This is a genomic window from Pedococcus bigeumensis, from assembly GCF_006438965.1.
GTDB classification, from domain to species: Bacteria; Actinomycetota; Actinomycetes; order Actinomycetales; family Dermatophilaceae; genus Pedococcus; species Pedococcus bigeumensis_A.
In genome coordinates, this window is sequence record NZ_RCZM01000001.1 from 1 (window position 1) to 57,671 (window position 57,671).

Sequence of the window (57,671 nt, forward strand, 5' to 3'; positions counted from 1 at the left end):
TGATCGTTGACCATGGTTGGCCACCGGCACGAGCGGCCGAACGCTATGACGTGTCCTGGAAGACGGCAGCGAAATGGGCGGCCAGGTACCGCGACGAAGGGGTGGCCGGGATGGGTGACCGGTCCTCGGCGCCGCACCACCAACCCGGCCGGACCCCGACCGCCGTGGTGCGCCGGATCGTGGCGTTGCGGTTGCGGCACCGGTTGGGTCCGGTCGCGATCGCCGACCAGCTGGGGATGCAAGCCTCGACCGTGCACGCGGTGTTGGTGCGGTGCCGGCTGAACCGGCTCAGCCACCTKGATCGGGTCACCGGGGAGCGGATCCGCCGCTACGAACACGAACGGCCCGGCGACCTGATCCACGTCGACGTCAAGAAGCTCGGCAAGGTCCCCGACGGCGGCGGCTGGCGCTACGTCGGGCGCACCGAAGGGTGGAAGAACCGCGCCGTCACTGCCGCCCGGACCGGCGGCCCGAAGAGCAAGCACAGCAAGCCTCTGATCGGGACCTGCTACCTGCACACCGTGCTCGATGACCACTCCCGCGTCGCCTACGTCGAAGCCCACGACGACGAGACGAAGGAGACCGCCGCAGCCGTGCTGCGCAACGCCGTCGCCTGGTTCGCCGCCCGCGGCGTCACCGTCCGCCGGGTCCTGTCCGACAACGGCGGCGCCTACAAGTCTTACCTGTGGGCCGACACCTGCGCTGAGCTGGGCATCATGCCCAAGCGGACCCGGCCGTACCGGCCACAGACCAACGGCAAGATCGAGCGATTCCACCGGACCCTGGCCGACGGGTGGGCCTTCAAGAAGTTCTATCCCTCCGAGGACGCACGACTCCAAGCGCTGCCACCATGGGTTCACGAGTACAACNCGGGTCCTGTCCGACAACGGCGGCGCCTACAAGTCTTACCTGTGGGCCGACACCTGCGCTGAGCTGGGCATCATGCCCAAGCGGACCCGGCCGTACCGGCCACAGACCAACGGCAAGATCGAGCGATTCCACCGGACCCTGGCCGACGGGTGGGCCTTCAAGAAGTTCTATCCCTCCGAGGACGCACGACTCCAAGCGCTGCCACCATGGGTTCACGAGTACAACYACCACCGGCCCCACTCAGCGATCGGCAAGGCCGCACCCATCACCAGATTGGACAACCTGGCTGGACATCACAACTAGGAGCCGGTATGCCGCGGCGTCACCGCCGCGGCTCCTCTCCGCGAGGTCCGGTGGTGGTCTCCGCGGGGTCCAGCCACGCGTAGAGGAGCCACCCGAGCTCGTAGGGTCGGCACTCGTGGTCGACGACCACGGCGGGCAGCACCCGGTCGAGGCCGGGGACGGTAGCGCCTGGCCTGGCCCAGGTGGCCACCGCGCCGACGCCTCGGGCCAGCTTGGGGGGTTCGCGGCGGCCCACCTTCCGCCACACGACGTTGGTGCCGGGGTCGACGAGCTCGTCGAAGACCTCGGGGTGCGCGCGCAGCCAGTCCAGGCCGAGCCCGATCTCACCGACCCGGTCGCGGCCGCCTGCGTCGGCCAGCTCGAACAGCGCCATGGGTGCCATCGCGTGCTGGTGGACGCTGTAGACGGGGAACCGCTCCACGACGGTGCCCACCCGGAAGTCGTAGTGCCACCACCACTGGCCGTGGGCACCCTGCTGGCTGCAGAAGGCGGCAGCGCAGCGTTCGGCAGCCTCGAGCGCTCCGGGGTCTCCTGACATGGCGTGCAGCCTGGCCAGCGCCTGGACCGGATAGACCTGGTCGGCGAAGCAGCCCACGTGGGCCCGCCACGCGGGAGTGCCTCCATGGGGGGCTCGGGCGAACAGCCCCGAGTCGCCCTGGCTCGTCATCAGCCACGCCCGGGCGGCGGTCCTGACCGTGCCGACCGATCCCTCGTCGCCTCCGTCGGCCCGGGCGACACCCGCGGCACCGGCCGCGACGGCGGCCGTGAGCATCCAGGCCACGTCGACCGTCAGGAGGGGAGCCGACGGGACCGCCAAGGCGGCGCCCAGCCGGGCGAACAGCTCGTCGGAGACCACACCCGCGACCTCGGCGAGCGCCCACGCCGTGAGGGCCGCGCCGCCGAGGTCGTCAGTGGTCAGGGCGGCAGGCAGCAGGCTGGTGACGAACGGTGCTGCCGGCTGGCCGAGGACCTTCTGCTGGAGGTCCTCGGGAAGACGATGCGCACCCAGGGCGACGATCGCGTCATACAGCAGGTCGGTGCCTTCGAGGAGCGTGTGCGGCCCGTCCGGGCCGGGAACTCCGCGCAGGGTGTGGGCGAAGACCCCTGTCGGCAGGCGCATCTGCTCCAGTCCGCGGACCGAGAGGTCGACGAGCTGGGAGACCCGGGACTCGACGCGCCAGGCGGCCGACTCCATCTGGCGTACCCGGCTCGACGGCAGCATGGGTGTACTCGTCACAGCTCTCCTCCCCGCGCGTGTCTGCGACACACCAACGCTAGGACACCCGGTGCGGGCGGGTCAGCCAGTTGTCCAGATCTCGGGCCATTCGGTCAGCCTCGGCGCGATGGCCCTCTCCTGCTGCCCCCGCTCTCCTACGATGACGGCAAGGGACCTCGGGAGGAACAATCGTGCGGCGGATCATGGTCGTCTACGGCACCCGGCCGGAAGCCATCAAGATGGCACCTGTCGTGGGCGCCCTCGAGCGGTCCGAGCACCTGTCGCCCGTGGTGGTGCTGACCGGTCAGCACCGGACGATGCTCGACCAGGTCAACTCGTTGTTCGGGATCGAGGCGGCGCACGACCTCGACATCATCTCGCCGCGCCAGACCCTCGAGGACATCACCACTCGAACGCTGGTGGGCCTGAGGCCGCTGCTCGAGCAGGAGCAGCCCGACGCCGTCCTCGTCCAGGGCGACACGACGACCTGCTTCGCAGCCGCTCTCGGTGCGTTCTACCACCAGGTGCCGGTCTTCCACCTCGAGGCAGGGCTGCGGACCGACAACCGCTACAACCCCTTTCCCGAGGAGGTGAACCGCCGGCTGACCACGCAGCTCGCCGCGCTCCACCTGGCCCCGACCTCGACCTCGCGGGAGAACCTCCTCCGGGACGGCGTGGACCCCGCCGCTGTCGTGACGACCGGTAACACGGTCATCGATGCGCTGCTCGACGTCGTCGGGCGGGGCGCCGAGTTCACCCGGGCGGACCTCACCGACCTCAGGGGACGCCGGGTCGTGCTGATCACGGCCCACCGGCGCGAGTCGTGGGGAGAGCCGATGCGGCAGTCCGGACGGGCCATCGCCCGGCTCGCCGACGCGTTCCCCGACGTGGTCTTCGTCCTCCCGGCGCACCTGAACCCCACCGTGCGCGAGGTGCTGCTCCCCATCGTCGGGGATCGCGACAACGTGCTGGTGACCGAGCCGCTGGACTACGCGGACTTCGCGTCGCTGATGAGCATCTCCGAGGTCGTCCTCACCGACAGTGGGGGAGTCCAGGAGGAGGCGCCGAGCCTGGGCAAGCCGGTCCTCGTGATGCGCGAGACGACCGAGCGACCCGAAGCCGTCACGGCCGGCACGGTCCGGCTGGTCGGAACCGATGAGGAACGCATCGTCGCGGAGGTCACGTCGCTGCTCACCGACCCTGCGGCATACGGCGCGATGGCGCAGGCGGTCAACCCGTACGGGGACGGCCGGGCGGCCGTTCGATGCGTCCAGGCGATGGAAAGCTTCTTCGGATGTGCCGCGCGCCCCGACGAGTTCGTCGCGGACCGCTGACGGGCCGCTGGCCTGCAAGGACGCGGTGGAGAACGGCCGAGGCGGCCTGGTCCGTTCATCCATTTGACGTAGGGATTCCTACGGTTTCTGCCCGAGTTGCTGCTACGGTTCCGCGGAGCAAGTGCATGTCCGGGCAGGGCCGGGTGCAGAAAATGGTGCCGGCTGAGGCGCCTTTCGCTCCGAGGAGTCCCCTTTCATGGCGCCATCCCCCCGCATCATCTCGCTGTCCTCCGGGGCTCGTGCCCTCGTGGTGCTCACGGCCCTGCTGGGCGGTGGGGCCGTCGTCGCTGCGGCCGCTGTGCCCGTCGTCCAGGACACCGTGCAGCCACCCGCTCGGGTGGCAGCAGCGAGCACGTCCGCGGCCCCGGGGACGACGGCTGCCGACCGCAGCGTCCTGCCGCTGTCGAGTGGCGGCGACGAGGTCAGCGGGGCCGCGAGTACCTCCATGACGGACAGCTCGGTCGCACGCCAGCAGCTTCGCTCAGCAACCTCTGCGGCCCCGGCCCTGAAGGCGGCCGCGGCTGGTGCCTCCGTGACGGCTGACGCGCCACGCGGAACCTGGAAGAGGAAGCCCCCGCCCACCACGACCACGACCACCACGCCCCCTCCTGCGGGTGCCTGCGCCACGGCCAAGGTCTGGGCCACCCTGGCCGCGTGCGGCTGGCCGGGCCCCGGCAACACCGGCTACCCGGCTGGGCAGACCTTCGTCGCGAAGTCCGCCGTGGTGGTGCAGACCGACAACACCGTCATCGACGGGTGGAAGGTCACCGGAGGCATCGTGGTCAGTGCCAAGAACGTGACGATTCGCAACAGCTGGGTGACGAACGACGGCGGCGGTGCAAGCGGTAGTGCCGTCATCTTCATCGAGGCGGGAGCCTCGGCGACGATCGAGCACACGACGATGGACGGGCTCAACCACACCCACGCGTGCATCTTCCACGTGGGCACGTCGTTCAGGGCAGTCGCGAACGACTGCAAGGGCATCAACGACGGCATCTTCATGTGGTCGGACACTCCCGGCGCTGACGGGACGGGCGACAACTTCACGATCCAGGACAACTGGCTGCACGCGTTCACGACCAACGCCGCCAACGGTCACATCGACGGCATTCAGACCGAGGGCGCCAAGAACGGCGTGATCCGGCACAACACGATCGACGTGGCAGCGGGGCAGGACTCGGCCATCGCGCTGTGGAACTCGCGCAAGAGCGTCGACAATGTCGTGATCGACCACAACCTCATGCAGGGCGGCGGCTTCGCCACGTATGCCGAGGACTACTCGCCGTCCGAGAGCAGCCCGGCCGGTGGCTACAGCGTCACGCGGGTCTCCTACACGAACAACGTCTTCTCGACCTCACGGTATGGCTGCGTGGGCCAGTGGGGGGTCTGGTACACCCGGGGCAAGCCCACCGACGGGTGGAACCGCACCGGCAACTACGTGCTGGAGACCGGGCAGAAGATCGACTCGGCCAACCCGTCGGTCAGCGGCCAGCTCTGCACGTAGGGACGGCCGCTCAGCGCCAGATGCCCCTGGTGTCGTAGACGACCTTGCCGGCCAACCAGCTGCGGTTCATCGAGCGGAACTGGTCGTGGTCGACGAGCAGCGCGACGATGTCGGAGGTCTCCACGGCCTTCTCCGCCGGGACCAGCCGCAGGTTGGGCAGCACGGCGAGCCGTTGGGGAAGAGCCGTGGTGAACGGTTCCGCCACGAGGATCTCCACGTCGGGCAGGGACCGGGCGATCTCCTCGACGATGTCGACGGCCGGGCTCTCCCTGAGGTCGTCGATGTTGGCCTTGAAGGCCAGACCAAGGCAGGCGATGGTCGGGTCGCGGAACCGCGATGCCTTCGAAACCACCTGTTGCGCAACGTGATGCGGCTTGTGGTCGTTGATCTCGCGGGCGGTCCGGATCAGCTTGGAGAGCTCGGGAGCGGCGCCGACGATGAACCACGGGTCGACGGCGATGCAGTGCCCGCCAACTCCCGGCCCAGGGTTGAGGATGTTCACGCGGGGGTGCCGGTTGGCCATCTTGATGACCTCCCACGCGTCCAAGTGCAGCGACTCGCAGATCAGCGACAGCTCGTTGGCGAACGCGATGTTGACGTCCCGGTAGGCGTTCTCGGTCAGCTTGGCCATCTCGGCGCTGGCGGCGTCGGTGAGCAGGATGTCGCCCTGGGCGAAGACCCGGTAGATCGCGGCTGCCTTCTCCGCGCAACGACGGGTGATCCCTCCGACCACGCGGTCGTTGGTGACCATCTCGATCATGACGCGGCCCGGGAGGACCCGCTCCGGGCAGTGCGCGACGTAGATGTCGGCCATTCCCTCTGAGGCGTGGGGGAGGGTGAGGTCCGGTCGTAGCTCGGCCAGCTGGCGGCTGATCCCCATCGACGTTCCCGGGGGTGAGGTCGACTCGAGGATGACGATCTCACCGCCACGAAGCTGCGGCGCGATCTGGGCCACCGCCTTCTCGATGTAGGAGACGTCGGCGGTGTGGTCGTCGTTGAACGGCGTGGGCACGGCGATGATGTAGGCGTCGGCTTCAGGCGTCTCCATCGTGGCGGTCAGCCGCCCGATGCTGACGGCGCCGCTGACCCCCACCGCGAGGTCGGGCTCGACGAAGGGGAGCTGACCCCTCGAGACCGCCTCGACCGTGGCCGGGTTGACGTCCACCCCGACCACGTCGATGCCGCGGGTGGCCAGTGCCACCGCAGTCGGCAGGCCGATGTAACCCAGCCCGATCACGGCGACTCGGCCGCTGAACACCTCGGTCATGACACGCTCCTGAGCTCTTGTTCGGCAGTCGGCGCCGCGGCATACGGCAAGGTGGGGCGCACGCGCTCCTGGATGGTGAGGGCCAGGAAGGCCGTGTTGGTGGTGAGGTAGCGACGCGCCAGCCGGCGCGGCTCCTGCTTGAGGCGGTAGGCCCACTCCATGCCGGCCCGTTGCCAAGCGAGCGGGGCTCGGTCGGTCACGCCGGCCAGGACGTCGAACGAGCCACCGACGCCGTGCACGACCGGCACGTCCAGGCTCTGGCCGTAGGTCCCGATGAAGATCTCCTTCTTGGGCGAGACCATCCCGAGGAAGAGCATGTCGGCTCCGGACCGTCGGATGGACTCGGCGACCTCGGGTGCCTGCGCGTCGGTGAAGTAGCCGTCCCGGCTGCCGACCACCATGGCCCGGGGGTAGCGCTGCTCGACGACGCGCGCGACCTCGGCCACGACTTCGGGGCGGGCACCCAGGAGGTAGACCTTGCGGCGGTCACGGTCGGCCAGGGCGAGGAGGGCCTCGAACAGGTCGATGCCGGCGACGCGTTCGGGCAGCGGGCGGCCGAGGAGGCGACTGGCCCACACGACGGACTGGCCGTCGGCGACCATGACCTCGCACTGCAGCAGGGAGTTCCGCAGCAGGGCGTCGGAGCGCAGCCGCACCACCTTGGCGGCGTTCAGGACGCCGATCTGGACAGGACGCTGGTGGCGAACGGCCGCGTCACACCGGCCCACGACCTCGGTGAGCGTCATGGCGTCCACGGGCATCCCGAAGAGGCGTTCGGTGCGGCGGGGCTGCGCGGGAACCAATCTAAGCGAGTGGTCCTCCTGGTCGGGCACGGACAAGCGGTCGGCTCGGGGGGCGCTGTGCCAGGCGTAGAGCAGCCAGCCGAGCTCGTAGGGTCGGCACTCGCGGTCGACGACGGTCGCCGGCATGACCCGGTCGACACCGGGCAGGTGCCAGCCGCGACGCACCGAGGTGGTGACGGCCGCGAGCTTGCGCGCAGCCTTGGCGCGTTCGCGCCGGCCGACCTTGCGCCAGACGACGCCGAGGTCGTCATCGAGCAGCTCGGCTCCGACCTCCGGGTGCGTTCGCAGCCAGTCGAGACCCTTCAGGACCTCGTCGGTGTGGTCGTCACCACCGCACTCGGCCAGGTCGAACAGGGCCATCGGCGCCATGGCGTGCTGGTGGACGCTGTAGACCGGGAACCGCTCGACGACCGAGCCGTCGCGTGCGTCGTAGTGCCACCACCACTGCCCGGCGCTGCCCTGGACTGCGCAGATCGCTGCAGCGCAACGGTTGGCGGCGTCCATCGCCACGGGGTCCCCGTCGGCCGCCGCGAGCCGGGCCAGCGCCTGGATCGGGTAGACCTGATCGGCGAAGCACCCGACGTGGGCGCGCAGCCGCCCGAGCGAGCTGGCGGGAAGCGCATGGGGGAACACCCCGGTCGGTCCCTGTGCCTCCAGGAGCCGAGCCCGTCCGACTGCTGCGACGGCAGCCACGTCGTCGGCAAGGCCATCGGCGCCGGCCGCGGCGCCCAGGCCGCGCGCGGCGACAGCCGCGGTGACCATCCACGCGACGTCCACGGTCGGCAGCGGTCGGCCGGAGTCCAGCCAGGTGCGCAGCCGGCTGAAGAGCGCTGCGTCTCCCGTCGTGCCGACCTCAGCGGCCGACCACGCAGCCAACGCGACGGCGCCCGGGTCGGTGGCCGTCACGGCCTGCTGAGCCACCTCGGTGGCCAGGTCGAGCGCCGTCAGGCCGTCCAGGACACGGGTCTGGTCCGTCGCCGGAACGCACGCGAGGCCGAGGGCCGAGATCGCGGCATACCGCAGGTTGCGGCCCTCGACCCGGCCGTAGCGACCCTGCGGTCCCGGAACCCCGCGAAGCGTCTGGACGAAGTTGCGCTCCGGCGCGACGAACATCGCGGCGAGCCCACGCAGGCTCACGGAGGTGAGCCTGTCGATGAAGTCCTCTGATCCCGACCTCCGAGCCCCCCCGGATGCCCTTCCTGCTGGCATGCGCGCCTTCCCCACTGCCCCTCCACACTGTTACTCACGCTCGCGAACACGGTTGTGGCACAACGCCGTGTTGCTATCGAGGGTAGGAACCCCCGGTGGTCAGGGCAGGCCCCATCCGCATGAGCGCAATCTCATGCGCACGGTGGAAGTCGACTACGTCTTTCGCGGTAGTCGCGAGCACGGAGTGGGGTTCCGACTACCGTTCCACCATGGTCGGCACCCCGGACGGCGACAGCTGGGCGACCCTGCCGCGACGGCTGGACCGCCGGACCGCCGCGTGGCTCGTGGATGCCGTCGCGCCGGGCTCGCGCCGAGGGAGCTGGTCGCCCGGGCAGGGCGTCCCGGAAGGTCTGCTGACGGCTGCCCAGATCCACGGCGTCGAGGGGTGGGTGCGCCAGCGAGCCCTGACGTCCGGAGTGGTGCTGGACGGGGTGGACGTGGCAGTGCACGCCGTCCTCGGCCGGCACCAACGTGCCCTCGTCGACCTGGGGCTGGCCCACGGGGCGCTCACCGCGGCAGCGGTCCGGTTCCTCGTCGTCAAGGGGCCGGCCGTGACCCGCTGGTATGCCGAGCCGAGCCTTCGCTCCTACGTCGACCTCGACGTCGTGGTGGCTCCCGAGGACCTCGGTGGCGCGCTCGACGCGTTGGAGGGTGCGGGCTTCACCCTGCTCGACGCCAACTGGCCGTTCCTGCTCGATGCCGATGTCCACGAGCTGGTCCTGCGGACTCCCTCTGGGGGCGCGCTGGACCTGCACTGGTCGCTCGGGCCGTCGCCGATGTCCATCGACCGCTCGCCTGCCTTCGGGGTCCTCCATGGCCGGTCGGTCGAGTTCGATGCCGGTCCGGTGGCCGTCCGCGGCCTGGGTGACGCTGATGCCGTGGTCCACCTCGCCGTCCACGCCGCGGCGTCCGGCGGGCACCGACTCGTGTGGCTGACCGACCTGCGGGCGGCCATCACCGCCACCGCGCCGGATGCCGCCGTGCTGGGGCGCGTGGCTGACGAGTGGGGCGCCCGACCTGCGCTGGACCTCATGCTCGGCCGACTGAGGCGAGTCACGGGCGACGCGAGATCGCAGTCGTACCAGGATGGCTCGTGGCACCCGTGGTCGTTGGTCGACGGAGCCGTCACCTGGGTTTCGCCGCCCGAGCGGACCGCGACGGGCGGTTCGCTGAGTCGCCTGGTTGCCCGCTCCAGCAGGCAGACGTCGGCTGCGAGCCTCGCTGCGCTCGGGTGGAAGTCCCTGTCTCGGACGGCGGGCGCGCTCACCCGGTCGGCCGGATCCGGCGGTGACCTGTCACCTGCACAGCGCGCCGACCCGACCTCCCCCACGTCGGCCCGACGTCCGGTCGGGGGAGCAGCGGGGCGGTCCGAGTTCGTCAGGCGGGTGCGCGAGCGCCGACGGTGACAGCGCCGTGGCGCAGCAGGGTCTCGGCGACCTCGCCCACGACCGTCTCGACGTCGGGAACCGGCTGCTCGTAGGCGCTCGCCACGACCGTCGAGATCTGCGCGAGCGACGTGGCGCCGTCGACCAGGGCCAGGATGTCCGCGGCGGTCCGGTTCAGCGCCAGGGTGGCGCCGGACTCCGCGTTGAAGACGGACAGGTCCGCACCGAGCGGCAGCATGCTCACGGCGGGGGCGAGCACCAACACCGTCTCGAGGTCCATGGGCCGACGGTAGGGCAGCCCGGCGTCCGTTGTCCTACGCCCGATGACGTAGTGCCGGGTCATGCGAATGTCGCTCGGCTCAACCAACGGCCGGAAATAGGATTCTGGTGTTGCCCAACGTAGAGGAAGAGCTCCGGGTCGCCTTTCCAGTCGCACAACGGCCGGCAAGTGGGAGCCTCCGTGAGGACCAGGAACAGGCAGGGCCGAGCCGGTCGCAGAATCGTCAAGTTGCACAGTCGTGAACCAGCAGTGTCGTGAACTGACATGGTCGTGACATACGAGGGATGTCGTCGCAGGGACACCGCAGGGAAGGACGCACGAACATGACACACAGTGACGAGGCAGGGCTGCTCAGCCGTCGCACGGCGCTCAGAGGGGCGGCCGGACTGGCTGGGGCTGCGTGGCTGGTCCCCGTCGTGACCGTGGTCTCGATGGACTCGGCGTCAGCCGCGTCAGCTCCTCCGCCCTCGAGCGGTGGCGGGACCAACGGCGGGGGTGCCACTGCCGACTCCGGTGGATCCACCGGGTCAGGAGGAACAGCGGCCTCGGCGCTGGCCTTCACCGGTAGCAACACCGCCGGCGCGGCCGGGATCGGGCTGGCCACGGCGGCAGCCGGTGCCGCCGCCATCACCGTCGCGGCCAAGCTGCGCCGATCCCAGTCACGCGTGACCGAGCCCGAGGCCCCCGTCGCAGGGCGGCACGGGGCTGAGGGCGACGCCGGCGAGAGCTAGCGGGGCCCGCGCCGCCCTCGGGGGACGGTGGTGGCGCGCCGGCCCCGCGCCAATCGACGTATGGCGGGTGGGCACCACCCGGCATACGCGTCTGGGTGAGCGGAGCGGGGCTGCCGGCCGCCGGCCGCTCGGGACTGTCAGCCGCGAAGGTTAGAGTGGCAGCACCACCCCACCAGCACTAGCTGTTGGGGGTTTTGCGCTGTCAAGAGACACAGTGTGTTGCCTTCAGGAGCCCTGTCATGACCCTCGCCCCGCTGCTCGACCTGCTCGGCGCCGACCCAGCCGTCGGTCGGGCCCTTGCGGTCGCCCGTACCGGTGAGCCGGCCGCCGACCTCGCGGTCACGGCCGGCGCCAGGCCCGCCCTGATCGCCGCGTTGGCGCGCGACAGCGGCCGACCGATCCTGGCGGTGACGGCGACGACCCGTGAGGCAGAGGACCTCGTCGCGGCACTCGGCTGCTTCCTCGACCGCGACCGGGTGGCCGACTTCCCGGCCTGGGAGACGCTGCCCCACGAGCGGCTCAGCCCTCGCAGCGACACGGTCGGCAAGCGGCTGGCCGTGCTGCGCCGGCTCAAGCACCCCGATCCCTCCGACCCGACCTACGGTCCGCTCGACGTGGTCGTGGCCCCGGTGCGTGCCGTGCTCCAGCCGGTGTCGCAGGGCCTGGGTGACCTCGCTCCGGTGGCGCTCAAGGCCGGGGACGACGCGCCCCTCGAGCAGGTCGTCGAGGACCTCGCCGCCGCGGCCTACACCCGCACGGACCTGGTGGAGCGCCGCGGGGAGTTCGCCGTGCGCGGTGGCATCCTCGACGTCTTCCCGCCGACCGAGGACCACCCGGTCCGGGTGGAGTTCTGGGGCGACACGGTCGAGGAGATCCGCTGGTTCAAGGTCGCCGACCAGCGCAGCCTCGAGGTGGCCGAGCACGGACTGTGGGCCCCGCCCTGCCGCGAGGTGCTGCTGACCGACTCCGTGCGAGCCCGAGCGGCCGCGCTGATGGACCAGCTGCCCGGCGCGGTCGACCTGCTGGCCAAGCTCGCCGAGGGCATCGCGGTCGAGGGCATGGAGTCGCTGGCGCCGGCCCTCGTCGACGGCATGGAGAGCGTGCTCGACACCCTGCGCGACGGCACCGCGGTGGTCCTGTGCGACCCCGAGCGCGTGCGCACTCGGGCCCACGACCTCGTGGCCACCAGCCAGGAGTTCCTCGAGGCCGGCTGGGCCAACGCTGCGGTCGGCAACACCGTGCCGATCGACCTCCAGGGCATCCTCGGGACTGCGTCGTTCTGGAGCCTTGCCGACCTGCGCGCCCACGCGGGTGCCGCCGGTATGCCGTGGTGGGACCTCGGCCCGTTCGTCGCCGACGAGGAGCTCGCCGAGGGCGACTCGGTCGTCGTCAACACCGGTCTGGAGGAGGCGCCGCGCTACCGGGGCAGCACGCCCGATGCCGTGGCAGACCTGCAGCGCTGGGTCGCCGACGGGTGGCGGGTCGTGGTGGTCACCGAGGGTCCGGGTCTGGCTCGCCGTGTCGCCGAGGTGCTGGCCGACGAGTCGGTGGCCGCCCGGCTCGACGCAGACCTGAGCGACCTGAGTGACGGCGTGGTGCACCTGACGACAGGCAGTGTCGGCAGCGGTTTTCTCTCTCCTGCAAGCAAGTTCGCGTTCATCACCGAGACCGATCTCACCGGCACGCCGGGTCAGGGCGGCTCCACCAAGGACATGCGCAAGATGCCCTCGCGGCGGCGCAACCAGGTCGACCCGCTCCAGCTCAAGCCCGGCGACTTCGTGGTCCACGAGCAGCACGGCGTCGGCAAGTTCGTCGAGATGGTCCAGCGCACCATTGGCGCTGCGACACGTGAGTACCTCCTCATCGAGTACGCCCCCGGCAAGCGCGGCCAACCGGGGGACCGGCTCTTCGTGCCGACTGACCAGCTCGACCAGGTCACCCGCTACGTCGGTGGCGAGCTGCCCACGCTCAACAAGATGGGCGGCAGCGACTGGGCCAAGACCAAGGGCCGGGCGCGCAAGTACGTCAAGCAGATCGCGGCCGAGCTGATCCAGCTCTACTCCGCCCGGATGGCCACGGCCGGCCACGCCTTCGCGCCGGACACCCCGTGGCAGCGCGAGCTCGAGGACGCCTTTTCCTACGTCGAGACCCCCGACCAGCTCAGCTCCATCGACGAGGTCAAGGCCGACATGGAGCGCACCGTGCCCATGGACCGGCTCATCTGCGGTGACGTCGGCTACGGCAAGACCGAGATCGCCGTGCGTGCCGCGTTCAAGGCGATCCAGGACGGCAAGCAGGTCGCGGTGCTCGTCCCCACCACCCTGCTCGTCCAGCAGCACCTGCAGACCTTCACCGAGCGCTACCAGCAGTTCCCGGTCGTGGTCCGTCCGCTGTCCCGGTTCCAGAGCGACAAGGAGGCCCGCGAGACCCTCGCCGGACTCGCCGACGGCAGCGTCGACCTCGTCATCGGCACCCATCGGCTGCTGAGCGGCACGATCCAGTACAAGGACCTCGGACTCGTCGTGATCGACGAGGAGCAGCGGTTCGGCGTCGAGCACAAGGAACAGCTCAAGACGTTGCGGACTGCTGTCGATGTCCTCGCCATGTCGGCCACCCCCATCCCGCGCACGCTCGAGATGGCCGTGACCGGCATACGCGAGATGTCCACTCTCGCAACGCCGCCCGAGGAGCGGCACCCGGTCCTCACCTACGTCGGTGCCTACGACGAGAAGCAGATCGTTGCCGCGATCCGACGCGAGCTGTTGCGTGAGGGACAGGTTTTCCTGGTCCACAACAAGGTGTCCACCATCGAGCGCGCCGCGAGCCGGGTGCGCGAGCTCGTGCCCGAGGCCCGGGTGGCCACCGCCCACGGCAAGATGGGCGAGCACAAGCTGGAACAGGTCGTCCTCGACTTCTGGGACAAGAAGTTCGACGTGCTCGTCTGCACCACGATCGTCGAGACCGGCCTGGACATCTCCAACGCCAACACCCTGATCGTCGAGCGGTCCGACGTCCTCGGGCTCTCCCAGCTGCACCAGCTGCGTGGCCGGGTCGGGCGAGGTCGGGAGCGGGCCTACTGCTACTTCCTCTACCCGCCCGAGAAGCCGATGACCGAGACCGCCCACGACCGGCTGCAGACGATGGCCAGCCACACCGACCTCGGCAGCGGCATCCAGATCGCCATGAAGGACCTCGAGATCCGCGGCGCCGGCAACCTGCTGGGTGGCGAGCAGTCCGGGCACATAGCGGGCGTCGGCTTCGACCTCTACGTCCGGCTCGTCGGTGAGGCGGTCGCTGACTTCCGGGGCGACGGCGAGACCGCACCGGGCGAGATCAAGATCGAGCTGCCCGTCGACGCCCACCTCCCGCACGAGTACGTGCCGGGAGAGCGGCTGCGCCTGGAGGCCTACAAGAAGCTCGCCAGCGTCCTCGACGAGCAGGTGCTCGCCGACATCGAGGCCGAGCTGATCGACCGCTACGGCCCGCTCCCCGAGACGGTCCGCAACCTGATGGAGGTCGCCCGCTTGCGCACGGTGGGCCGCCAGGCGGGGGTCGCGGACATCTCGGTGCAGGGCAACTACGTCCGGTTCGGCCCCGTCGAACTCCCGGAGTCCGCCCAGCTGCGGCTGCAGCGGCTCTACCCGAAGTCGCTCGTCAAGGACGCGGTGCATACCATTCTCGTGCCGAAGCCCATGACGGCTCGGGTGGGTGGCCAACCGCTGCGCGACACGGCAGTCTTGCAGTGGGCCAGTGACCTCATCCGAGGCGTGCTGCTCGGCAGCGTCGCCGACGCGGCTCGGGTCGGCACCGGTCAGGCCGCGCAGTGACGTCAGGCGATGACCCCCAGTACCTGAAGGCAGGACCAAGAGAAGGATGTTGTCCGTGAAGGCATTGAGTGCGCTGCGTGGGTCGATCGTGACGGCAGTCGTGGTGGGCGTCCTGGCCGTGTCCGGCTGCGCGACCGCCGACACCGCCCTGGTCGTGAACGACGAGCACATCAGCTCGCAGGAGCTCCAGGAGGCGGTCAGCCAGCTCAACACCGCCGCGCCCGGCGCCAACCTCGACAACGCCACGGCCCTGACCCTGCTCCTGCGCGCGCGCTTCACCCAGCGCGTGGCCGACAGTGCCGGCAAGGGCCTGTCCGACAGCCAGGTCGTGGCGGCGCTCAAGACGGACAAGCTCAATGCCGCGGCCATCGACATCGTCCGCACGAGCGACGCCTTCAACCCGCAGAACCCGTCGGTGCTGAGCCAGGCCGAGCAGGGCCAGGTGCTGACCGAGCTCGAGAAGGCCGACATCACGCTGAACCCTCGCTACGGCCGCCTCGACCGCAAGAACTGGAGCGTCGGGCCGGGCACCCCCAACTGGATCAAGGAGCAGCCGGCTCCGACCGAGGCCCCGGCCGCTCCCACCCCTCAGGGCTGAGCCCCAGGTGACGGGTCGGCTGACCCTGCTGGTCGGCAGCCCGCGCATCGCACCGGGCCTGTTCACCCACGCCGCGTGGCAGGCTCTGGACGCCGCCGACGCGATCCTCGCGCGCGACGACACCGAACCGCTTGCCGACGCCGTGTCCGAGGCGGGTATGCCGGTGGCTCACCTCGGTGACGTAGCCGCACCCGAGCTGGCGCGGAACCTGATGGACCGGGCCGCCGAGGGCGAGGTCGTCTGGGTGTCGTCGGCCGACGGCGACCCCGGGCTGACCGACGCGATCGCCTCGGAGGTCTCGCGGCTCGGCTCGCCCCCCGAGGTGGAGGTCCTCGTGGCGTCCTGGGACGTCCCAGGGTCGCGGCTGCTCGACCTCGTTGCCGTGATGGACCGGCTCCGGTCGCCGGGTGGCTGCCCGTGGGACGCCGAGCAGACCCACGAGTCGCTGGTGAAGTACCTCATCGAGGAGACCCACGAAGCCGCCGAGGCGATCGAGTCCGGCGACCGTGACCACATCCGCGAGGAGCTCGGCGACGTTCTGCTCCAGGTCGTCTTCCAGGCCCGGGTGGCCCAGGAGCACGCCAGCGAGCCGTTCGACGTCGACGACGTGGCCGGCGCCATCATCGAGAAGCTGGTCCGCCGGCACCCCCACGTCTTCGCCGACGGCGACGCCTCCACCCCCGCCGACGTGGAGCGCGCCTGGGAGCAGATCAAGGCCGCCGAGCGCGCGCAGAAGCCGCCGCACGGCGGCGGCGAGGACGGCCACCAGGGCCTGCTGCACGGCATACCCAGGTCGTTGCCGAGCCTGCTCGCCGCCGAGAAGGCGCTGGCCCGCTGGGAGCGCACGGGGGGAGACCTCGGCTCCGTGACGGCCGAGGATGGCGATCTCGGGTCGCAGCTGCTCGCGCTCGTGGCGCGGGCACGTCAGCAGGGCGAGTCGGCAGATGCGTTGCTGCGTAGGGCCCTGGGAGATTTCGGCTGAGGCTCAAACGCGACTTCGGTCAGGACCCGCAAACTGGGACGAACGGGCGGTCCGGCAGGTAGTTGTGCCACTCCTGCTCCGTGAGGGCGCGGCCGGCCAAGCGGCAGGCTGCCGCGACCCAGGCTCGGTGATCGAGGTTCCAGGTGAGGACCGACCCGGTCTGGCCCGCGAACACGAGCCGCGTGTCGTCCTTCGAGAACGCGGGCGCTCCCTCGTAGTCCACGGTCACCGTTCCGAGGTAGGTGCCGGTCCGTCCGTCCCACTGACTCAGCCGGTTCTCGTTGACACTGGCGACGAGCGCTCCGTCATCGCTGAACTGACTCGTCCACCCCACCAGCCCCGCCTGAGTCGCGTTGGGCCGGGAGATCCACCTCATCGTCGTCGCGTCGAGGAGACCGACCCCGGTGGCGCCGGTGTCGACCAGGACCGCTTCCCGTCGGGGGAGGGGACCACACCCGCGATGGGAAATCCGAGCTTCGGCCATGATCGGACGGTTCCGGCGACGTAGTCCACGATGACCTCGGGCAGGTACGCCGTGTGGAGGTCGCCGCTGGGGGCGAACAGCCCTATCTCGTGCGGGCTCGGCTCGCCCTCCTTCTTGGTGAACACCTGGAGGCGCGCGAGCCGGGACCAGGGTGCGGGCGTCGAGGACCTCCAGCCGCCCCTCGGTGGTGCCGACGAGCAGATACTTGCCGTCGAGCGTGAAGAAGGCGATCGCAGCGCCTTCGCTGGCTGGCGGACCTAGACGGTGCTCGGCGAGCTGCCTGCCGGTGGTGGTGTCCCAGGTGCGCACGGACGGGTCCCCAGAGGTGATGTTGAGCGTGGTGCTGTCGGGGTGCCAGGCGATGTCGAGGTAGCGCCCCTGCGCCATGGCGGGAGCCACGACCGGCCCGAGCTTTCCGGTCGCCACGTCCCGGACCCGGAACATCGGGGTGAGTGCGACGTATCCAATCTTCGTGCCATCAGGAGAGATCCTGCTCCCCGTCTCAGCCCAGCCCAGGCGATCACCTGGCTTGGAGGAGATGAACCGGCGGTCGCCGGCGAGATCCCACTCCTGGATCAGACCCGCGTAGGTGCGGGTGTACAGGGTGTTCCCGTCGGCGCTGAAGCCGGGGTCGTCGGGCGGGCCGTCCTGCGCGAGGATCTCGACGGGCTTCGTCCCTGTGATGTCCCACACGGTCAGGCGGTCCCCGCTCGCGGCCAAGCGGGTGCCGTCCGGCGCGAAGGCGAGGCCAGAGGTTCGGCCCTGACCCGACAAATAGGTCCGCGGCTTCAGGGTCGTGGCGTCCACCAGCACGGCTTCGACCCCGGCGCCGAGAGCCAGTGTCCGCCCATCCGGACTCAGCACCAAGACGTTCTCGAGCTGACGCACGCTGAGGTCCTTGCCGTGAAGGATCCGACGCGTCTTTCCGCTAGGGAGGTCCGTGACCCGGACGACCGAGTCGTCGTTGTCGTCGTCAGTGACCGTGTACAGCGTGCGACCGTCCGAGCTCACCGTGGGGGACCGGACCGTACCCAGGGGCAGCATCGCTACCGGTCGGCGAGGAGATAGGAGGTCCCAGACAACGGTCACGTTCGATCCGTTGCTGTCGAGCGGCCACATGGCGACCGCGAGCCAGCGACCGTTGGGACTGAACTGCATGTTGTGGCAGTTGATCGGGCCGAACCCGATGTTGTCGAAGACGAAGTGCCGAGCCGGGAAGCCGCCCAGCTGGACCGCGGACCTGGCTCCGGTCGGGTCCAGCAGCAGGACAGGTGGCTCGACCCCGTGTTCCACTTGGTCGTTCGCGACGGACATCGCGTAGCGCTGGCCGTCGGGGCTGGCTAGGATCGCGCCGGCGGGGAGCCTTTCCGGGAGGGACACCCGACGCAAGGTCCGGCCGTCGTACAGCTCGAGACCCGCACCGACGGCGGCGGCAGCCGCCACCTGACCTGTGGCCGGGTTGACCGCAAGGCTCACGATCCTCCCGGCGCTGCGCGCATTGGCGACCAGCGAAGGTGCGCGGCCCAGAGTGGCGAGCAGGTTGTTGCGGGTGTCCACCGAGTCGTCCAGCGTGACGCCGGCCGCGGCGAGCAGCAGGGACCGGTCGAGGGCCTCGGACCGAAGGGCTTAGGCGCCGAGGCGTCGGCCGTCGGCCGCCAGGGCCTGCTGGTCGGCTCGGTCGGCTGCGCTCTTGGCGAGGGCCCCAGCAACGGTAGACACAGCCAGCAGGACCGCGACCGCGGCCAACCCGCAACGGAGGCGCTGGTTGGAGCGGCGCTCTGTTCGGACCTGCTCCTCGGTGGCCCGTTGTTCGACCGCGGCGAGGTCGGCCGAGGCGACAAGGAACTCCTGCTCCGCCGGTGGGAGGGACGGGTTCGATCGGTCGCGCCACTCGACTGCGCGCGCCATCCGGACACCGCGGTAAAGCTCGCTGTCCGGGCGACCCAGGTCATCCCAGCTCGTCGCCGAGACCGACAGGTGGCGCATGATCCGCAGCCCGTCGACGTCGTCGTCCAGCCAGGACCGCAGCCGTGGCCACGCCATTGCCAAGGCCTCGTGGGCGATCTCCACAGTCTCGCCGTCGGTGCTGATCAGGCGGGCAGTCACGAGCCGCTCGATGAGCAAGCTGTGACCCTCGTCGCTGGCCACTGAGCGGCGAGGCACGCGCTGTCGGACAGGTTCGCCGACGTCGTCGGGCGCGACGAGCCGCAGCATGAGGTCGCGCAGGATCGCCTGCTGGTCGGCGGTAAGGTCGCGGAAGACGCTTTCGGCCGACTGAGAGATCGCTTCGCGGATCCCGCCCGTGGCCGCGTAACCGGCGACGGTCAGCGTCTGCCCCTCGCGTCGCTTCCAGGTCTGGCGCAGCACGTGGGACAGCAGCGGCAGGGCTGCCGGTTCGCCCTCGACCTCGCGGACCAGCAGGTCGACCAGGCCGGGCTCGAGCCGCAGTCCGGCCTGTGCTGCGGGTCCCTCGATCGCCCGCCGCAGGTCCGGCTCGGTCATCGCGCCGAGCAGGTACAGGCCGCGCTCGACGAGGCGCGCGAACTCCGGGTGCGTGGACAGTTCTCCGAGTCGATCCGCCCGGAGGGCGATGACCAGGACGCCGCGGCCACGGGCCCTGAAGGCGACCAGCTGGTCGAAGAACTCCGCGCGCTCGGCGGAGTCTGGATCAAGGGCGAGGGCCTCCTCGCACTGGTCGACCACCAGCACGTCGGTGGCCCGGGGGTTCGTGGCGGCCAGTGTCGGTGGGGTGGTGGCCGGGCGAGAAGACCCTGACCCGACGACCGTCCCGTTCGAGCGCCGCTGCCACCCCCGCTCGGGCGAGCGACGACTTGCCGCAGCCGGACGGTCCCAAGACCGCGAGGACGCCGTCCTCGTCCAGGCGCCTCAGGCAGGCCGAGATGTCGGTCTGCCGTCCGAAGAACGCGGGTGCGTCATCGACGTCGTATCCGACCAGCCCGAGGTACGGGCACTGTGTGCTCGTCGGCGGCAGCACGGTCTGGGCAGCGAGTGAGGGGTCCTGCCGCAGGATGGCCTGCTCCAGCTCGGAGACCTCCGGGCCCGGGTCGAGGCCGAGCTCGTTGACCAGGGTCGTCTTGGCGCGGTGCAGGGTCTGGAGTGCATCGCCCTGCCGGCCGGCCTGATACTGCGCGAGCGCCAGCAGGCCCCAGCGTCGCTCCCGCGTGGGTTGCTCGGCCACCATGCGCAAGGCGTCGCCGAGGACGTCCTGGTAGCGGCCCGCCCGCAGCGAAGCCTCGGCGTGGAGGTCCTCGGCATCCCGCCACAGCTCGACCAGGCGCTCAGACTCGACGCGCCCCGGAGCCCAGTCCACCAGCTCGACGAGCGGTTCCCCCCGCCACAGTTCCAGGGCCTGTCCGATGACGTAGAGGGCGCGCTCGGGCTCGCCGTTCGCCAGCAGCTCGCGAGCCCGCGCCAGCAGGTGCTCGAAGTGCAGATGGTCGACCTCGTCCTGGTGCACGACCAACCGGTAGCCACTGGGGGAGGTCTGGATGGAGTCGGGCCCCAGCGCCTTGCCCAGCCTGACGATGCAGCCCTGGACGACCTTCAGCCACGTCTCCGGCAGGTGTTCGGCCCAGAGGGCTTCTGCAAGCGTCTCCGGGCTCAGCTCGGTCCCCGGTCGGGACGCGAGCGCCTGCAGGATGACGCGGTCGCGGGGACCGAGAGTCGTCTGACCGTCGTTGACTTGCAGGGATCCAAGCAGCGCGATGCGCATGCCTCGACAGTGACCCTTGGCGGGACTCGCGTCAACGGCTCTGACACCGACCTGACACCAGTCACGCAGGCGGCTGGAACCGGTTGTCCCACAAGGCTCCCCGAGGATTGCAGCCTATCGGGCAAACCGCCTGAACTGCCCGCAGGCTGCCATCAGGGGAGGACCGCCAGCGGTCAGCGCTGACCGGTGCCGCTGTCAATGAGGGCGGCGCCGACAGCCCTGCCCTCGAGCGGCAGGACGTCAAAGGCGCGGACCGCCACCGTCGGCAGCAGCTCACGGCTCGTGCCGGTGGTGAGGCTGCAGTGCGGGATCCACCGTCCCGGTCGGTAGTGCCAGTGCAGGTCAGCGCCGGTGTTCGTGACAGCGGTGACCACCTCGTGTTGCCGGGCCAGCAGGGCCGATGTCGCGGCCGGCAACAGCGCAGCGCGCCCGCGCGGGAAGAGCCCCACCGCGTCGAACCGCAGGTCCAGTGCAGGGCCGCCCGGCAGATCGTCCAGTGCTGATGCGACGGCCTCGACGTCGAAGGTGCGCAGAACGGCATACGACAGGTGCGGTACGTGGCGCCCGTGGGTGTGGCTCAACAGTGTCCCGATCCCAGTTTCTTCCAGGGCCGCCCAGAGCTGACGGATCGCCCGGTCGGTGTCCGGGTCGAAGAGCAGGCAGACCGCGAGAGCCACACGGGCATTGTGCTCGGCTCGGGCGGACCACGCTCCGCAACGAAGGTTCAGGACGCGCAGACCGGGATGTACGGGCGGTCCGGCAGGTAGTTGCGCCACTCCTGCTCGGTCAGGGCGCGCCCCGCCAGCCGGCATGCGGCGCTGACCCACGTCGTGGGGTCGAGGTCCCAGGTGAGGACGGAGCCGTGGAAGCCCGCGAACAGAAGTCGCTTGTCGTCCTTCGAGAAGGCCGGGTCGCCGCCCCACTCCGGGAGCACTGTCGCAGTGCCGAGGGCGGCGCCCGTCCGCCCGTCCCAGTAGCTCAGGTGACCCTCGTTGACGCTGGCGACGAGCGATCCGTCGTCGCTCCACTTCGTGTTGTCACCCACGAGCCCAACCTGAGCGGCGCTGGGCCGTGAGATCCATTTCATGGTGGTGGCATCGAGGAGACCGACTCCAGGGACTCCCGCGTTGACGAGCAGGCGCCTCCCGTCGGGCGAGGGGTACAGCGCCACGACCGGGTAGCCGAGGTCCGGCATGGGACGGGCCGTCCCGGCCACGTAGTCCACGATGGCGTCCCTGATCCACACCGTGTGGAGGTCGCCGCTGGGTCTGAACGCGTCGATCGTTTGCGCGACGGGCGCACCCTTCTCCGTCTTGTATACCTGGATCGGCGCTCGCGTGGGGGCCAGGGTCCGTGCGTCGAGGACGTGCAGCCGCCCTTCGTTGGTGCCGACGAGCAGGAGCTTGCCGTCGAGGCTGAACCAGGCGATGTAGGCACCTTCCGCCGACTCGGGTGGTCCGATCGATCGTTGGGTGATCTGTCGGCCGGTGGTGCTGTCCCAGATCCCGACGACGGGGGCGCCTGAGGTGATGTTGAGGGTGGTGCCGTCTGGGTGCCAGGCGATGTCGTTCACGTTGGCCTGCGTCATCGTTGGTGCCACGACGGCGCCGAGCTTGCCGGTGGCGACGTCTCGGACGCGGAACTCGGGTCCCACTTGCGTGTAGCCGATCTTCCGCAGGTCGGGGGAGAACCTCGGAATGGGCTCGGCCCAGTCAAGGTGGTCGCCGGGCGGGGCGGCCGGGAGGAACCGCCGGTCGCCGGCGAGGTCCCACGTCTGGACCAGGCCGGCGAAGGTCGCGGTGTAGAGCGTCTTCCCGTCGCGGCTGAACCCCGGGTCGTCGGCCTCACCCTCCTGGGCGAGGACCTCGAGGGGCTCCTCCCCGCTGAGGTCCCACACCATCAGCCGGTCTCCGCTCGCGGCCAGGTGGGTGCCGTCCGGCGAGAAGGCGAGCGCGGTGGTCTCGCCCTGTCCGGTCAGGTGGGCTCGCGGCTTCAGCGTGGCGGTATCCACCAGGACGGCCTGGTAGCCGCCCCCGACCGCAAGAGTCCGGCCGTCCGGGCTCAGGGCCAGCACGTCGTCCAGCCGGCTGACACCCAGGTCGCTTGGGACCAGGGCGCGGCGTTTCCTCCCGCCGGGCAGGTCCGTGACGAGCAGGCGTCCCCCTTGGGGCGCGAAGCCCCCGCGGTAGTCGGCCGAGAAGAGGGTGCGACCGTCCGGGCTGATCGTCGGAGCGCTGCCCTCGAGCCCGAGCTCGAGCCTGGCCACGGGCCGGCTGGGTGACTCCAGGTCCCAGACGTACGTACGGGTGGGCTCCTCCTCCTGGATCTGGATCAAGGAGGCGGTGAACCAGCGGCTGTTGGTGGAGTACCCGAGGTACGAGCGGTTGTGGGGGTATGGCGCCGCGTCCTTGGAGTGGTACAGGGGTGGGAGGCCGCCAAGCTGGACCGCGGACCTGGCTCCGGTCCGGTCCAGCAGGAGCACGGGCGGCTGACCGTCCTCGACCAGGTCGGCCAAGATCGAGATCGCGTACCCCCGACCGTCGGGCCGGGCGTAGACCGATCCGCCGACGAGCTTCTCGGGGAGGGGGACCCGGCGCAGGGTCGGTCCGTCAAAGAGCTCGAGTCCGTTGCCCTCGGGCGCCATGACCGCCACCTGGTCGGTCGCGGTGTTGACCGCCAGGCTCAGGATCCGGCCGGCACTTCGAGCGCTGCCCGCGAGTGCCGGGGCGCGGTCGAGCGTCGCGAGCAGGTTGGTCCGCGTGTCCACGGAGTCGTCCAGCGTGACCCCTGCCACGGCGAGGAGCAGGGCCCGGTCGAGCGCCTCGGAGCGCAATGCCTCGGCGCCCAGGCGACGGGCGTCTGCGGCCCGGGCCTGCTGGTCTGCCTGGTTCCGGGCAGTGAGGGCGAGGGCGCCGGCGATGATCGACACCGCGAGCAGCGCGGCCACCCCGGCGAGGCCGAGCCGCAGCCGCTGGTTGAGCCGCCGTTCGCGGTGCACCTGGGCCTCGGTCGCCCGCTGCTCCTTCTCGGCCAGCTCCGCGGAGTCGTGCAGGAAGTCGCGCTCGGTGTCGGTGAGGGTGGCCTCGGTGCGGTGGTGCCACTCCGCAGCGCGCGCCTGACGTGCCCCTCGATACAGCTCGCTGTCGGGCCGCCCCAGCTCGTCCCAGCTCTCGGCCGCGACGGAGAGGTGCCGCAGGATCCGCAGGCCGTCGACGTCCTCGTCGAGCCAGGACCTCAGCCGCGGCCACGCGACCGCGAGCGACTCGTGGGCGATCGCCACGGTGTCACCATCCGTGGCCAGCAGCCGTGCCCCGAGCAGCCGCTCGACCAGCTTCGCGTGCTCCTCGTCGCCGGCGACCGCGCGACGGGGAACCCGTACGCGAACGGGGTCGCCGGCCTCGTCGGGTGCGACCAGCCTCAGCATCAGGTCGTGGAGCATCGCCTGGTGCTCCGGGTCCAGCCCGCGGAACACGCCTTCGGCCGACTGGGCCACCGCCTCACGGACCCCACCTGTCGCGGCATACCCCTCTGCAGTGAGGGTGCCGCCCTCGCGGTTCCGCCAGGTCTGGCGGAGCACGTGGGAGAGCAGGGGGAGGGCGGCCGGTTCCCCGGCCACCTCGCGGACGAGCAGGTCGACCAACCCGGGTTCCAGTCGCAGCCCGGCCTGGGCGGCGGGGCCCTCGATGGCGTGCCGCAGGTCGGGCTCGGTCATCGGGCCCAGGAGGTAGAGACCACCCTCCACCAGCCGGGCGAAGTCCGGGTGGGGGGACAGCTCGCCGAGCCGGTCGGCGCGCAGGGTGATCATCAGGGGGTAGCGGCGGGCGAACTCGACCAGCGCCGCGAACAACTCCTCCCGCTCCGGTGAGGTGTCGTCACCAGCCAGGGCCTCCTCGCACTGGTCGACGAGGAGCACCGTGCCCGGACGCCTGGGGACTCCGTCGAGGGCGAGGGCCGGACGCTCGCCGGGCGTGACCACGTGCACCTGTCGGCCATCGCGCTCCAGGGCTGCGGCGAGCCCCGCCCGTGCGAGCGAGGACTTGCCGGATCCGGACGGCCCCACCACCGCGAGCACGCCGGACTCGTCGAGACGGCGCAGGCAGGCGGCGGTGACCTCCTCACGGCCGAAGAAGGCTGGGGCATCGTCGACGTCGTAGGCGACCAGACCCAGGTAGGGGCAGTCGGGTGCGCCGGCGGGGATGGCGGCCATGACGGCGAGCGAGGGGTCCTGGTTGAGGATCGCCCGCTCGAGCGTGACCAGGTCGTCCCCCGGGTCCAGCCCCAGCTCGTCGACCAGCACCCTGCGGGCCTGCTGGAGGGTCCGCAGGGCATCTGCTTGTCGGCCCCCCTGGTACTGCGCGAGGGCGAGCAGGCCCCACCGACGTTCGCGCATCGGCTCGTCGCGGACGAGGCGCAAGGCCGGTGCGATGGCCTCGCGGTGGTGCCCGCCGAGCAGCTGCGCCTCGACCAGCAGGTCCTCGGCGTCGTGCCGCAGCTCGACGAGCCGCTCGGCAGCCACCCGGCCAGGTGCCCAGTCGACCAGCTCGGCGAGCGGCTCACCACGCCAGAGGTCCAGTGCCTCCCGCAGCAGGTATGCCGCGCGGTCGGGTTCGCTGGCGAGAAGCTCGCGCGCCCTGTCGAGAAAGTGTTCGAAACGCAGGTGGTCGAGTTGGTCGCGGTGGACCTGGAGCCGGTAGCCCTGGGTCGAGGTCTCGATGGTGTCGGCGCCCAGCGCCTTGCGCAGCCGGACAACGCAGCCCTGGACGACCTTGGTCCAGGAGCTCGGGGGGTACTCGCCCCACAGCGCCTCGGCGAGGGTGTCGGCGCTGACCGGCTGGCCGTGGCGCACGGCCAGCGTCTCCAGGACCACGCGGTCCCGCAGGCCGAGCGCGGACTCCGCTCCGTCGAGTTCCAGCGGGCCGAGGATGCCGATACCCATACGTCTGACGGTCGACCCTGTCGGGCTCCCGGTCAACCACCGCGTTACCGGCGTGATACCGCCGGAGCAGGAGTGCCGAAACCGCCCACTGCCAACGGATCTGGGCGATTGTGGCGAATCGCCCGCGCCTTGGGGTGCCGATGCGTCAGCAGACCCGCTGGCGCTTGCGGTCGGGGAGGTGGTCGCGCCACTCCGCCTCGGTCAGGTCCCGTCCCACGATGCGGCAGGCGACCTTGACCGCCTCGTCTCGCCTCGGATCCCACGCAGAGACGGCGCCCTGCGGTGAGGCGACCAGGATGGCGGCGTTGTCGCTGTCGAACCCGGCGGCGTAGGCATCGGAACGGACCGTTCCGAGGAGCTCTGGGGGACGTGCCTGCCAGAGAGAGACCCCACCGCCACCCACCGTGACGAATCGTTCACCATCGACCGAGAAGGCGATGAGGTCGTAGCCTGAGGCCTGCGATCCGGAGAACGTTCGGGTTGTCGCCAGGGTGTGCGGATCGAGCACCGAGACCCTGAGGATGCCATCGCCCGCGAGGTCCTGTCCGGCGACGACCACGGTCTTCCCGTCGGGCGACCAGGCCATCGACCCCAGGCTGAACCCGACGTGGACGCTGCGTTGGACCGATCCACCGGGGATGTCGACCAAGTTCACCAGTCCGCCCACCCAGACGATCGCTCGGTTCCCATCCCGGTTGACCGTTGTGAACGCCACCGGGACCTTGGCCTTGACCAGGACCGGGGCTGCGGCGAGCTCCATCGACGCGAGCTCGACGGTGTGGACCCAGCCCAGGTGCGTCCCCAGCACCAGCCGGGTGCTGTCACCGCTGAACCCCACTCTGTCGAGAACGCCGTAGCGATCGGGCACTCGGTACCGCGCGTGCAGCCGTCCGGTGTCGCGGTCCCACAGGTCGACCCACTGGTCGCTCTGCACGCTGGCCACCATCCGGCTGTCGGGTCGCCAGGCCATGTCGACGTAGTAACCCGGGGTGTGCCGTAACGGCGGCAGGGGCTTGCGCTGTCCTGTCCGGACGTCCAGGAGCTGAACCGCGTAGGACTCGTCACCGTCGGTGACCAGGTTCGCCACGGTCTGACCGTCGGGGGACACGCGTGCATCCGCGATTCCTGCAGAGTCGGGCGGCGGCTGGACGTCGATCGAGCGCAGGAATCGTCGGTCGCCGACGAGATCCCACGCCAGGAGGCGGTCGCCCGCTGTGCTGTAGGCCGTCCTTCCGTCGGGACTGAACCCCACATCGCCGCCACCTGCCCCGGCGAACCGGGCGTACTCCGTCGCCGGGTCCTTTAGGCGGCGCACGACCAGGGCGTCGTCGACGGTGTAGCCGAAGAGGTCGCCCCGAGGCGAGAACTCGATGGGACCGATGCCTCCGTCCTCGTCGATCACGGACGTCACCGTCAGGCGCTTGGGGTCGAGGAGTGCGACCTGCTGGCCCCTGTTCACCAGCAGGGTCGTGCCGTCTGGGCTGAGGGCGAAGGTTTCCTGCCCGGCGATGGCGGCCCTGCCCACCTCACGACCCGAGCCCACGTCCCAGGAGTGGACCAGGGCGTCCTGGGCATCGACGTAGACCCGCGTGCCGTCATCGCTGACGGCGACGTAGTCGCTGAGGTACGGGCCCGTGAAGGACGCCACCGGATGGGAGAGGTCGCGGGTGTTCCACACCCTGAAGGCGGTGTTCTCGTCCGCCTGGATCGGGTGGATGAAGCCAGCGACCAGCCAGCGGCCGTTGCCGCTGAAGGCAAATGTCTGGTGGACGACTCGCCCCTTGGGCACCCCGCCCGGCTGGGTGTCCGCCAGCGCGGCCGTCACCGGGTCGAGGATGCGCAGCGGCACGGGGTCGATTCGCCGCTCACCTGTTGCCATGTACGGGTTGACCGAAACGGCTAGCTGCGTCCCGTTGGGGTTGAAGCGAACTGAGCGAACGGGGATGTCGTGGTTCCGGGCGACCTCCGCGTGCGCCGTGGAGTCGAAAACGGTCACGCCGGTGAAGTTTCCGCCGACGGCGACTGCCTTGCCGTCTGCGCGGACGGAGAGCATGTTCGGCGAGGTGACCTTGGCCAGACCGACGAGCTGAGGTGCACGGTCGAGCACGGCGGTCAGGTTGCTCTGCGAGTCGACGGAGTCGTCGAGATGGACGCCGGCCGCGGCGAGCAGAAGGGCAAGGTCCAGGTCGGGCGCGCGCAAGGCCTCCGCACCGAGACGTCGGGCATCGGCGACGACCGACTGCCGCTCGGCTCGCGCAGCCTCATCGTCGGCCTGGTTCCGGGCGGTGAGCGCGAGAGCACCGGCAACGATGGATACGGCGAGCAGTGCGGCGACCCCGGCGAGTCCGAGGCGCAGCCGCTGGTTGAGCCGCCGCTCGCGACGCACCTGGGTCTCCGTGGCCCGTTGTTCCTTGTCGGCCAGCTCAGCCGAGGCGTCGAGGAAGGCCCGCTCTGGCGGTGTCAGCTCCGGGTCGTGGCCCCGTCGCCACTCCGCTGCTCGCGCCTGCCGGACGCCGCGATAGAGCTCGCTGTCGGGTCGGTCCAGCTGGTCCCAGCTCTCGGCGGCGACGGTGAGGTGCCGCATGATCCGAAGCCCGTCGACGTCGTCGTCCAGCCACGACCGCAGCCGTGGCCAGGCAACGGCCAGGGACTCGTGGGCGATCTCGACGGTGTCACCGTCGCTGCTCAGCAACCGAGCCCCGACCAGGGCCTCGACCACCGCGGTGTGCTCGGCGTCTGACGTCACGGTGCGCCGTGACACCCTCGTGCGGACCGGCCCGCCGGCGTCGTCGGACGAGACGAGCCGCACCATGAGGTCCCGGAGCATGCCCTGCTGAGTTGCGGTCAGCTCGCGGTAGAGCCGCTCGGCGGACTGGGCGACGGCTGCACGCACCCCGCCGGTCGCGGCATACCCCGCCACGGTCAGGGTGTCCGCTTCCCTGCGCCTCCACGTCTGCCGCAGCACGTGGGACAGCAGCGGCAATGCGGACGCTGATCCCTCAGCCTCGCGCACGAGGAGGTCGACCAGTCCCGGCTCGAGGCGCAGCCCGGCCTGGGCGGCAGGGCCCTCGATGGCACTGCGCAGCTCGGCCGTACCCATGGCGCCGAGGAGGTAGAGGCCCTTCTCCACGAGGCGCGCGAACTCGGGGTGGGCTGCGAGCTCGCCGAGGCGGTCCGCGCGGAGGGAGATGACGAGCGGTCCCCGCTGCGCGAAGTCGACCAGACCGGTGAAGAACGCCTCACGTTCCGGGGAGGTCTCGGCAAGGGCCAGCGCCTCCTCACACTGGTCGACGACGAACACTGCCCCGGGGCTCTTCGGCGCCAGGGCGAGGACGTCCTCCGGGTGGGAGCCGGGCGTGACGACCTGGACGGAGCGTCCGTCGCGCACCAGGGCCGCGGCCACCCCCGCGCGGATCAGGGAGGACTTCCCGCTGCCCGACGGCCCGACGACCGCGAGGACGCCGGCCTGGTCGAGCCGCGTCAGGCAGGCGGTGGCGTCGGCCTCGCGGCCGAAGTATGCCGCGGCGTCGCCGATGTCGTAGGCGACCAGGCCCAGGTAGGGACAGTCGGCCGTGGCCGCCGGCAGCGCCACCCCGGCGACGAGGGTGGGGTCCTGCCGAAGGATCGCCTCCTCGAGCTCGGCCAGTTGGTGTCCTGGGTCGAGCCCGAACTCGTTGACGAGGGTGGTGCGGGCGCGCTGGAGCGTGCCGAGGGCCTCCGCCTGGCGACCGGCTTGGTACTGCGCCAGCGCCAGCAGGCCCCAGCGCCGCTCACGGGTGGGCTGCTGGGCGACCATGCGGTGCAGCTCACCCAGGACGTCGCCGTGGCGGCCCGCGTGGATGGCGGACTCGGCATACAGGTCCTCTGCGTCGCGGCGCCGCTCACCCAGCCGCTCGGCCTCGATCCGACCGGACTCCCACTCGGTCAGCCTCTCCAGGGGGTCACCGCGCCACAGGCCGAGGGCCTGCCCGCTGGCGTAGCGGGCCCGCTCGGGCTCACCCGTCGCCAGCAGCTCACTGGCGCGCAGCATGAGGTCCTCGAAGCACAGGTGGTCGATGTCGTCCCGGTGCATGGCCAGTCGATATCCCGTGCCCGACGTCACGATCGCCGTGGTACCGAGCGCCTTCCGCAGACGGGACACGCAGCCCTGGACGACCTTGGGCCAGGAGGCCGGGAGGTCCTCTCCCCAGAGTGCCTCCCCGAGCGCTTCGGCCCGCACCGTCTCGCCAGGGCGGGCGGCGAGGGCCTCGAGGACCACCTGGTCCCGGGGTGCCAGCAGGATCCGCCCCTCGTCGACTTCCAGGGGGCCGAGCACGGCGATGCGCACACCTCGAATGTGACCCCCTGCCACCACTGCGTCAATGGCCTTGATACCCAGCTGATACCGGGCCGATGCCGCCCCGGTACCGGTCGGTGCGACAACGGTGGTGGACATCCCGTCCGGCAGGAAGCAGAGCTCAAGAAAAGGACCAGGACCATGTCGAACACCACCAGCATCCGCCGGGCAGCCTCCATCCTCGGAGCCACCGGCCTCATCGCCCTCTCGATGGCCGGAACGGCCAGCGCCCGCGAGGTCCCCGGCAACGGCGGCGCAGAGGAGCTCCGCTGCTCCACGAACTGCTACCAGGGCCCAGACGCCCAGCCGACGAACCTGACCACGATCCTGCGCGTCGACGACAACGCCATCGAGGTGCTGCAGCTGGGCGCCGGGCTCTTCGCCGGCATCGCTCTGGCCGGGGCCGGTGCGGCCCTGGCCTCTCGCCGCACCCACGCCCACATGGCTCACCCCGCCTGAGCGGGACCTCACTCCACCACCCGCGCCCGCTGCCGTCGCACGGCAGGGCCACCTGAAAGGCAAGGACATGAACCACCAGCTCATCACCACCCGCGCATCACTCTCCATCGCCGGCGCTGTCCTGCTCGGCGTCACCATCGCGGGATCGTCGTCCGCCCGTCAGGACTCGGGCACCATGGACGTCGGCACGTCTGCCTCGGGGAGGGGCCTCTCCCAAGATGCCCTCGAGAACCACTGGCTGTCTCCGTTGCCCCAACCGGCGCCCCCTGAGGCCCCTGCGCCCCGGGTGGTCATCCGGTTCATCGACGACAACAGCCTGGAGTTCCTGCAGCTCGGCGCCGGACTCTTCGCCGGCGTCGCCCTGGCCGGCGCAGGCGCGGTCATGGTCTCCCGGCGAGCGAACGGCCACCTTCCGCACCCCGCCTGACGGGGCACGACCTGGGGGAGTGGCCCGGCGCTGACAGGTGCCGGGCCACTGCCTTGCCCCCGTGTGGGTGGAAGGCGTTTGCTTGGAGAACCAAGCAACCCTTAGTATTTCAAGTATGAGCCTCACCGAACGTGAGCGGGACATCGTCGACCTGCTTCGAGCCCAGCCCCTCCTGGATGCCGCAGGGATCGCGGAACGCACGGGTTCCACCAAGGCGGCCGTCTCGGTGCACCTGTCCAACCTCACCAAGAAGGGGGCCATCCTCGGGCGCGGCTACGTCGTCCGACCAGAGGCCCACTCGGTGGTCGTGGTGGGCGGGGCCAACATGGACATCAAGGCGCACTCCAACCACGCCATCGAGCTGCGGACGTCCAACCCCGGGTCGGCCGTCAGCACCCCCGGAGGCGTCGGTCGCAACATCGCGGAGAACCTCGCCCGGCTTGGCAGTCCCACCCACCTCGTGGCCCCGGTCGGCCGCGACACGTTCGGCGACGAGATCGTCGCGGCCACCCGCGCAGCCGGTGTGGTGGTCGACCACATGATTCCCTCGGACGACCCCACCGGCACCTATCTCGCGGTGCTCGACGCGAGCGGCGAGCTCGTGGTCGCGGTGTCTAACATGCGGGCCACCGACCGGTTGACGGTCCGCCAGCTGATGCGCTCGCGCGACCTGCTGAGCCACGCCAACCTGCTGGTCCTCGACGGCAACATCCCCCAGGCGCCGGCCGCCTGGCTGCTCGACTTCGCCGCGGCAGTCAACGTCCCCGTCGTCATGGACCCGGTGAGCGTGGCCAAGGCTCGCCCCTTGGCCACCATGCTCTCCCCGCAGCGCCCCCTCCTGGCCCTCACTCCCAACCTCGACGAGCTGTCCTCGATCCTGGGCGAGACCGTGCCCCAGAACCGTGCGGACATCGCCCGTGCGGCCCGACGACTGCACGACGTCGGGGTGACCAACGTCTGGGTGCGCAGGGGAGTCCGCGGCAGCCTGCTGAGCAGCCTCGGTGACGACGGCCGCGCGACTGTCGTCACGCTGCCCGCGCCGTCAGTCAAGCCTGTCGACGTCACCGGTGCGGGTGACTCGATGACCGCCGCGTTCGTGCACGCCCTGATGCGCGGCGACGCCCCCGTCGACGCGGCTCGTTTCGGCCAGATGGCCGCGGCGCTCACCGTGGCCAGCCCCGAGACCGTCCGCCCCGACCTCACCCCCCGCCTCATCGACGCAGAGCTCCGACGATCTCTGCGCGGCGAAACCACCCAGCGCGGCGAAACCACCCAGCGCGCCAGGACCAGCCCCAGGCGCACGTCCAAGGAGAAGAAATGACCACCCCGCACCCCTCGCTCCAGCTCACCACCGAGGTGGCCGAGGCGCTCGCCGACGGCCGGCCGGTCGTCGCGCTCGAGAGCACGATCATCAGCCACGGGATGCCCTACCCCCGCAACGTCGAGATGGCCCTCGAGGTCGAGCAGATCATCCGTGACGGCGGTGCAGTGCCCGCCACCATCGCCGTCCTCGACGGCATCCCGCGCATCGGGCTGACCCGCGACGAGCTCGAGACGCTCGCGACCCACCCCGACGTCGCCAAGGTCAGTCTGCGCGACCTGCCCTACGTCATCGCCCGCAAGGAGCACGGCGCCACCACGGTGGCCAGCACCATGCGGTTGGCAGCCCTGGCCGGTATCCGTGTCTTCGTGACCGGCGGTCTGGGTGGCGTGCACCGCGGTGCCGAGACGAGCTTCGACATCTCCGCCGACCTCACTGAGCTCGGCCAGACCGATGTCGCCGTGGTCAGCGCCGGTGTGAAGTCGATCCTCGACATCGGCCTCACCCTCGAGTCCCTCGAGACGCTCGGTGTGCCCGTCGTCGTCGTCGGCTCGGACGAGTTCCCGTCCTTCTACTCGCGGGAGAGTGGCCATACCGCCCCGATGCGCGTCGACTCGGCGCAGGACCTCGCGGCGATGATGCAGGCCAAGTGGTCGCTCGGCCTCGCCGGTGGCATCGCCGTCACCAACCCGGTGCCGGTCGAGGACGAGATCCCGGCCGAGGAGATCAGCGGCCTCATCGACCAGGCCGTCGCCGAGTGTGCCGAGCGTGGCATCCACGGCAAGGACATCACGCCGTTCCTCCTGGGCCGTATCGTCGAGCTCTCGGGTGGTGCCAGCCTCGAGACCAACATCGCGCTGGTCCGCCACAACGCGCGCCTCGGCGCGGCACTAGCGGTCGCCTACCAGGCCCTCGTCTGACGGCGACGGTATGCCGGGTGGTCGCCACCCGGCATACCGTCCAGCCTGCGGGTCGGTCGTCGATGGGTGGGGCGCGGGCGGGTAGCCTCGGGCGGGTACTCATCCGGCACCACGATGGAGAAGTCTGTGGCCACGATTGACGCAGTAGGCGCCCGCGAGATCCTTGACTCCCGGGGCAACCCGACCGTCGAGGTCGAGGTGGCCCTCGACGACGGAACCATCGCCCGCGCGGCAGTCCCGTCGGGCGCCTCCACCGGCGCCTTCGAGGCCGTGGAGCGCCGTGACGGCGACAAGAACCGCTACCTCGGCAAGGGTGTCCAGCAGGCCGTGGACGCAGTTCTCGACGAGATCAACCCCAAGCTCGTGGGCTTCGAAGCAAGCGAGCAGCGGATCATCGACGGCGTCATGCTCGGCCTCGACGGCACCGACAACAAGGCCAAGCTCGGCGCCAACGCCATCCTCGGCGTCTCGCTCGCGGTGGCGAAGGCCGCCGCCGAGTCGGCCGGGCTGCCGCTGTTCCGCTACCTGGGCGGCCCCAACGCGCACGTGCTGCCCGTCCCGATGATGAACATCCTCAACGGTGGCAGCCACGCCGACTCCAACGTCGACGTCCAGGAGTTCATGATCGCCCCGATCGGCGCCGAGACGTTCCGCGAGGCGCTGCGCTGGGGCGCCGAGATCTACCACGCCCTCAAGGGCGTCCTCAAGGAGCGCGGCCTGGCCACCGGGCTCGGTGACGAGGGTGGCTTCGCGCCCAACCTCGAGTCGAACCGGGCGGCCCTCGACCTCATCCTCGAGGCGATCGAGAAGGCCGGCTACCAGGCGGGGACCCAGATCGCACTGGCCCTCGACGTCGCGGCGAGCGAGTTCCACAACGAGGACGGCACCTACCAGTTCGAGGGTGCGGCCAAGACGTCCGCCGAAATGGTCGACTACTACGCCGACCTCGTCGATTCCTACCCGCTGGTGTCCATCGAGGACCCGCTCGACGAGGAGGACTGGGACGGCTGGAAGGCCATGACCGACCGGCTGGGCGACCGCGTCCAGCTCGTCGGCGACGACCTGTTCGTCACCAACCCCGTGCGCCTGCTGCGCGGTATCGAGACCGGCACCGCCAACGCCCTGCTGGTCAAGGTCAACCAGATCGGCTCGCTCACCGAGACGCTGGACGCCGTCGACCTGGCCCACCGCAGCGGTTACCGCTGCATGATGAGCCACCGCTCCGGCGAGACCGAGGACGTCACCATCGCCGACCTCGCCGTGGCCACCAACTGCGGCCAGATCAAGACGGGCGCCCCTGCACGCTCCGAGCGGGTCGCCAAGTACAACCAGCTGCTGCGCATCGAGGAAGAGCTCGACGACGCCGCGGTCTATGCCGGTGCCGGCGCCTTCCCGAGGTTCGCGGCCAAGGCCTGACGGCCACCGCGCAGGGAGACGACAGGGACTCACGATGGCTGACTCGGGACACGGCACAGGCGGGCAGGACAAGCCCGTCCATCGGGCTGCCCCGTCGCGCGCCGGCTCGCCCCGGGCCGCGTCGCCCCGGGCCTCGGCTGGAACCGGTCGTCCGGGTGCGCCACGGTCGTCCTCCGCGCGGCCCGGAGCAGGACCGGGCCGGTCGCGTGCCACTGCCTCCGGCGCGGCCCGCAAGGTGGCGGGCACGCCGGTGTCACCCGAGCGCCGCAGCTCGCGGGGCGTCATGCGGGTCGTCGTGCTCGCCTCGATCTTCGTGCTCCTCGCGGTCACCCTCGTCCCCACGCTGCGGTCCTACCTGCGACAGCAGGGGGAGATCGAGTCCCTGCGCGGCCAGGTGAGCGAGCAGCGCCAGGGCGTGAGCGACCTCCAGAAGGAGCAGGCCCGCTGGAATGACGACGCCTACGTCGCGCAGCAGGCGCGGGAACGGCTGAAGTTCGTCAAGATCGGCGAGAAGTCCTACACCGTGATCGATGCCAAGCCCTCCGCCAAGGCCCTGCCGGGCGTCGCCAAGGCGTCGGCCGCGTCCAGCGACCACCCTTGGTACGGCCAGCTGTGGGAGTCGGTCCAGGTCGCTGATGCCGGCCCGGCTGCCACTGACCCCGCCAAGGCGGGGACCGGCACGACCGGCACGACCGGTACGACCGGTACGACCGGCACGACCGGCACCGCGAAGACCGGCAGCACGACCAGCTCGGCCAAGTGAGCGACCAGCCCACCGAGGCAGACCTCGACGCGGTAGCGGCCCAGCTCGGCCGGGTACCGCGGGGGGTTGCCGCCGTCGCCCACCGGTGCGGGTGCGGCAAGCCCGACGTCCTCAAGACCGAACCACGCCTGCCGGACGGCACGCCGTTCCCCACCACGTTCTACGCCACCTGTCCCAAGCTCACCGGCGCCATCTCCACGCTCGAGTCACTCGGGGTGATGAAGGAGATGAGCGACCGGCTCGCTGACGATCCGGCCCTCGCCGCTGCCTACTCGGCCGCGCACGACGACTACCTCGCGCGGCGGTACGAGCTCGGGCGGGTGGCCGAGATCGACGGCATCTCGGCCGGTGGCATGCCCAGCCGCGTGAAGTGCCTGCACGTCCTCGTGGGGCACGCCCTTGCCGTGGGGCCTGGCGTGAACCCGCTCGGCGACGAGGCCCTGGCGATGCTCGACGACTGGTGGGCGACCGGCTCCTGTGTGCCTGACGACGAGCCGGAGGCGGGGGAGTGACCAGCGCGCCGCACGTGACCCGCGTCGGGGCAGTCGACTGTGGTACCAACTCGATCCGTCTCCTGGTCGCTGACGTCGACCCCGCAACCGGCACCCTCGTCGACGTGCTGCGACGGATGGAGGTGGTGCGACTCGGTTACGGCGTGGACCGCACCGGTCGCATCGACCCGGTCGCCATGGAGCGCACCCTGTCGATGGCCCGCGAGTATGCCGCCCAGTGCCGCGAGCTGGGCGCCGTCCGTGTCCGCTTCGTGGCCACCTCCGCGTCCCGCGACGCGTCCAACGCCGACGAGTTCGTGGCCGGCGTGCGAGAAGCGTTCTCCCACTACGGAATTGCGCCGGACGTCATCTCCGGTGACGAGGAGGCCGCCCTGTCGTTCAGGGGAGCGACGGGCGAGCTGAGGGCTCACGGCATACCCGGTCCGTATCTGGTCGTCGACCTCGGCGGCGGCTCCACCGAGTTCGTCCGTGGCACGGACTCTGTCGAGGCCGCCCGCTCGGTGGACATCGGGTGCGTGCGGATGACCGAGCGGCACCTGCGCTCCGACCCGCCTGTCCACGCCGAGATCGCGCCGGCCGTCCGCGACATCAACGCCGCCATCGACCTGGCTGCCGAGCGAGTCGACTTCGACGGAGTCAGCGCGCTGGTCGGCTTGGCCGGCACGGTCACCACCATCACTGCCCACGCGTTGGGGCTCGAGACCTATGACCCCGACCGGATCCACCTCAGCGAGCTGACGTCCGACGAGGTGATCCGGGCCTGCGAGTCGCTCGTGCACATGACCCGGGCGGACCGAGCGGCGTTGGGGTTCATGCACCCCGGCCGCGTCGACGTCATCGGTGCCGGGGCGCTGATCTGGCACGAGGTGGTGCGCCGGCTCGCCGGCCTGGGGGTGCACCGCGTGATCACGTCCGAGCACGACATCCTCGACGGGATCGCCCTGTCCGTCGCGGACTGAGACCCACTGGGGCCGCGGGACGGCCCCCGCCTGATCCCGTCCCGCCGCGCTGCGGTCAGGTCTGCGGCACCAGGGCGGACAGGCCACCCCACACGCTCGACACGACGATCTCGGTGGCGTCCTCGGCGGTCACGTCGGGGCGACGGGTGCGCCACACGGCGACCCGCTCGCACGCGCCGATGATCACCTCGACGTAGCCCTCGAGCAGCTGGTCGGGCACCGCGGCGAGGGCAGGTGCCTTGCGGAACGTGGCCATCGTGGCTGAGGACTGCTGCTCGCGGATGCTCTCGATGAGCGGGCTGGCCTGGGAGGCGACCGCGCCCTCCTGCTGGATGAGGACGAACGCGGTGGCGTGCTCGTCGATGAAGGTGAAGAAGGCGCCCACCCCGGCACGGAAGATGACCTCGAGCGGGGCATCGGCCCCCACCTCCTGCCAAGCCGCCTCGGTGGCCACCCGGAGCTGGCTCCGCGCGCTGGTGATGCAGGCGGAGAGCAGACCTTCCTTGGAGCCGAAGTACTCGTAGATGAGCGGCTTGGTCACGCCCACCCGCTCCGCGATGTCCTCCATGGTCGTGGCCTGGAAACCGCGCTCGGCGAAGACCTCCTCGGCGATCCGGAGGATCTGCTCCTCGCGCTGGGCGCGCGGCATCCGGACGCGGGTGGCGGGCGCGGCGGTCGACGCGAGGGTGGCAGGGCTCTTCGGCACCCGGCAACTCTATCCCCGATGCCGACAAACTTACTGCTGGTAAGTTGGCGACATGGCGCCCACTCACCATCGCGTGGTCATCGTCGGCACCGGCTTCTCCGGGCTCGGCATGGCCATCCGGCTGGCCCAGCGCGGCGAGCACGACTACGTCGTCCTGGAGAAGGCCGACGACGTCGGCGGGACCTGGCGTGACAACCGCTACCCCGGGTGTGCCTGCGACGTGCCCTCGCGGCTCTACTCCTTCTCGTTCGCCCAGTTCCCTTCGTGGTCAAGGGACTTCGCCACCGCGCCCGAGATCTGGGCCTACCTGCGTGACGTGGCGGACCGGTATGCCGTGCGCGACCGGATCGAGTTCGGCGCCGACCTGCGCACGGCCGAGTTCGACGAGAGGGCGGGTCGCTGGACGCTGACGGCAGCTGATGGCCGGCAGTGGACCTGCGACGCACTGGTCCTCGGCGTTGGGGCGCTGCACGAGCCCAAGCTCCCGGACATCGAGGGGCTGCCCTCTTTCGAGGGCGAGGTGATGCACACCGCTCAGTGGCCCGAGCAGGACGAGCTCGACGGGCGCCGGGTCGCGGTGGTCGGCACCGGCGCGAGCGCAGTGCAGCTGATCCCCGAGGTCGCGCCGCGGGCCGCCCACACGACCGTCTTCCAGCGCACGCCCGCATGGACCATGACCAAGCAGGACAAGGAGTGGAGCCCGAAACGGCAGCGGCTGTTCGCCCGCTGGCCGGCGGTGCAACGACTGGTGCGCTGGCGCACCTACTGGGCTCTCGAGGCGCGGGCGCCGATGTTCGTGCGGCTGCCGGTCCTCGCTGGGCTCGTCCAGCGGATGGCGCTGCGCGAGCTCGCCCGGGCAGTTCCCGATCCGCAGACCAGGGCGAGGCTGACCCCCCACTACACGATCGGCTGCAAGCGGATCCTGCTGTCCAGCGACTACTGGCCGACCTTCGCGCGCGCGGACGTCAGCCTGGTCACCGATCCGATCACGCGCGTCGAGCCGCGAGCGGTGATCACGGCCGATGGCACCCGCCACGACGTGGACGTCCTCGTCCTCGGCACGGGCTTCGACGTGAGCGGCAGCACGGACCGCATCGACATCCGCGGGCTGGACGGCGGCACGCTGCGCGAGGCGTGGAGCGACGGGATGCACACGAACCTCGGTATCACCGTCGCAGGCTTCCCCGAGCTCTACCTCCTGCTCGGCCCCAACACCGGGCTCGGCCACAACAGCGTCGTGACGATGATCGAGTTCGCAACGGACTACGTGCTCCAGGCGATCGACAAGGGTCGCGGCGGAGCACGGGTCGCCACGCGGCAGGCGCAGGACGCGTTCACCCGGGAGATGCTGTCCCGGTCGAAGCACACGGTCTGGGCGACGGGTTGCCGCAGCTGGTACCTCGACCGGTTCGGCAACAACACCAGCCTGTGGCCCGGGTCGACGATCGGCTACTGGTGGCGGACCCGCAGGGTCAACCCGTCCCACTTCGCGTCCGTGGACTCCCGTCCCAGCAAGCCATCACGCTCCATCCGACCAGAGGAATCCGTTGATGCACAAGCCGTTTGAGCGCGAACCGTTCGAACCCAAGGTCTCCATCGTCACCGGCGGTGCTTCCGGAATCGGTCGCGCCATCGCCGTCGAGCTGATCGCCCGCGGCAGTCACGTGGTGCTCGCTGACATCGACGGCGAGGCCGCGGTCCGCGCCGCCGCCGAGCTCGGTTCGCTGGCCAGCGCCGCCACCCTCGACGTCGCCGACGCGGCGGCTGTCACCGCCCTCGTGCGCCAGGTGGTCGCAGACCACGGACGACTCGACGTGATGGTCAACAACGCCGGTGTCGCCATCGGTGGTCTGCTCGAGGAGCTGGACGAGCGGCACTGGACCAAGGCTCTGGACGTCAACCTGCGCGGCGTGATCAACGGGGTCACGGCGGCTTACGAGGTCATGCGCGCCCAGGGCAGCGGGCACATCCTCAACACTGCGTCGCTCGCCGGCCTGATCCCGGCCCCGGCGATGCTGCCGTACACGACGACCAAGCACGCGGTGGTCGGCCTGTCGACCGCGCTGCGCGCCGAGGCGGCCGGTCTGGGCGTGCGGGTGAGCGTCCTGTGCCCCGGCTTCGTCGACACCCCACTGCTCGACGACATCTACGAGGCACCGGCCAGCTTTGGTGGCAGCAGCGTGCGTTCGCGTGTCCGGCTGCTGCAGCCGAGGTTCCTCACGGCCGAGCTCACCGCCAAGCGAGCCGTCGACGGGCTCGCCGCCAACAAGGCAGTCATCCCCGTCGGGGCCATGGCCCACCTGACCTGGCGAGGGCTGCGGTACGCGCCGGGGCCGACCCGCGCAATCATCCAGGCCCAGGCAAGCGGTGCCCGGCGTCTTGCCCAGCGGTCAGTTGCCAAGCAGCGCACCCACTGACTGACCTCGCTCGGCGGAACTGCGGCAGCTCGACACGCTGACGGTGTGGCGGTGTCGACGGTAGTGCGGACTGCATAGTACCGTCCACCACACACTATCGAGTCAGGAGGGGCGCGGATGGACACCACCCAGCTGGTCAAGGGGGTCCTCGACCTGGCGGTGCTGGCCGTGGTCGCCGACGAGGACGGCTACGGCTACGACATCGTGCGGCGGCTGCGCGCGGCCGGGCTCGAGGACGTTGGTGACGCGTCGGTCTACGGGACGCTGCGCCGGCTCTACAGCGGGGGAGCGCTGACGTCCTACGTCGTGCCGTCCGACGAAGGCCCGCACCGCAAGTACTACGGCATCAACGCGCAGGGCCGCGCCACCCTGCACACGCAGGGCAAGACGTGGGACGCATTCGCACAGACCATGGACGGTTTGCTCGAGGAAGCAGGGGTGAAGGCATGAACACGATGAAGCTGCCGACCGGCGAGGACGTCACGCAGTACATCGCCGCTGTCCGTGCCGAGCTGGCCGACCTGCCGCCGGACGACCTCGACGACCTGACGGGTGGTCTCGAGGCGGACCTGTCCGAGCTGGTGGCCGAGTCGCCTTCGGGGCTCGCCGGGTTGGCTTCGCCGCAGGAGTATGCCGCGGAGCTTCGGTCCGCAGCCGGCTTCCCCGTGCGTGCCGAGCAGTCGAAGCCCACCTGGTGGTCCCAACAGAAGGACCTGGCCCGTCGCGACCTTGCCAACCTGGCAGCCGACTACCCGGCGGTGCGCCAGGCGCGAGACCTCGCGATCGAGCTGCGTCCGGTGTGGTGGATCGCGCGCGGCGTCGCACTGGCGTGGCTGCTCGTGATCTGGGGATCCGTCAGCATGCTCCTCTACCCGCTGGCCATCATCGGCGCCGTGGTCTCGGTCTACGTCGGGCGGCGTGGTGCTGAGCTCGTCGGTTGGCCACGCCGTCTGCTGATGGCGGCCAACGCCGTGGCTGTGCTTGGAGTCGTCTTCGCCCTCGGAGCGGCCATCGCCTCGTCCCGCGGCTACGTGGGCTACAACAACGCGCCCTACCCGGAGCCCATGAGCGAGCCGGGTCTGCAGTTCAACGGCACGCCCAGCAGCAACCTGTACGTCTACGACAAGGACGGCAAGCCAGTCACAGATGTCCGGATCTTCACCGACACCGGTCAGTCGGTCGACCTGGCGGGTGGCTTCCTCGGCCCCGACGGGAGCCCGCTGCACGGCCCCGCCGACATCTACGGCCACCCGTGGGACAACACCTTCCCCCTCCCGACGGACCAGGGTGCCGGTGTGGACACGAACCCCGACGTCTGGACCCCGCCGAGCGCCATCCCGCCGCTGGGCACGGCCGCGACCGCGGCATCACCGACCACAGCTCCCACAGGGAGCCCGAGTGGCACCGTGACGACGCCGGGTGGGGCAGCCACGACCATGCCGACCACGTCGCCGCCAGTCCGCCCGACCTCCTCGCTACCGGTGCCGACCACCACGAACTAGCTGTCATCAACCCTGCATACAGGTGGTGTCTGGCTCAGTTGCCGGACGCGAGGCCTGCCAGCAGGAGGACGCAGGCACCGGCGGCGACCACGAAAAGGACGGCTATCCCGGCGAGGATCCCCAGGACGATGAACCGGGTCTTCTCGGCCACCAGACCGGTGATGAAGGCGCCGAAGAGGGCGAGGTCCAGCCCGAGCGTCGAGAACTGACCGAGTTCCGGGGGTAGCGACAGGGAGCTGGCGATGGCCCTCGGAATCGCTTGCAGCGCACCGGCGACGAACAGCGCAGGCAGGCACAAGGCCACGCCGGTCCAGAACTTCGCGACGTTGGACCGACCTCGCCGTGGCGATCGCCAGGGTCCACCGGAGGACGGGCCGACCGGGCCGCTCGGTGGCTGGCCGGGCGGACGCTGGCCCGGTGGCAGGCCGGGTGGCAGGCCGGGTGGGCTCCCGGGTGGTTGGCCGTACGGGTTCTGTCCGTAGGGGTTTTGTCCATGGGGGTTGGGCGGTGGCGGCTGTGTCATGACCGGTCCCTCTCACACGATCCACAGGTAGATGCCGACGCACGCGGCGACGGCGAGCAGGGCGAGGTAGGCCAGGACGAGGCGGGTGTCGCCGAGCTTGCACCTCGAGCGCAGCAGCCCGTCGCGTCGAGCCCGGGCGTAGCCCACGATGGCCAGCACCGCGAAGCCGAGCAGGGCCACCGGTCCCAGGACCCACCCCAGCAGGGCAATGGTCGCGAAGACGCACAACCGCAACGGGTCGTACGGCGCGGTGGTGCTGGGCGCCGGCTGGTCAGCGTGGGGCGGCGCCACCTGACGCGGGTCCGGTCCGCTCGTCACGACGATCCCCCTCGAGCTGGGCTCGCACCCTGCGCCATCGGCAGCCCCACGGCCGTCGAGATCCGTTGCTGTGACAAGGGACGCCAGGCTTGCACCGCGCAGAACGGGGCGCACTGGTGGCTTCCCTCGTCGCTCACCGTGGCGACGTGGACGCAGCACTGGGTGAGGCGTTCCTCGATCATGGTGTTCATGTCCATGAAGGGCTTGACGGTGACGCGCAGGACGCGCTCGCCGAGGAGTGCGCGGAGCTTCTCGCGCTGCCCCGGCAGGCGCCCGGCAGCCAGTGTCGCGAGCGTGCCGATGCCGAGGTCGCAGCCGGAGCAGACGTCGCGCCAGATGTTCGCCATCGACGGATGTGACAGGGACGACTGCTCGGACAGCAGGTCGAGCAGGGACTGCTTGACGGCCGATCGGAGCGAGGCGGGCAGGGCGTCGTCGGCGATCCGGTTGGCGAGCACGTCGGGTTCGAGATCGAGCCACTGCTTGAGCCGTTCGTGCCCGACGAGGGAGACCAGCGAGCGCCAGGTGCCGGAGTCGTCGCGCAGCAGGTAGCCCACCGAGCAGCAGTGGGGGTGCGAGCAGGGCAGCGCGGTCAGGTCGCGCCAGGTCACCTGTCCGGCGGTCTGTCCTTCGAGCCGGGCGAGGACACCCGTGTGCGTCAGACGGTCGTGCGGGTCGATGCCCGCGCTGCGACCCGAGCCGAACACCGGCTGGATCGTCACCCCGCCGACGTAGGGGGTGTCGAGGGCCCGCTTGACGACGAACCCGATCTCGTCGTCGTTGACGCCCAGGGCGGCTGTCATCGTGAGGGTGGTGAAGATACCGGCGCCGGAGAGCCGGTCGATCGCCTGCTCCTTGAACCGGCGGATGTCGGCGCCGCGGTGGTGGGTGGAAGCCTGCGCCGACTCGCCGTCGTACTGCAGGTAGACCTCGACCCGGTCCCGGTGCCGGCGCAGCAGGTCGAGCATCGCGTCATCCTTGGCGATGGTCAGCCCGTTGGTGTTGACCAGGACCCGCACGATCGGTCGTGCCGCCACCGCGTCGAGCAGCTCGGCCAGCCATGGGTAGAGCGTCGGCTCGCCACCGCTGAGCATGAGGACGTCGATCCGGCCGTTCTCACGGGACAGGCGGGCGTCGATCGAGGCGAGCACCTGGTCGAGCGCCACGACCGACGCCAGGGCCGGCGCCGACGCCGCGAAACAGGTCGGGCACTTGAGGTTGCAGTGGTCGAGCAGGTCCTCCAGCAGGATGCAGGTGTGCTGGGTCTGCATCTCGGGCAGCCCGTAGGCGTAGGCCGCGGGCACCGGCGTGAAGTTGCCCGCCACGTCCGGGGTGTGCACCTTGGTCGGCGCCGTCCACTCCTCGAGGTAGGTCAGGATCTCGGGCGACTCGTCATAGAGGGTGCGGACGAGGCCATGGGTGGCGCAGCCGCGCTCCAGCCAGATCCGGCCGTCGCGCTCCACCAGCCACCCGGACAGCCGGTGCACCTCGGTGAGCGCGCGGTCGGGCTGCTCCTCGTGGCACAGGGGGCAGAACGCGTTGACGTAACGGTGGATGCGGTCGCCACGCAGCGGCATACCGGGTCCGGTGCGGGTGCTCACGCGACCACTGTCTCGTGCCGCAGGCTCGCATAGGCGCCGCAACGCGCCTGCAGCGCGACCCGCACGAGGATCAACGGCACCGTCACCGCGAGGAACAGCTGGGGTCGGGTCAGGCCCAGCCAGGCGACCTCGTTGCCGCGGACGTACTCGAGCAGGAACCTGGCGATGCCGTAGGCACCGAGGTACCAGACCAGCAGCTCGCCGCTGGGCACCGGCCGGTGGCGCAGCCACCACCAGATCACGGCGAATGCCGCGGCGTGGAAGGCGATCTCGTAGAGGAACGACGGGTGCAGCGGTATGCCGGCCGGCGCGCCTGTGCGCGCGGCGGCGGCGTCGCCGAGGGTGATCCCCCACGACGTACCCGTCGGCGTGCCGGGCCGCTCGGTGAGCAGGCAGCCGATCCGACCCACGGCCATGCCCAGGGCCACGGCGGGGGCGAACAGGTCGCCGGTGCGCAGGCGATAGCCGCTCAACCGCTTGGCGAGGTGCACGCCTGCCCAGGCGCCCACGAGGCCACCGAGGATGCTGCGGTTGCCGTAGGCCCACTGCTCGGCGAGCGAGGCGTTCTGCCGGAGGTCGACGTGCTGCAGCCAGGTGCCGAGCCGCATGAAGACCGCCCCGCCGACCAGCCCACCGGTCACCACGGCGAGGAGCCGCTCGTCGGTGCTGCCGCGCCGGCGCGCCTCGAGGGCGAAGATGCCGATGGCGGTGAGCACCCCGAGCGCGACGAACGCCGAGTGGGTGTCGACAGCGAGGTCGAACCCGAACAGATCCCCCAACGTGGGAAACACCGACGCCCCTTCCGGTCGGGCCCCAGCGTGGCACGAACGGCACGCGCGCGCGGCATACTTGGCCCGCCCCCGTGGCCCAACTGGCAGAGGCAGGCGACTTAAAATCGCCACAGGTACGGGTTCGATCCCCGTCGGGGGCACCATCAGGACGGTCGCGCCGCCAGAGAAGTGGGCTGGTCGTCCACAGGGGCGTCCGTCGGGAACTTTCTCCCCTCCCTCGCACGTAGTCTGGGGTGAGCGGCTGACCGCAGGGCCGCCCTACGCCTCCAAGGAGACACGCATGGCCAGCAACCCGGTGTTCGACCGGATCGAGAAGGAGTCCCGTCAGGGCTACGCCGGCTTCGGCCGCGGCGGCGCACCGACGCAGCCGACGGCGGGCCGGGCGGCCACCGACGGCATGTCCAGCCAGCAGCTCCAGGACCTCTACAACCAGCCCGCAGCCGGGCCGGTCCAGACCAAGCGCCTGACCATCGACGACGTCGTGATGAAGACGCTCGGACTGTTCGCCATCGTGCTGATCTTCGGCGCCGTCGGCTGGCAGCTCTCGCCGACCTACGGCATCGGGATCTGGGGTGTCGGCCTGGTGGGGATCCTGGGTCTGGGCCTCGTGATCGCGTTCAAGAAGACGATCAGCGTGCCGTTGATCCTCGCCTACGCCGTGTTCGAGGGCTTGTTCGTCGGGGCGATCAGCGAGTCCTACAGCACGTACTTCGACCGGGCCACGGACACCCCGATCTTCCAGGGCATCGTCGCCCAAGCGGTCCTGGCGACCCTGTCCGTGTTCGCCGGCATGCTGCTCGCCTACAAGACCGGCATCATCAAGGTGACCGAGAAGTTCCGGCGCATCGTGACGATGGCCGTCGTCGGCTACGCGATCTTCGCGCTCATCAACCTGGTCTACGCCTTGGTATCGGGTAACTCGTTCGGCATCGGCGGCTCGGGTCCGCTCGGCATCGGCATCTCGCTGTTCGCCATCGGCCTGGCCTCGGCCATGTTGGCCCTCGACTTCGACTCGATCGACCGGGCCATCGCCGCGGGCGCTCCCGAGAAGTACTCGTGGCTGCTGGCGCACGGCCTCATCGTCACTCTGGTGTGGCTCTACCTCGAGATCCTGCGCCTGCTCGGGCGCCTGCGCAACTGACGTGCCCCCGAAATCGCCTGTGCCGCAGGAGGTTTCGGCGGAACTACAGCGCGTGGTCCGGCGGTGGCAGCAGCTGCCGCTGGACCGCGCACTGTCGTGTATGCCGCGGGCGCGGCTCCTGCTCGATGACCTCGCCGCGCCTGCGCGACAGGTCCCTGACCTGGGTCCGGCCGTCCTGATGGACCAGCTGACCGTCCTGGTCTACGACGCGTGTGCAGCGGACGCCGAAGCTGGCGGCGACCTCGCCTCTCGCCTCGGCGACCTGCGCCGCGAACTGGGCTGATTCGAGGTGTTGTCCGACTGAAATCGGGTCGGACAACACCTCGAATCAAGGGGGCTGTGGATGAATGGCGTCCGGGTGGAGCCGGCTTCGCGATGCTGTGGGAGTGTCAGCTGAACGGAGGTCTCGCGCCGAGCTCGCGGACCTTGCGCCCGATGGGGTGATGAGCCGCGCCCAGCTCCGTGCCCAAGGCTGGGACTTCAGGTCCGTCGGCCGGCAGGTCGGTAGTGGCCGGTGGGCGCTGCACGGGTTGCAGACGGTCGCGCTGCATACTGGTCCGCGGGGCGAGTCCGCCCATCGGCAGCGCGCGCTGTGGGAGGTGGGGAAGGGCATCGCTGCCCTTGATGGCGTGACCGCCCTACAGGTGGCAGGCCTCCAGGGCTATGACGACGACCGCATCCACGTGTCCGTCAAGCACACGGCCAGGGTGGCCGAACCATCCGGCGTGCTGTTGCACAAGGTGATCAGGCGGGTCCCGGACGAGCTGGTCGGCGTCGGACCCACCAGGACCCGACCGGCGGTGGCCGCCGTCCGGGCAGCCCACTGGGCGGTCAGCGATAGGCAGGCTGCCTTGCTCCTGGCGATGCCCGTCCAACAACGCCTCGTGACCGGCGCTTCACTGCTGGCCGCAGTACGGGAGATCCGTGGCAGGAACCGCAGGAGGTTCATCAGCCTGGTAGCGCTGGATGTGGCCGACGGTGCGCAGTCGTTGGGCGAGCTGGACTTCGCCAGGCTTTGCCGGTCTCGCGGGCTCCCGACACCCAGCCGGCAGGCATTGAGGTCAGGTTGGCGGGGGAGGGTCTACCTCGACGTCAGCTGGGACGACATTGAGCTGGCGGTGGAGATCGATGGTTCGCAGCACACGTGGGGTCTGGCGCTCAGCGACGACCATTTCCGACAGAACGACCTGGTCATCCGGGGCGACAGGGTGTTGCGCATGACACTCATGGGACTCCGGCTGCAACCTGATGCCTTCATGGACCAGGTCTGTCGAGCCCACGCAATCATGCGGGCCCGCGCAGCCTGACCTCCACCGTTCGAGGTGATGTCCCACCGGAATCCGGTGGGACATCACCTCGAATCATCGAGTGCGGCTGGGCTAGCTGAGGCGTTCGTAGATGATGGCCATGCCCTGGCCGCCGCCGACGCACATCGTCTCGAGGCCGAACTGACCGTCGTGGGCGGCCAGGCCGTTGAGCAGGGTCGTGGTGATCCGCGCCCCGGTCGAGCCGAACGGGTGGCCGAGGGCGATCGCGCCGCCGTGCACGTTGAGCTTGTCGAAGTCCATGCCGAGGTCGTCGGCGGAGGGCAGCACCTGGGCGGCGAACGCCTCGTTGATCTCGTAGAGGTCGATGTCACCGATCGCCATGCCGGCGCGGGCGAGCGCCTGGCGCGAGGCCTCGACCGGACCGAGGCCCATGATCTCGGGGGACAGGCCGGAGACGCCGGTGGACACGACGCGGGCCAGTGGGGTCAGCCCGAGCTCCTTGGCCTTGGTGTCGCTCATGACGACCACCGCGGCGGCGCCGTCGTTGAGCGGGCAGCAGTTGCCGGCCGTGATGGTGCCCTGCTCGCGGAACACCGGGTTGAGACCCTGCAGCGCTTCGAGCGTCACGCCGGCCCGGGGGCCGTCGTCCTTGCTCACGACCGTGCCGTCGCCCAGGGTCACGGGTGCGATCTCGCGCTCGAAGAACCCGTCGGCGATGGCCTTCTCGGCGCGGTTCTGGCTGCTCACGCCCCACTCGTCCTGGCGCTCGCGGGAGATGCCGCGCAGCGTGGCGACGTTCTCCGCGGTCTGCCCCATCGAGAGGTAGACATCGGGCAGCAGGGCCTGCTGGCGCGGGTCGGTCCACGTCTCGTTGCTCTTGGCGATCTGCTCGCTGCGGGCGGCGGAACCGGCGAACTTGGGGTTCTGGTCGTCGCCCGAGGAGCCGCCGGCGCCGGCCCAGTTGGTGTACTGCGACACGCACTCGACACCACCGGAGACGAAGATGTCGCCCTCGCCGGCCTTGATCGCGTGGAAGGCCATCCGCGTCGTCTGGACCGACGAGGCGCAGAACCGGTTGATCGTGGAGGCCGGCAGCCCGTCGAACCCGGCCAGCACGGAGATGACACGCGCCATGTTGGAGCCGTGGCGGCCGGAGGGCTCGGCGCAGCCCCAGTAGAGGTCCTCGACCAGCGTCGGGTCGAGCTCGGGGATCTTGGCCAGCGCGGCACTGATCACCTGGACGGACAGGTCGTCCGGGCGGATGTCCTTGAGCGAGCCCTTGAACGCGCGCCCGATGGGCGTGCGGGCGGTCGAGACGATGACGGCTTCGGTCACGGGGGTTCCTCCTCATGCAGCAGGTGCGAGGGGCCGCGAGATAAGCGGCCGCTTAGTCAGCCTCGATGGTATGCCGTGTGGCTGGGTCCGTGGGTGTGTCGTTGCTCTCGCCGACCCCGTCCGCAGACTCCAGCATGGGCAGGTCTGTTCCCGCGCCGGCGGCAGTGCCGAGAGCCACCTCGACGCCCGGTCCGGCGACCGCCTCGACCCCGCCCTCGTCGCCCTCGTGGCGGTCGGGCACCGGGTTGTGGGGACGGCGCAGCAGCATCGCCCAACGACCGCGGGGGCCGCGGCTCTGGCCGGCGATCTGGGTGGCGCTGACCTCCGTCCCGGGGTCGCGCACGGCATACACCGCTGCCACCGCAACGGGGCCCACGCCCTCGCCGCGGCGCGTGTCGGGAGCACGCTCCTCGGTGGGCTCGCCGGACCAGACGCCGAGGGCGGCATACACGCTGGGCAGCAGGGCTGAAGCCGCGCGGGCATAGCCCGCAGGGGAGGGGTGGAAGCGGTCGGCGCTGAACATCTCGTGCGGGCGCTCGGCGAACTCCGGTCCGAGGAGGTCTCCGAGGGACACCGTGCGGCCGCCGGCTTCGACCACAGCGACGGTCTGGGCCGCTGCCATGTCGCGGGACCAGCGCCGCCCGATCAGCCGCAGCGGCTGCGGGATCGGCTGGATGGTGCCCAGGTCGGGGCAGGTGCCGACGACGACCTCCGTGCCGAGGGCGCGCAGGGCGCGCACCGTCGTCTCCAGGTGGCGGACCGCCACGGCCTTGTTGATCCGGTGGGTCACGTCGTTGGCGCCGACCATGATGATGGCCACGTGTGGACGGGCCACCTGGTCCAGGGCGTTGGCGAGCTGGAGCTCCAGCCCGGACGACTCGGCACCCACGACGGCGGTGTTGGTGAGGTGGACCGGTCGGCCGGTCAGGGCCGAGACGCCGTTGGCGATGATCGCGCCGACCGTCTGGTAGCGGTTGTCCGCGCCCATGCCCGCCGCGGAGGAGTCGCCGAGGACGATCAGCTCGACCGGGTCGCCGACACCGGAGCCATAGGACCCGTTGTCGTCGGGGGAGCCGTCGAAGGGCTGGCCGACGATCCGGCGGGCCACTTTGGCCTCGGCCTTCAGGACGCCGTAGGTCAACGCGCCGAGCGCACCGATGCCCGCAGCGAGGCCGCCACCGCCGTAGGCAGCAGTGGCAGCGATCTTGCGTGCACGCCGAGCCCGACCCATCGGCAGACCCCTCTCCTGGCTGGTCCCTGTCTCGCTGGTCCCTCTGACGTTAACGGCTGACCATGACATGGTGTGCCCCCTCCCCCTCCGATGGTGCGCCGGGGGTGTGCGTTAGGGCTCCACCAGTTGTGGGAGACGCGCTGGATGCCGTCGGACAGGCGGTCTTGGGGGCCGTCCACCATCTGAGAGGATGAGCCGGTGAAGTACGCAGAGCACATCGCCGACCTCGTCGGGAACACGCCCCTCGTCAAGCTCAACTCGGTCACCGAAGGGATCGCCGCGACGATCCTGGCCAAGATCGAGTACATGAACCCGGGCGGGTCGGTGAAGGACCGCATCGCGCTCAAGATGGTCGAGACGGCCGAGGCGTCCGGCGAGCTCAAGCCCGGCGGCACCATCGTGGAGCCCACCTCCGGCAACACCGGCGTCGGTCTGGCGCTGGTCGCCCAGCGCCGCGGCTACAAGTGCGTGTTCGTGTGCCCCGACAAGGTGAGCCAGGACAAGCGCGACGTGCTCAAGGCCTACGGCGCCGAGGTCGTGGTCTGCCCGACCGCCGTCGCCCCCGACCACCCGGACTCCTACTACCAGACGTCCGACCGGCTGGTCCGCGAGATCGACGGCGCCTGGAAGCCCAACCAGTACGCGAACCCGATGGGACCTGCCTCGCACTACGAGAGCACCGGGCCCGAGATCTGGGACGACACCGACGGCCTCGTGACCCACTTCGTGGCAGGTGTCGGCACCGGCGGCACGATCACCGGCACCGGCCGCTACCTGCGTGAGGTCTCCGACACCCGCGAGGGTGGCCGCGTGCGGGTCATCGGCGCCGACCCCGAGGGTTCGGTCTACTCCGGTGGCACCGGCCGCCCCTACCTCGTCGAGGGCGTGGGCGAGGACTTCTGGCCGACGGCCTATGACCCCAAGATGGTCGACGAGGTGATCGCCGTCAGCGATGCCGACTCGTTCGAGATGACCCGTCGCCTAGCCAAGGAGGAGGGCCTGCTCGTCGGAGGCTCCTGCGGCATGGCCGTCGTGGCTGCCCTGCGTGCCGCGAAGGACCTTCCCGCGGACGCCGTCGTCGTCGTGCTGCTGCCCGACAGCGGCCGCGGTTACATGTCCAAGATCTTCAACGACGACTGGATGAGCTCCTACGGCTTCATGCGGTCCGCCGACCAGAGCACCGTCGGCGAGCTCCTGCACAAGAAGGCCGGCGACATGCCGGCCCTCGTCCACACGCACCCCACCGAGACCGTCCGCGACGCCATCGAGATCCTGCACGAGTACTCCGTGTCGCAGATGCCGGTCGTCGGAGCCGAGCCGCCCGTCATGGCCGGCGAGGTGGCCGGGTCGGTCAGCGAGCGGGCGCTGCTCGAGGCGCTGTTCAACGGCAGCGCGCACCTCACCGACTCGGTCGACAAGCACATGGAGCCGTCGCTGCCGCTCGTGGGCGCCGGCGAGCCGGTCTCCGTGGCTCGGCACGAGCTCGAGAAGGCCGACGCGATCATGGTCGTCGAGGACGGCAAGCCGGTCGGCGTGCTGACCCGCGCGGACCTGCTCATCGCGCTGGTCGACTGACAGGCTCAGCTCACCGCAGCCGTCGTGCCATGTCCGGTCGCGGCGGGAGCATCGCGTCGGGGTGCAGGATGCCGACCAGCGCCTCGACGCCGTCGACGAGGCGCGGCCCGGGTCGCGCGAAGCTCGCGTTGGCGTCAACCGCCCAGACAGGTATGCCGGGTGGCAGCTCGCCGGAGTCGATCGCCTTGCGTGCCAACGCCGCTGACCCCTCGAGGTCGTAGCCGCAAGGGGCGCACACGACCACTTCGGGTGCACTGTCCCGGACTGCGTCCCACGTCACGCGCACCGACTTCTCCCCAGCATCCCCGAGCACGTTGCGGCCGCCGGCCACGGTCACCATCTCGGGCACCCAGTGTCCGGGGGCGAAGGCCGGGTCGGTCCACTCGAGGACGAGCGCCCGCGGTCGGGGCGCATCGAGCACGGCCCGCTCCACGGCATACAGGCGCTGGCGCAGGCCGGCCACGAGGGCACTTGCGGTGCCCTCGAAGCCCGTGGCGGTGCCGAGGGTGAGGACCGACTCGAGCACCTCGTCGAGGTTATGCGGGTCGATGGTGAGGACGTCGGCGCGGCACCCCAGGAAGGCGAGGGCGTCGTCGACGACGGACACGTCGACCGCGCAGACGGCACACAGGTCCTGGGTGACCACCAGGTCGGCGTCGAGCGCGCCCAGGGCGCCGGCGTCGAGGTGGTAGAGGTCCTCGCCGGCGGCCATCGCCTTCGACACGAAGGCGTCGATGTCGTGGGCGGACAGGCCTTCGGGGATGGCGGTGGTCGAGACGATCGTGCGCTCGCGGGCCTGCGCGGGTGTGTCGCACTCGAAGGTGACCCCGACCACCTGGTCACCCGCGCCGATGGCGAACAGGATCTCCGTGGTCGAGGGGAGCAGGGACACGATCCGCATGCTCCAGACCCTACGCAGCGCGGCCGCGACAGCAGCGTCGGAGGCACCGGTGAGAGATCGATTCTGACGTTTCTGCAGGTCAGGGGCGCTTTCAACGCGCGAAACGGACGAACCACGCGTAGGTTCCCCCGGTGGGTGCGTTGCGCAACCACCTGACGTGAACAGCGAGGAGTGGCCCATGACGACAGCAGCAGCCCCCACCGAGACCGGAGCGGTGCGGAGCCTGATCCCCTTCAGGATGGACCGCCTGCCCTGGGCGAGGTTCCACTGGCTGGTGGTCGTCGGTCTCGGCGTCTCCTGGATCCTCGACGGGCTCGAGATCCAGCTGGTCTCCAACGCCGGCTTCCAGGACAGCCTCCACATGAGCTCCACCGAGGTCGGCTTCGCCGGCACCATCTACCTGATCGGGCAGGTGGTCGGTGCGCTCACTTTCGGCCGCCTCACCGACAAGCTGGGTCGCAAGCGGCTGTTCATCATCACCCTGGCGATCTACCTGGTCGGCTCCGGCATCGCCGGGCTGGCCTGGACACCGTGGTTCCTCTACGTGTGGAGGTTCGTGGCGGGTCTGGGCATCGGCGGCGAGTACACCGCGATCAACTCCGCCATCGACGAGCTCATCCCCGCGAAGTACCGCGGCCGGGTGGACATCGCCGTCAACGGCACCTACTGGGCCGGCGCCCTGCTCGGTGCCTTCGCCAGCTTCTGGCTGCTGGATACCGACCGCGTCGCGGCGAACGTCGGCTGGCGGATCGCGTTCTTCATCGGCCCGGTCATGGGTCTGGTCATCATCTGGCTGCGCCGGCACATCCCGGAGAGCCCGCGCTGGATGGTGACCCACGGCCAGGGTGAGGAGGCCGACCGGATCGTCGACGAGATCGAGGCCTCGGTCAAGGCGCAGGGCAAGGAGCTGGCGCCCGTCGACGAGAGCAAGGCGATGGTGATCAAGGCCAAGGAGGAGATCCCCTTCAAGGACCTGGTCCACGTCTTCGTCAAGAAGTATCCGTCGCGCACCGTGCTGGGCCTGACGATGATGATCACGCAGAGCTTCCTCTACAACGCGATCTTCTTCACGTATGCGCTGGTGCTGCAGAACTTCTACCACCTCGACAAGTCGGCGGCCGCGATCTACTTCATCCCCTTCGCGATCGGCAACCTCGCCGGGCCGCTGCTGCTCGGCCACCTGTTCGACACCATCGGTCGACGCAAGATGATCTTCGCGACCTACATGGTTGCCGGTCTGGTGCTGCTGGTGTCGGCGTTCCTGTTCAAGGCCGGAACGCTGAACGCAACGACCCACACGATCTTCTGGTGCGTGTCGTTCTTCTTCGCCTCGGCGGGTGCGTCCTCGGCCTACCTGACGGTCAGCGAGATCTTCCCGCTCGAGGTGCGCGGCCAGGCGATCTCCTACTTCTTCGCCATCGGACAGATCTTCGGTGCCCTGGGGCCGGTCCTGTTCGGCGCCCTGGTCGGTGAGGGCAAGGAGCGCAACCCGCTGTTCTGGGGCTACATCCTCGCCTCGTCGATCATGATCCTCGGTGCGGTCGTCGCCATCAGGATCGGCGTCGATGCCGAGGGCAAGGGCCTGGAGGACATCGCCGAACCGCTCAGCAAGGTCAGCGACGACGGGCCGGTCGAACCGGCTCGCGCGTAGGAGGCGGACACATGGAACCGGACGAGTCCCAGCCCTACACGATCGTGGTCGGCGTCAGCGCGACGTCGAAGTCACCCACGGCCCTGCACTGGGCGGCCGAGCTGGCCGCCCTGCGCGGCGGCCGGGTGGTGGCGGTGCGAGCCTGGCGGCCGACCCCGCCGCAGACCGCATCGCGGGTCACCCCGTCGCCGATCACCGAGGACGCCGGTGCAGCGCAGGCTCAGGCCCTGGCCGACCTGCAGGCGGACGTGGCCGAGGTGCTCGGTGGCGGCCATGGCGTCGAGGTGCGCCTGGTCCACGGCGGCAAGCGACGCAGCCTGCTGGTGGCTGCCGAGCATGCTGACCTGCTGGTCATCGATGCGCCTCGCCGGCTCGACATCTCGGCCATGCCGGGCTTTGCCATGCGCCTGGTCTCCAGCGCGAGCTGCCCCGTGGTGGTGATGCCGCCGCGCGTCTCGGGAGCCCCTCGGAGTGCGCTCGAACGCGCAGCCGGCAGCATGGCCCGCAACGTCACCGAGGCCGCCGGCCGCGCAGGGCGACCGGGGCTGAGCCACCCCCGTCCACCGGCCTAGGTGCAGGTATGCCGCGTGGGCGACCACGCGGCATACCTCGCCTGGGTGCTCGGGTTAGGTTGGCACCATGGAGAACTGGGAATCTCCGGTCGAGCGGGCGATCCGCGAGGCACAGGAGCGCGGGGAGTTCGACAACCTGCCCGGCGCGGGCAAGCCGCTGCGCAACCTCGGCAGCCCCGACGTCGAGGACCCGGACTGGTGGGTCAAGGGGCTGGTCCAGCGCGAGCAGCTCGACATGACCGCGGCGATGCCGCCGGCCATCGCGCTGCGCAAGGAGGCGGCCACGTTCCCCGAGTCGCTCCTCGAGCTGCGCACCGAGGAGAGCGCCCGCATCGTGCTCGAGGACTTCAACCACCGGGTCAAGGTGGACCGGCTGCGTCCGGCCGTCGGCAACCTGCCGCCACTGCTCGCGCGCACCGTCGACGTGGACGACCTCGTCGGGCAGTGGCGCGCTCTGCGGGCCCTGCGCGCTCAGTCGGCGGCGGACCCGCCTCGTCGCGAGGCCGCCTCAGCGCCTGGCTCCCGTCCCGGCTCGTGGTTCGCTCGGCTGTTGCGCCGTACTTCGGCCAGCTGACCTACCCCGAGCCCGGGCGATGCCGCCGCGCGGCCGTGCCTTGGTGCCGCTTCCGCCGCGAATGCACTCACCTCTCGGGACGTGGCGTGCATTCCTGCCACGTCCGCCACGAATGGCGCCTTGGGCGGCCGTCGAGCAGCCGTTCGTGGCGTCGGAGCCACGAACGGCCCGGACTCCGACGTCAGCTGCGGCGCTCCCGGCCTCTGCGCCTCGTCCGTTCGGACCGAGCCGGGTGGCAAAGGTGCGAAGTCGGCATTTCGGGCGGTCGCACCGCCCTAGCCTCGCGTCATGCGCTCTCGCCTCGCCCTCGCCGCCGTGCCCGCCGTTGCCCTGACCTTCGGGCTGCTCGCCCCGGTGTCCGCCGAGGCCGCCGTGCCCGCCATCCGGATCACCCAGATCCAGTACGACTCGCCCGGCTCGGACAAGGGGTCCAACGCCAGCCTCAACAGCGAGTGGGTGCGGATCACCAACACCACGGCGCAGAACCGGTCGCTCAGCGGCTGGACGCTGAAGGACAAGCAGGGCTTCACCTACCGGTTCCCGAGCTTCACGCTCAAGGCCAAGACCTCGGTCGTCGTCTACACCGGCAAGGGCAGCGCGACGAGCACCAAGCGCTACTACAACCGCTCCTGGTACGTCTGGAACAACACCGGCGACTCGGCCTACCTGCGCGACAGCAAGGGCGTCCTCAAGGACTCCTGGACGTTCAAGGACGCCAGCGCCGCCGCGTACCGCGTGAGCCGTTGAACGGCTGACCGAACCCCTGAGCTCAGGCGCCTGAGTCGTTCACCCGCAGGACGCTCTCCTGGGAGGGCAGCTGGTCCTGCTTGACCAGGCCGACGGGGCAGGTCATCCCGTTGGGTCCGTGGTTGCAGTAGCCGCCGGGGTTCTTGTAGAGGTACTGCTGGTGGTAGTCCTCGGCGTAGTAGAACGTGCCGGCGTCCTCGGCTGAGCGGATCTCGGTCGTGATCGTGCCGAAGCCGTTGTCGGACAACACCTTCTGGAACGCCTCGCGGGTCGCCTCGGCAGCGCGCGCCTGGTCGGGCGTGGTCCAGTAGATGGCCGACCGGTATGCCGTGCCGATGTCGTTGCCCTGCCGGTTGCCCTGGGTGGGGTCGTGGTTCTCCCAGAACTCCTTCAGCAGCAGCTCGGGCGTGGTCACCTGCGGGTCGTAGGCCACGAGCACGGCCTCGGCATGGCCGGTCAGGCCGGTGCAGGTCTCCTCGTAGGTCGGGTTCGGCGTCAGGCCACCCATGTAGCCCGCCGCCGTCGTCACGACCCCGGGCAGCCGCCAGAAGATCCGCTCGGCTCCCCAGAAGCACCCCATCGCGATGTAGAGCACCTCGGTCCCCTCGGGCCAGGGCCCCTCGAGCGGGGTGTGCAGCACGACGTGCTCGTCGGCGATGTGGAACGGACGCTGCTCGCGTCCGTGCAGGGCGTTCTCGGCGGTGGGCAGGGTCGTCTTGGCACGCGATCCGAATATCACGACCGTTCCAACGCCTGCCTGCGGGCGACTGTTCCATCGAGGGGTTCTGGCCCTTGCGGGGCTCACCAGCCCGCTCACCGGCCAAACTGGTTGGCGCCGGTGGTGCCCGCCCGGGCAGGGTGGACGGATGGTCACCCTCACCCTGATCGACGACCCCGACGGGGCGCAGCGACGGCTGTTCGACGACTGGGTGGAGGTCCTCGCCGCGGACGGCCGACACGTCTTCGGCGCCGACCACACCTCCTGGTCGGCTGACGAGCTGCGCGAGCTGGGTCGCAGCACCGACCGCCCTCGGATCTCGTGGGCGGCCGTCACCGACGACGGGACGGTCGTGGGCGCCGCCGGGTTGGTGATGCCTCAGCACGACAACAGGACGCAGGGTGTGGTCATCGTGGTGGTCCACCCCGATCACCGGCGGCACGGCGTCGGCACGCTGCTGCTCGAGCACACCGAGGCCGTGGCCCGCGAGCACGGCCGCACCCTGTTGCTGACCCAGACCCAGTGGCCAGTCGACGGGCGCGACGAGAGCGGCGAGGAGTTCGCCGCCCCCCACGGGTATGCCGGTGCGCAGACCGTGCTGCGCAGCTCGCTGTCCCTGCCCGCTGACCGGGCGCGGCTGGAAGCTGCGTCGTCCCGGACCGGGGACGGCGCGGACGGCTACGTCATGCAGACCTGCTGGGACGGCATACCCGAGGAGTGGTTGGCGGGTCGCGCGGAGCTGAGCCGGCGGATGAGCACCGACATCCCGTTCGGCGACCTCCAGCTCGAGGAGGAGAGCTGGGACGAAGTCCGGGTCCGGGCCGAGTACCAGCGCATCGCGGCCATGGGACGGCGGGCGGTCGACACCTTCGCCGTCCACGAGGCCAGCGGGGAGCTGGTCGGCTACACGCAGGTGCAGGTGCCGCGCGGCGCCCTGGTGGCGTTCCAGCAGGACACCCTGGTCATGCGGGAGCACCGGGGACACCGGGTGGGGTTGCGGATGAAGGCGGCCAGCACGCTTGCCCTGATGGCCGAATCCCCGACCACGACGAGCGTGCGGACCTGGAACGCCGACGACAACGCGCCCATGCTGGCGGTCAACCACGCGGTCGGCTACGTCCACGACGCGATGATGCGCGAGTGGCAGAAGGAGGCGCCGTGAGAGACGACCCGGTCGACGCCGACCTCGGAACGGTGGTCTCGATCCATGTCGCGAAGGCCACCAAGCTGCCGATGCGACCCGTCGAGTCTGTCGTGGCGGAAGCCGGGGCCGGCCTGGTGGGTGACCGTTACCACGGCTCGAAGCACCGGCACGTGACGGTGCAGTCGGCACCGTCGTTGGCGCAGGCAAGCCACGCCCTGGGGGCAACCGTCGAGGCGGGCGCGACCCGTCGCAACATCACCCTGTCGGGTGGTCCGGTCCCCGGCCGGCCGGGCACCCGGATCCGGATGGGGGAGGCGCTGCTCGAGGTGGTGCGCCCAGCGGCGCCGTGTCGCCTGATGGACGACCTCATCGGGCCGGGGG

48 protein-coding genes, 1 tRNA gene and 2 pseudogenes (1 of these 51 running past the window's edge) are annotated in these 57,671 nt (G+C 70.5%); 32 read left to right on the forward strand and 19 right to left on the reverse strand.

Annotated elements, in window-relative coordinates; genetic code table 11:
• Positions 1–2: 2 nt before the first annotated feature.
• A pseudogene (locus tag EAH86_RS00005) lies at positions 3–869 on the forward strand (IS481 family transposase); the annotation flags it as partial.
• Positions 862–1,173, forward strand: a pseudogene (locus EAH86_RS00010) (integrase core domain-containing protein); the annotation flags it as partial. The pseudogenes EAH86_RS00005 and EAH86_RS00010, both read left to right, overlap by 8 nt.
• Positions 1,174–1,192: 19 nt before the next feature.
• Here EAH86_RS00010 and EAH86_RS00015 read toward each other — a convergent pair.
• A complete protein-coding gene (locus EAH86_RS00015) occupies positions 1,193–2,395 on the reverse strand; it encodes a hypothetical protein (RefSeq protein WP_140736600.1) in 1,203 nt (400 codons plus the stop codon).
• Between the two features lie 185 nt (positions 2,396–2,580).
• Here EAH86_RS00015 and wecB point away from each other — a divergent pair, with 185 nt between their 5' ends.
• Positions 2,581–3,723 carry a non-hydrolyzing UDP-N-acetylglucosamine 2-epimerase gene (gene wecB, locus EAH86_RS00020; RefSeq protein WP_194150719.1) on the forward strand — a complete coding sequence of 381 codons (1,143 nt, stop codon included), beginning with the start codon at positions 2,581–2,583 and terminating at the stop codon, positions 3,721–3,723.
• Between the two features lie 196 nt (positions 3,724–3,919).
• Complete coding sequence (locus EAH86_RS00025) at positions 3,920–5,227, forward strand: right-handed parallel beta-helix repeat-containing protein (protein ID WP_140736601.1); 1,308 nt, start codon at positions 3,920–3,922, stop codon at positions 5,225–5,227.
• A gap of 10 nt (positions 5,228–5,237) precedes the next feature.
• Here EAH86_RS00025 and wecC read toward each other — a convergent pair whose 3' ends face one another.
• Both wecC and EAH86_RS20585 read right to left on the reverse strand, forming a co-directional pair.
• Positions 5,238–6,494 (reverse strand): UDP-N-acetyl-D-mannosamine dehydrogenase, encoded by a 1,257-nt coding sequence (gene wecC / locus EAH86_RS00030; RefSeq protein ID WP_140736602.1) that lies wholly within the window; start codon positions 6,492–6,494, stop codon positions 5,238–5,240.
• On the reverse strand, positions 6,491–8,434 hold the full coding sequence (locus EAH86_RS20585; protein ID WP_206665688.1) for a WecB/TagA/CpsF family glycosyltransferase: 1,944 nt from the start codon (positions 8,432–8,434) through the stop codon (positions 6,491–6,493). The genes wecC and EAH86_RS20585 overlap by 4 nt, the downstream gene beginning before the upstream one ends.
• A gap of 281 nt (positions 8,435–8,715) precedes the next feature.
• Here EAH86_RS20585 and EAH86_RS00040 point away from each other — a divergent pair, with 281 nt between their 5' ends.
• Positions 8,716–9,912, forward strand: coding sequence for a nucleotidyltransferase family protein (locus EAH86_RS00040; protein ID WP_140736603.1), 1,197 nt, complete (start codon positions 8,716–8,718; stop codon positions 9,910–9,912).
• Here the strand turns inward: EAH86_RS00040 and EAH86_RS00045 are convergent.
• Entirely contained in the window at positions 9,884–10,171 is a 288-nt protein-coding gene (locus EAH86_RS00045; protein WP_161988527.1) for a PqqD family protein, read from the reverse strand. The two genes, EAH86_RS00040 and EAH86_RS00045, sit on opposite strands and share 29 nt — an antisense overlap.
• A 323-nt stretch (positions 10,172–10,494) precedes the next feature.
• On the opposite strand from EAH86_RS00045, the gene EAH86_RS00050 reads away from it, so the two are divergent.
• From EAH86_RS00050 to EAH86_RS00065, 4 genes are all read left to right on the forward strand, one after another.
• The gene (locus EAH86_RS00050) at positions 10,495–10,902 is read left to right on the forward strand and encodes a hypothetical protein (protein WP_140736605.1); all 408 of its coding nucleotides are present in this window, start codon (positions 10,495–10,497) and stop codon (positions 10,900–10,902) included.
• A 239-nt stretch (positions 10,903–11,141) separates the two neighbouring features.
• Positions 11,142–14,729, forward strand: coding sequence for a transcription-repair coupling factor (mfd, locus tag EAH86_RS00055; protein ID WP_140736606.1), 3,588 nt, complete (start codon positions 11,142–11,144; stop codon positions 14,727–14,729).
• 55 nt (positions 14,730–14,784) lie between these two features.
• Positions 14,785–15,327 (forward strand): hypothetical protein, encoded by a 543-nt coding sequence (locus EAH86_RS00060; protein WP_140736607.1) that lies wholly within the window; start codon positions 14,785–14,787, stop codon positions 15,325–15,327.
• A 7-nt stretch (positions 15,328–15,334) separates the two neighbouring features.
• Entirely contained in the window at positions 15,335–16,309 is a 975-nt protein-coding gene (locus EAH86_RS00065) for a MazG family protein (protein ID WP_140736608.1), read from the forward strand.
• A 19-nt stretch (positions 16,310–16,328) separates the two neighbouring features.
• Here EAH86_RS00065 and EAH86_RS00070 read toward each other — a convergent pair whose 3' ends face one another.
• The 6 genes from EAH86_RS00070 to EAH86_RS00095 all read right to left on the reverse strand — a co-directional run bounded on the left by EAH86_RS00070 (position 16,329) and on the right by EAH86_RS00095 (position 29,789).
• Positions 16,329–18,350 (reverse strand): WD40 repeat domain-containing protein, encoded by a 2,022-nt coding sequence (locus EAH86_RS00070; protein WP_140736609.1) that lies wholly within the window; start codon positions 18,348–18,350, stop codon positions 16,329–16,331.
• A gap of 69 nt (positions 18,351–18,419) precedes the next feature.
• Positions 18,420–19,496, reverse strand: coding sequence for a hypothetical protein (locus tag EAH86_RS00075; RefSeq protein ID WP_140736610.1), 1,077 nt, complete (start codon positions 19,494–19,496; stop codon positions 18,420–18,422).
• Complete coding sequence (locus tag EAH86_RS00080) at positions 19,462–20,526, reverse strand: BTAD domain-containing putative transcriptional regulator (protein ID WP_140736611.1); 1,065 nt, start codon at positions 20,524–20,526, stop codon at positions 19,462–19,464. Before EAH86_RS00080 ends, EAH86_RS00075 begins: the two co-directional genes overlap by 35 nt.
• Positions 20,527–20,699: 173 nt before the next feature.
• Positions 20,700–21,203, reverse strand: a complete 504-nt coding sequence (locus EAH86_RS00085; protein ID WP_140736612.1) for a 2'-5' RNA ligase family protein — start codon at positions 21,201–21,203, stop codon at positions 20,700–20,702.
• Positions 21,204–21,250: 47 nt separating this feature from the next.
• Positions 21,251–25,462: a BTAD domain-containing putative transcriptional regulator gene (locus EAH86_RS00090; protein ID WP_140736613.1), complete on the reverse strand. Its 4,212-nt coding sequence runs from the start codon at positions 25,460–25,462 to the stop codon at positions 21,251–21,253.
• 145 nt (positions 25,463–25,607) lie between these two features.
• Positions 25,608–29,789 (reverse strand): BTAD domain-containing putative transcriptional regulator, encoded by a 4,182-nt coding sequence (locus EAH86_RS00095; protein WP_161988528.1) that lies wholly within the window; start codon positions 29,787–29,789, stop codon positions 25,608–25,610.
• Between the two features lie 150 nt (positions 29,790–29,939).
• Between EAH86_RS00095 and EAH86_RS20130 the strand changes: the two genes are divergently transcribed.
• The 8 genes from EAH86_RS20130 to EAH86_RS00130 all read left to right on the forward strand — a co-directional run bounded on the left by EAH86_RS20130 (position 29,940) and on the right by EAH86_RS00130 (position 36,575).
• Positions 29,940–30,257, forward strand: coding sequence for a hypothetical protein (locus tag EAH86_RS20130; protein ID WP_161988529.1), 318 nt, complete (start codon positions 29,940–29,942; stop codon positions 30,255–30,257).
• A gap of 67 nt (positions 30,258–30,324) precedes the next feature.
• Positions 30,325–30,684: a hypothetical protein gene (locus tag EAH86_RS00100; protein ID WP_140736615.1), complete on the forward strand. Its 360-nt coding sequence runs from the start codon at positions 30,325–30,327 to the stop codon at positions 30,682–30,684.
• Positions 30,685–30,799: 115 nt separating this feature from the next.
• On the forward strand, positions 30,800–32,005 hold the full coding sequence (locus tag EAH86_RS00105) for a PfkB family carbohydrate kinase (RefSeq protein WP_140736616.1): 1,206 nt from the start codon (positions 30,800–30,802) through the stop codon (positions 32,003–32,005).
• Positions 32,002–32,925 carry a pseudouridine-5'-phosphate glycosidase gene (locus EAH86_RS00110; protein ID WP_140736617.1) on the forward strand — a complete coding sequence of 308 codons (924 nt, stop codon included), beginning with the start codon at positions 32,002–32,004 and terminating at the stop codon, positions 32,923–32,925. Before EAH86_RS00105 ends, EAH86_RS00110 begins: the two co-directional genes overlap by 4 nt.
• Positions 32,926–33,051: 126 nt before the next feature.
• Entirely contained in the window at positions 33,052–34,341 is a 1,290-nt protein-coding gene (gene eno / locus EAH86_RS00115; RefSeq protein WP_140736618.1) for a phosphopyruvate hydratase, read from the forward strand.
• Between the two features lie 34 nt (positions 34,342–34,375).
• A complete protein-coding gene (locus EAH86_RS20135; protein ID WP_206665689.1) occupies positions 34,376–35,104 on the forward strand; it encodes a septum formation initiator family protein in 729 nt (242 codons plus the stop codon).
• The gene (locus tag EAH86_RS00125) at positions 35,101–35,616 is read left to right on the forward strand and encodes a DUF501 domain-containing protein (protein WP_140736619.1); all 516 of its coding nucleotides are present in this window, start codon (positions 35,101–35,103) and stop codon (positions 35,614–35,616) included. Before EAH86_RS20135 ends, EAH86_RS00125 begins: the two co-directional genes overlap by 4 nt.
• A 14-nt stretch (positions 35,617–35,630) precedes the next feature.
• The gene (locus tag EAH86_RS00130; RefSeq protein ID WP_140737428.1) at positions 35,631–36,575 is read left to right on the forward strand and encodes a Ppx/GppA phosphatase family protein; all 945 of its coding nucleotides are present in this window, start codon (positions 35,631–35,633) and stop codon (positions 36,573–36,575) included.
• A 55-nt stretch (positions 36,576–36,630) separates the two neighbouring features.
• Here the strand turns inward: EAH86_RS00130 and EAH86_RS00135 are convergent, their stop codons facing one another.
• The gene (locus EAH86_RS00135) at positions 36,631–37,281 is read right to left on the reverse strand and encodes a TetR/AcrR family transcriptional regulator (protein WP_241668097.1); all 651 of its coding nucleotides are present in this window, start codon (positions 37,279–37,281) and stop codon (positions 36,631–36,633) included.
• 52 nt (positions 37,282–37,333) lie between these two features.
• On the opposite strand from EAH86_RS00135, the gene EAH86_RS00140 reads away from it, so the two are divergent.
• The 4 genes from EAH86_RS00140 to EAH86_RS00155 all read left to right on the forward strand — a co-directional run bounded on the left by EAH86_RS00140 (position 37,334) and on the right by EAH86_RS00155 (position 41,200).
• Positions 37,334–38,848 (forward strand): flavin-containing monooxygenase, encoded by a 1,515-nt coding sequence (locus EAH86_RS00140; RefSeq protein WP_140736620.1) that lies wholly within the window; start codon positions 37,334–37,336, stop codon positions 38,846–38,848.
• Entirely contained in the window at positions 38,832–39,698 is an 867-nt protein-coding gene (locus EAH86_RS00145) for an SDR family NAD(P)-dependent oxidoreductase (RefSeq protein ID WP_140736621.1), read from the forward strand. Before EAH86_RS00140 ends, EAH86_RS00145 begins: the two co-directional genes overlap by 17 nt.
• A gap of 117 nt (positions 39,699–39,815) precedes the next feature.
• A complete protein-coding gene (locus tag EAH86_RS00150; RefSeq protein ID WP_140736622.1) occupies positions 39,816–40,148 on the forward strand; it encodes a PadR family transcriptional regulator in 333 nt (110 codons plus the stop codon).
• Positions 40,145–41,200 carry a hypothetical protein gene (locus tag EAH86_RS00155; protein ID WP_140736623.1) on the forward strand — a complete coding sequence of 352 codons (1,056 nt, stop codon included), beginning with the start codon at positions 40,145–40,147 and terminating at the stop codon, positions 41,198–41,200. Before EAH86_RS00150 ends, EAH86_RS00155 begins: the two co-directional genes overlap by 4 nt.
• A 34-nt stretch (positions 41,201–41,234) precedes the next feature.
• Here the strand turns inward: EAH86_RS00155 and EAH86_RS20375 are convergent, their stop codons facing one another.
• The 4 genes from EAH86_RS20375 to EAH86_RS00175 are packed head-to-tail and all read right to left on the reverse strand — an operon-like array spanning position 41,235 to position 44,433.
• Entirely contained in the window at positions 41,235–41,723 is a 489-nt protein-coding gene (locus tag EAH86_RS20375; RefSeq protein ID WP_140736624.1) for a hypothetical protein, read from the reverse strand.
• Between the two features lie 12 nt (positions 41,724–41,735).
• Positions 41,736–42,041, reverse strand: coding sequence for a hypothetical protein (locus tag EAH86_RS00165; protein WP_241668098.1), 306 nt, complete (start codon positions 42,039–42,041; stop codon positions 41,736–41,738).
• Positions 42,038–43,642 carry a radical SAM protein gene (locus EAH86_RS00170; protein ID WP_338325216.1) on the reverse strand — a complete coding sequence of 535 codons (1,605 nt, stop codon included), beginning with the start codon at positions 43,640–43,642 and terminating at the stop codon, positions 42,038–42,040. The genes EAH86_RS00165 and EAH86_RS00170 overlap by 4 nt, the downstream gene beginning before the upstream one ends.
• The gene (locus EAH86_RS00175; RefSeq protein ID WP_140736625.1) at positions 43,639–44,433 is read right to left on the reverse strand and encodes a prolipoprotein diacylglyceryl transferase; all 795 of its coding nucleotides are present in this window, start codon (positions 44,431–44,433) and stop codon (positions 43,639–43,641) included. The genes EAH86_RS00170 and EAH86_RS00175 overlap by 4 nt, the downstream gene beginning before the upstream one ends.
• A 65-nt stretch (positions 44,434–44,498) precedes the next feature.
• Here EAH86_RS00175 and EAH86_RS00180 point away from each other — a divergent pair.
• The 4 genes from EAH86_RS00180 to EAH86_RS00195 all read left to right on the forward strand — a co-directional run bounded on the left by EAH86_RS00180 (position 44,499) and on the right by EAH86_RS00195 (position 46,881).
• Positions 44,499–44,576 (forward strand) — tRNA-Leu (locus tag EAH86_RS00180).
• 137 nt (positions 44,577–44,713) lie between these two features.
• Positions 44,714–45,574, forward strand: coding sequence for a Bax inhibitor-1/YccA family protein (locus EAH86_RS00185; protein WP_140736626.1), 861 nt, complete (start codon positions 44,714–44,716; stop codon positions 45,572–45,574).
• Between the two features lie 52 nt (positions 45,575–45,626).
• A complete protein-coding gene (locus tag EAH86_RS00190) occupies positions 45,627–45,857 on the forward strand; it encodes a hypothetical protein (RefSeq protein ID WP_241668099.1) in 231 nt (76 codons plus the stop codon).
• 103 nt (positions 45,858–45,960) lie between these two features.
• Entirely contained in the window at positions 45,961–46,881 is a 921-nt protein-coding gene (locus EAH86_RS00195; RefSeq protein WP_140736628.1) for a hypothetical protein, read from the forward strand.
• Between the two features lie 72 nt (positions 46,882–46,953).
• Here EAH86_RS00195 and EAH86_RS00200 read toward each other — a convergent pair whose 3' ends face one another.
• Both EAH86_RS00200 and EAH86_RS00205 read right to left on the reverse strand, forming a co-directional pair.
• On the reverse strand, positions 46,954–48,177 hold the full coding sequence (locus EAH86_RS00200; RefSeq protein ID WP_140736629.1) for an acetyl-CoA C-acetyltransferase: 1,224 nt from the start codon (positions 48,175–48,177) through the stop codon (positions 46,954–46,956).
• Positions 48,178–48,229: 52 nt separating this feature from the next.
• Positions 48,230–49,408 (reverse strand): SGNH/GDSL hydrolase family protein, encoded by a 1,179-nt coding sequence (locus EAH86_RS00205; protein WP_140736630.1) that lies wholly within the window; start codon positions 49,406–49,408, stop codon positions 48,230–48,232.
• A 198-nt stretch (positions 49,409–49,606) separates the two neighbouring features.
• On the opposite strand from EAH86_RS00205, the gene EAH86_RS00210 reads away from it, so the two are divergent.
• A complete protein-coding gene (locus EAH86_RS00210) occupies positions 49,607–50,983 on the forward strand; it encodes a cystathionine beta-synthase (protein WP_140736631.1) in 1,377 nt (458 codons plus the stop codon).
• A gap of 10 nt (positions 50,984–50,993) precedes the next feature.
• Here the strand turns inward: EAH86_RS00210 and EAH86_RS00215 are convergent, their stop codons facing one another.
• Positions 50,994–51,884, reverse strand: a complete 891-nt coding sequence (locus EAH86_RS00215; protein ID WP_140736632.1) for a cobalamin-binding protein — start codon at positions 51,882–51,884, stop codon at positions 50,994–50,996.
• A gap of 178 nt (positions 51,885–52,062) precedes the next feature.
• Between EAH86_RS00215 and EAH86_RS00220 the strand changes: the two genes are divergently transcribed.
• The 4 genes from EAH86_RS00220 (at position 52,063) to EAH86_RS00235 (ending at position 55,428) form a co-directional block, all read left to right on the forward strand.
• On the forward strand, positions 52,063–53,535 hold the full coding sequence (locus tag EAH86_RS00220; RefSeq protein ID WP_140736633.1) for an MFS transporter: 1,473 nt from the start codon (positions 52,063–52,065) through the stop codon (positions 53,533–53,535).
• A gap of 11 nt (positions 53,536–53,546) precedes the next feature.
• Positions 53,547–54,107 (forward strand): universal stress protein, encoded by a 561-nt coding sequence (locus tag EAH86_RS00225; RefSeq protein ID WP_140736634.1) that lies wholly within the window; start codon positions 53,547–53,549, stop codon positions 54,105–54,107.
• A 67-nt stretch (positions 54,108–54,174) separates the two neighbouring features.
• Positions 54,175–54,681: a DUF1992 domain-containing protein gene (locus tag EAH86_RS00230; protein ID WP_140736635.1), complete on the forward strand. Its 507-nt coding sequence runs from the start codon at positions 54,175–54,177 to the stop codon at positions 54,679–54,681.
• 288 nt (positions 54,682–54,969) lie between these two features.
• On the forward strand, positions 54,970–55,428 hold the full coding sequence (locus EAH86_RS00235) for a lamin tail domain-containing protein (RefSeq protein ID WP_140736636.1): 459 nt from the start codon (positions 54,970–54,972) through the stop codon (positions 55,426–55,428).
• A gap of 22 nt (positions 55,429–55,450) precedes the next feature.
• Here the strand turns inward: EAH86_RS00235 and msrA are convergent, their stop codons facing one another.
• Positions 55,451–56,164, reverse strand: a complete 714-nt coding sequence (msrA, locus tag EAH86_RS00240) for a peptide-methionine (S)-S-oxide reductase MsrA (RefSeq protein ID WP_425325207.1) — start codon at positions 56,162–56,164, stop codon at positions 55,451–55,453.
• A gap of 130 nt (positions 56,165–56,294) precedes the next feature.
• Here msrA and EAH86_RS00245 point away from each other — a divergent pair, with 130 nt between their 5' ends.
• Both EAH86_RS00245 and EAH86_RS00250 read left to right on the forward strand, forming a co-directional pair.
• Positions 56,295–57,308: a GNAT family N-acetyltransferase gene (locus tag EAH86_RS00245; protein ID WP_161988531.1), complete on the forward strand. Its 1,014-nt coding sequence runs from the start codon at positions 56,295–56,297 to the stop codon at positions 57,306–57,308.
• Positions 57,305–57,671 carry the 5' portion of an MOSC domain-containing protein gene (locus EAH86_RS00250; protein WP_241668100.1) on the forward strand. The gene runs 98 nt beyond the window's last position, so only the first 367 of its 465 coding nucleotides appear in the window; the start codon lies at positions 57,305–57,307; the stop codon falls past the right edge of the window. The genes EAH86_RS00245 and EAH86_RS00250 overlap by 4 nt, the downstream gene beginning before the upstream one ends.

What these genes read in the sequence shown, in the direction of transcription:
- EAH86_RS00015 (WP_140736600.1), bottom strand. Translation starts at nt 2,395, where the DNA reads ATGCTGCCGTCGAGCCGGGTACGCCAGATGGAGTCGGCCGCCTGGCGC.
- EAH86_RS00025 (WP_140736601.1), top strand. Translation starts at nt 3,920, where the DNA reads ATGGCGCCATCCCCCCGCATCATCTCGCTGTCCTCCGGGGCTCGTGCC.
- wecC (WP_140736602.1), bottom strand. Translation starts at nt 6,494, where the DNA reads ATGACCGAGGTGTTCAGCGGCCGAGTCGCCGTGATCGGGCTGGGTTAC.
- EAH86_RS00040 (WP_140736603.1), top strand. Translation starts at nt 8,716, where the DNA reads ATGGTCGGCACCCCGGACGGCGACAGCTGGGCGACCCTGCCGCGACGG.
- EAH86_RS00045 (WP_161988527.1), bottom strand. Translation starts at nt 10,171, where the DNA reads ATGGACCTCGAGACGGTGTTGGTGCTCGCCCCCGCCGTGAGCATGCTG.
- EAH86_RS00050 (WP_140736605.1), top strand. Translation starts at nt 10,495, where the DNA reads ATGACACACAGTGACGAGGCAGGGCTGCTCAGCCGTCGCACGGCGCTC.
- mfd (WP_140736606.1), top strand. Translation starts at nt 11,142, where the DNA reads ATGACCCTCGCCCCGCTGCTCGACCTGCTCGGCGCCGACCCAGCCGTC.
- EAH86_RS00080 (WP_140736611.1), bottom strand. Translation starts at nt 20,526, where the DNA reads ATGCGCATCGCGCTGCTTGGATCCCTGCAAGTCAACGACGGTCAGACG.
- EAH86_RS00090 (WP_140736613.1), bottom strand. Translation starts at nt 25,462, where the DNA reads ATGGGTATCGGCATCCTCGGCCCGCTGGAACTCGACGGAGCGGAGTCC.
- EAH86_RS20130 (WP_161988529.1), top strand. Translation starts at nt 29,940, where the DNA reads ATGTCGAACACCACCAGCATCCGCCGGGCAGCCTCCATCCTCGGAGCC.
- EAH86_RS00100 (WP_140736615.1), top strand. Translation starts at nt 30,325, where the DNA reads ATGAACCACCAGCTCATCACCACCCGCGCATCACTCTCCATCGCCGGC.
- EAH86_RS00105 (WP_140736616.1), top strand. Translation starts at nt 30,800, where the DNA reads ATGAGCCTCACCGAACGTGAGCGGGACATCGTCGACCTGCTTCGAGCC.
- EAH86_RS00110 (WP_140736617.1), top strand. Translation starts at nt 32,002, where the DNA reads ATGACCACCCCGCACCCCTCGCTCCAGCTCACCACCGAGGTGGCCGAG.
- EAH86_RS20135 (WP_206665689.1), top strand. Translation starts at nt 34,376, where the DNA reads ATGGCTGACTCGGGACACGGCACAGGCGGGCAGGACAAGCCCGTCCAT.
- EAH86_RS00140 (WP_140736620.1), top strand. Translation starts at nt 37,334, where the DNA reads ATGGCGCCCACTCACCATCGCGTGGTCATCGTCGGCACCGGCTTCTCC.
- EAH86_RS00145 (WP_140736621.1), top strand. Translation starts at nt 38,832, where the DNA reads ATGCACAAGCCGTTTGAGCGCGAACCGTTCGAACCCAAGGTCTCCATC.
- EAH86_RS00150 (WP_140736622.1), top strand. Translation starts at nt 39,816, where the DNA reads ATGGACACCACCCAGCTGGTCAAGGGGGTCCTCGACCTGGCGGTGCTG.
- EAH86_RS00155 (WP_140736623.1), top strand. Translation starts at nt 40,145, where the DNA reads ATGAACACGATGAAGCTGCCGACCGGCGAGGACGTCACGCAGTACATC.
- EAH86_RS20375 (WP_140736624.1), bottom strand. Translation starts at nt 41,723, where the DNA reads ATGACACAGCCGCCACCGCCCAACCCCCATGGACAAAACCCCTACGGA.
- EAH86_RS00185 (WP_140736626.1), top strand. Translation starts at nt 44,714, where the DNA reads ATGGCCAGCAACCCGGTGTTCGACCGGATCGAGAAGGAGTCCCGTCAG.
- EAH86_RS00205 (WP_140736630.1), bottom strand. Translation starts at nt 49,408, where the DNA reads ATGGGTCGGGCTCGGCGTGCACGCAAGATCGCTGCCACTGCTGCCTAC.
- EAH86_RS00215 (WP_140736632.1), bottom strand. Translation starts at nt 51,884, where the DNA reads ATGCGGATCGTGTCCCTGCTCCCCTCGACCACGGAGATCCTGTTCGCC.
- EAH86_RS00220 (WP_140736633.1), top strand. Translation starts at nt 52,063, where the DNA reads ATGACGACAGCAGCAGCCCCCACCGAGACCGGAGCGGTGCGGAGCCTG.
- EAH86_RS00225 (WP_140736634.1), top strand. Translation starts at nt 53,547, where the DNA reads ATGGAACCGGACGAGTCCCAGCCCTACACGATCGTGGTCGGCGTCAGC.
- EAH86_RS00230 (WP_140736635.1), top strand. Translation starts at nt 54,175, where the DNA reads ATGGAGAACTGGGAATCTCCGGTCGAGCGGGCGATCCGCGAGGCACAG.
- EAH86_RS00235 (WP_140736636.1), top strand. Translation starts at nt 54,970, where the DNA reads ATGCGCTCTCGCCTCGCCCTCGCCGCCGTGCCCGCCGTTGCCCTGACC.
- EAH86_RS00245 (WP_161988531.1), top strand. Translation starts at nt 56,295, where the DNA reads ATGGTCACCCTCACCCTGATCGACGACCCCGACGGGGCGCAGCGACGG.